Below are 57176 nucleotides of genomic sequence, written 5' to 3'. Positions count from 1 at the left end.
CAGTTCGCCTGCTTCGGGGCGGGCGGCACGGACGGTGTAGGTGCGCATGGCGGGCCGGACGGCGTCGGGCATGGCGAGGTAGCGGCGGTACCAGGACATCGAGTCCTCCGCGAGGGGCGGAGGGAGGTGCGGTGCGCTGGTTCCGGGAGCCGGGAAGAACACCTTGACGTACTGGTCGGGCCCCGCGTCGGCGAATCCGGTGAGATCGGCGCCCGCGAGTGTCACGCGGACGAGCCGGGGGGTGAGTGCGCGGACGCGGCGCACGCGCGCGGTCAGGTAGGCCAGTCGTGCCCGGGTCGCCTCGGTGCTCATTAGGCAAGGCTAACCTATTGGGTCCGCCAGCGAAACCGTCGAAGATCGACGCGTCCGCCATCCGCCGCGACGCCCTCCGCCCGCAGTCGTGCGAGCTGTTCGGAGGCCAGATGGGGGGCCGGTGTTCCATCGGCGCGGAGTATCCGATGCCAGGGCAGGTCGTGGCCGTCCTCGGCGAGCACGCGTCCGACGAGCCGAGGGGTGGACGCGCCTGCCCGCGCCGCCACGTCGCCGTAGGTGGACACGGTGCCCTCGGGAACGGAGGCAACCACCTCGCGGATGCGTTCGTGCAGTTCTTCGTTCATCGCTAATTCCGTACTCCCGTCCTTCGGATGCGGACGCCTGCGCGCAGGCTGCGGACACAGGTGCATCAGGTGCGGACACGCGCGCCGGTGCTTTCGCCGGTCCGTCGGGTCGGCATGATTCCATCAGGTCGTGAACGGACTCCGAGCGCGACTCGTGCGAACCCCGGCTCGGCCGCTTCCCCGGCACGAGTGGGACGACGGCGCCCGGTGGCTGCTGGCCGCTCCACGCGGTTTCGTCCGCGTCCTCGGTGCTCCCGGCACGGGCAAGACCACCCTGCTCACGTCCGCTGTGGCCGCGCGCATCGCCGATGGTGCCGAGCCCGAGAACGTGCTGGTGCTGACCGCGTCGCGGAGGGCCGCCGACGCGGTGCGTGCCGACATCACCCGCAGGCTCACCGCGCTGGACGAGGGGGGCGAGGGGGACGGTGCGGGGATCCGAACGGTGCGTGAGCCGCTCGTGCGCACCGTGCACTCCTACGCCTTCGCGGTCCTGCGCGCACAGGCGGCGAGTGACGGCAGCCCCGCACCCCGGTTGCTGTCCGGTCCCGAACAGGACGTCGTGGTGCGGGAGCTGCTCGCGGGCGACCTCGAACGCGGTGCGCCGGACTGGCCCGAGTCGCTGCGGCCCGCACTGGCCGTTCCCGGCTTTGCCGAGGAACTGCGCGATCTGCTGCTGCGCGCGGCCGAGCGCGGGCTCGGACCTGAGGATCTCGTCAGGCTGGGCCGGAGCCAGGCCAGGCCCGAGTGGGTGGCGGCAGGCCATTTCTGGAGCCAGTACGAGCAGGTGACCCTCTTGCAGGGGGTCGGTGGCAACGCGGTGGGGGAGGCAGGCGCTCCCGCTCTGGACGCGGCCGAGCTGGTGGCGAGCGCGCTCGTGGAGCTGGAGGGCGAGCCGGACCTGCTCGCCAGGGAGCGGCGAAGGGTGCGGCACCTCTTCGTGGACGACGCCCAGCATCTCGACCCTTTGCAGTACCGCCTCGTGCGGTTGCTCGCCGACTCCGCCGCCGACGCCGTGCTCGCGGGGGACCCGGACCAGGCCGTGTTCTCGTTCCGGGGCGCCGATCCACGCCTGCTCGCCGACGCCGACCCCGACGGCGAGCGCACCGTCGTGCTGAGGCGTTCACATCGGCTGGGTCCTGTTGTGCACGAGACGGTGACGCGCGTCGCGGCGACCCTTCCCGGCACGTCCGCTCACCGCTTCTCGACGTCGAGGCCGCCGGGTGGCTCCGATGGCACGGTGCGCACCCGCCTTCTGCCGACCGCGGCGGCGGAGGCTGCGTGGGTGGCCGACCAGCTGCGCAGGGCTCACCTGCTGGACGGTGTGCCGTGGTCGGAGATGGCGGTGCTCATGCGGTCGGCCTCGCGGTCGTTGCCGCTGCTGCAACGCGCGCTCGCGACGGCTGGGGTTCCCGTGGCCACGACGGCCGAGGAACTGCCGCTGGCCCGCCAGCCCGCTGTCGGACCTCTGCTGATGATGTTGCGGGTGGCGGCTGAGGTGGACGTGCTCGACGCCGAGGTCGCCGAGATGCTGCTGGCCTCGCCGCTGGGCGGCGCCGATCCGCTGGCCCTGCGCCGCCTGCGGCGTGGGCTGCGGCGGCTGGAGTTGGTGGCCGGTGGCGAGCGGTCGAGTGACGAGCTGCTGGTCGAGGCGCTGCGGGACGGCGACGTGCTGGCCGGTCTCGCCGACGCGGAGGCTCTGCCGGTGCGGCGGGTGGGGAGGCTGCTCGCCACGGCGTACGACGCCGTCCGCGAGGGAGCCGGGGTCACCGATGTGCTGTGGCGCGTCTGGGAGGCGAGTGGGCTCACCGACCGACTCGTGGCGCAGGCAGGACGGGGCGGCACACTGGGCGCGCGGGCCGACCGGGACCTCGACGCCGTGGTGGCGCTCTTCGACGCGGCGGCCCGTTACGTCGAACGGCTTCCGAGGGCCAGTGTCGCCGGTTTCGCCGAGTACCTCTCCTCGCAGCACATCGCGGGGGACAGTCTCGCGCCGACGGCGGCGCGAGGCCGGGGTGTCTCACTGCTCACCGCCCACGGGGCCGCGGGCAGGGAGTGGACCGTGGTGGCGGTGACGGGGCTCCAGGAGGGGGTGTGGCCCGACCTGCGTCTTCGCGGCTCGCTGCTCGGGGTCGAACGGCTCGTCGATCTGCTGTCCGGTGTGGACGGTACGGCGGTGTCCGCGACGGCCCCGATCCTCGCCGAGGAACGCCGGTTGTTCTACGTGGCCGCGAGCCGGGCGCGACGGACCTTGCTCGTCAGCGCCGTGCAGGGCGAGGACGAGCAGCCGTCCCGGTTCCTCTCGGAATTGACCGACAGCGGTGAGGACACGCGGCAGGCCGGTCCCGACGTGCGTGCCGAGCAGAGGGAGCGGGGGCTGACCCTCGCCGAGCTGGTGGGGGAACTGCGTGCGGCGGTCACCGACCCCGAGCTGCCTTCGGCACGCCGGAGTCTCGCGGCGCGGCAGCTCGCTCGCCTTGCCCGCGCGGGGGTGCCCGGCGCGCACCCAGCCCAGTGGTACGGCATCACCGAACCCTCGAGCGAGACGCCCTTGCGGAGGCCGGGCGAGGTCATCAGGGTTTCTCCGTCCGTTGTGGACACACTGGTGAAGTGCCCGCTGCGCTGGCTGCTGGAGCGGCACGGTGGCACCGATCCCGCTCCGTTGCCCGCCGTCACGGGAACCCTGGTGCACGCACTGGCACAGGCCGCGGCCGAGGGTGCCGACGAGAAGACCCTGTGGAAGGAACTCGACGCGGCGTGGGCGAAGGTGGACGCCGGTGCGCCGTGGTTCTCCCGCAAGGAACGCGCCAGGATCGAGGGCATGGTGCGCAACTTCCTCGCCTGGTTGCATCAAAGCCGGTCCGAACTCACCCAGCACGCCGTGGAGCAGGACATGCGGGTGGAGCTGCCCGAGGTGGAGGGGCAGCCCACGGTGGCGCTGACGGGCCGGGTCGATCGGCTGGAACTCGACGCCGAGGGCAGACCCGTGGTCGTGGACCTGAAGACGAGCAAGAGCGCCGTCACCGCAGCCGCTGCCGTCGAGCACCCGCAGCTCGCGGTCTACCAGCTGGCGACTCTGCTCGGGGCGTTCGACGATCACGAGGGCAGCACCGGCGGCGCGAGGCTGCTGTACGTCGGTAAGTCCCACAACAGGACAGGGGCCGTGGTGGTGGAGCAGCCGCCGCTGGACGACGAGGCCGCACAGCGGTGGGAGGGCGACGTGCGCGCAGCGGCGCTCGACACGACGGGCCCCGCGTACGCGGCGAGGGAGAACGTGGACTGCTCGCGGTGCCCAGCCAAGCCCGCGTGCCCGCTGCGCCCCGAGGGCAGGCAGGTGACGGGGTCGTGACGAGCGTGAGCGAGGCCGCGAGGCCGGGGCAGCCTGCCCGGTTTGTGTCCCCCGCCGACATCGCCGAGGCCCTCGGACTGCCCACGCCGACGCGGGAGCAGGCGGACGTCATCGCCTCGGCGCCGGAACCGGCTCTGGTGGTCGCGGGTGCCGGCGCGGGCAAGACGGAGACGATGGCGGCGCGCGTCGTCTGGCTGGTGGCCAACGGCCTGGTCACTCCCGATCGCGTGCTGGGGCTGACCTTCACGAGGAAGGCGGCGCGCCAGCTCGCCGAGCGGGTGCGGGCGCGCCTGCGGCGGCTGGCCGGATCGGGCCTGCTGGACGACCTCGACCCCAGCGGTGAGCGCAGGCTCGCGGTCGCGTCCGGCGAGCCGACCGTGCTGACCTACCACGCCTACGCGGGGCGGTTGCTGGCCGAGCACGGCCTGCGGCTGCCGGTGCAGCCCGGTGCGCGCATCCTGTCCGAGACCGCGGCGTGGCAGCTCGCCCACCGCGTGGTGTCGTCGTGGGACTCCGATCTGGACACCGACAAGGTCCCCACCACGATCACCGAGCACATCCTCGCCCTCGCGGGGGAACTGGGCGAACACCTCGTCACACCCGATCGGCTCCGCGAGTACACGGCGTGGTTCTGCGACCTCGTCGAATCCGCGCCGAAAACGAAACGGCAGGGGGCCAAGCTGCCGCAAGAACTGGCCAAGCTCGTGGCGGCACAGCGTTTCCGGCTGCAACTGCTGCCCCTTGTGGAGGCGTACGAGAAGCGCAAACGCGCCGAGGGCGCGCTGGACTTCGCCGATCAGATGTCGCTGGCCGCGCGGTTGGCGCAGTCCCAGCCCGACGTCGTCGCCGCGGAACGCTCGCGCTTCGGAGCCGTGCTGCTCGACGAGTACCAGGACACCGGCCACGCCCAGCGCGTTCTGCTCCGCGCGCTGTTCGGAGGCGGGGAGCCCATGCCGGTGACCGCCGTCGGCGATCCGGCGCAGGCGATCTACGGCTGGCGGGGTGCGAGCGCGGCGAACCTGCCGAGGTTCACCACCGACTTCCCCCGGCGCCGCGCCGCCGAAGGAAACGGTGATCGTCAGGAGAGTCCGCAGGGCAACCTCGTACCCGCCCGCGAGTACGGCATGCTCACGAGCTTCCGCAACCCACCCGAGGTTCTGACGCTCGCGAACAGGGTCGCCGAACCGCTGAGAGCGAGCGGGCTGGGAGTGCGTGAGCTGCGGGCGCGCCCCGACGCGGGGCCTGCCGACATCCGGGTGGCACTGCTTCCGGACGTGGTGAGCGAGCGTGAGTGGGTGGCGGAGCGGATCGCCGAGCGCTGGTTCGCGGAGCGGGATGCCACGGGTGCCGCTCCGACGGCGGCCGTGCTCGTGCGCAGGCGGGCCGACATGGCGCCCATCGCCGCCGCACTGCGGGAACGCGGCCTTCCGGTGGAGGTCGTCGGGCTCGGCGGGCTGCTCGACGAACCGGAGGTCGCCGACCTCGTGGCCACGCTGCGCGTGCTGGCCGAGCCGCTGTCCGGCACGGCTGCGGCCCGGTTGCTCACCGGGGCGCGCTGGCGGCTCGGTGCCGCCGACCTCGCAGCGCTGTGGAGCAGGGCGCGTGAACTGTCGGCCGCGGGCTCCTCCGACACGGCGGTGATGTCGGAGCGCGCCGAGCAGGCCGGCCTCGTGGACGCTCTCGACGATCCGGGCGAGCCCTCGCGTTACTCAGGGGAGGGATACACGCGCATCCGCAGGCTGAGCGGGGAGCTGGGAGCGCTGCGCCGCAGGCTTGACCAGCCGCTGCCCGAACTGGTCTCCGACATCGAGCGCACCATGTTGCTGGACATCGAGGCGCTCGCCAGACCGGGGGCGGTGGGCAGGGCCCACCTCGACGCCTTCGCCGAGGTCGTCCACGACTACGCCGAGAGTTCCCCGACGGCCACCCTGCTGTCCTTCGTGGACTACCTCTCCACGGCCGCCCGAGCCGAGGACGGCCTCACCCCGGGTGAGGTGGAGGTGGCGCCGGAGCGGGTGCAGGTGCTCACCGCGCACGCCGCGAAGGGGCTGGAGTGGCGCATCGTGGCGGTGCCGCATCTCGTGGCAGGGACGTTTCCCAACGACCGCAAGACCACGTCGTGGTTGAAGACGGTCACCGAACTGCCTGCCGCGCTGCGGGGTGACGCGCAGGACCTGCCCCCGCTCGACCTGCACGGCGGTGAGGACCGCAAGGAGGTCATGGAGGCCCTCGCCGACCACGAGGAGCGGTTCAAACAGCGGCACGCCGAGGAGGAGCGCAGGCTGTGTTACGTGGCGCTGACCCGTTCCGAGCACTGCCTTCTCGCCTCCGGCCACTGGTGGAACGACCCCATGGCCGCGAACCCGAAGAAGCCGTCGCCCTTCCTCGACGAGATCGCGGAGCTGCTCGGCCAGCGGCCCGGAACCGGGGTGATCGAGCGCTGGACCTCGGAGCCAGGAGACAACCCGCTGTCGGAGACATCGCGGGAGGAGGTGTGGCCGGTCGATCCACTCGGCCGCCGTCGCGCGGCCGTGGACGAGGGCGCGCGTCTCGTCCTCAGGGAGCTGCAAGCCCTCGAAGCCGAGGAGCACCGGCAGGGCACCGTGTTGCCGGAGGTCACCGACGTTCCGGCAGGCCAAGTCGGCCAGGACACCGCTCACTCTGGCGTCGCCGCCGAGGAGGACGATCCCGACGGCTGGGTGGCCGACACCGACGTGTTGCTGGCCGAACGGGCCCGCACCAGGCAGCCGCAGGCCGAGGTCGAGCTACCCGGCAAGCTGTCGGTGAGCCAGCTCGTTGACCTCGCGGGGCAGCCGGACGATCTCGCGCGCAGGCTGCGCAGGCCACTGCCGTTCGCCCCGAACACCTACGCCCGCAGAGGAACCGAGTTCCACGGGTGGCTCGAACGCCGCTTCTCCGGCGACAAACTCCTCGACTTCGACGACCTGCCCGGCGCGGCCGACCTCGACGACGACGGCGACTCCGCCGATCTCGACGAACTCAAAGCGGCCTTCGAACGGAGCCCGTGGGCCAAGCGCACCCCGCACGACGTGGAAGTGGCCTTCTCCACCAACCTCGACGGCGTCACCGTGCGGGGCAGGATGGACGCGGTGTTCGCCGATCCGGACGGCGGCTGGACCGTCGTGGACTGGAAGACCGGCGCGCTGCCGGACGCTGGCCGCATGCAGGCGCTCGCCGTGCAGCTCGCCGCGTACCGGTTGGCGTGGGCGGATCTGACGGGCACACCTCTGGAGAAGGTGCGGGCCGCGTTCCACTACGTGCGGCTCAACCGCACCGTGCGGCCCGTCGATCTCGCCGACGCCGAGGGGCTGCGATCCTTGCTGCGTACGGTGCCGGGGCAGGCACAGGACGGTGAGCCGACATGACGACGGGAACGGGCGCTGGGCGATCATGGTGAGACCGTGGAAGTTCAACCTCCGCGAGGAGAAGCTGTCCGACCGGCCAGGACACGCGCTGGTCGGGATCGTCAACATGCCTGCCACCGTGATCAGCCCGGCGAGGGCGATCGCCCGCAGGGTGCTGTTCGCGCTGCTGGCCCTGCTCGCCGTCGTGTTCGTGGTCTACCTCGACAACGACGGGTACCGCGACGCCAACGACGACGGCATCTCGTTGCTCGACAGCTTCTACTACGCCACCGTGACGCTGTCCACGACGGGCTACGGTGACATCACGCCTGCCAGCGACACGGCCAGGCTGGTGAACATCATCCTCATCACGCCGTTGCGGGTGCTGTTCCTGATCGTGCTGATCGGAACGACACTGGAGGTGCTGACCGAGCGCTCACGGCAGGCGTTCCGGATCCAGAATTGGAGGCGCACAGTGCGCGACCACGTGGTCGTCATCGGGTTCGGCACGAAGGGCCGTTCGGCGGTGAACGCGCTGCTCGGCGAGGAGGACAGCGACCCGAGCCAGATCGTGGTCGTGGACACCGACCGCACCGCACTCGACGCGGCCAGCGCTCGCGGCCTGATCACGGTGCACGGTTCCGCGACGCGCTCGGACGTGCTGCGGGTCGCGGGTGTGCAGAGGGCCAGCGCGGTGGTGGTCGCCCCGAACCGCGACGACACGGCCGTGCTCGTCACGCTCAGCGCGAGGGAACTCGCTCCGAAGGCCCGCATCCTCGCGTCGGTGCGGGAGGCGGAGAACGTGCACCTGCTGAAGCAGTCCGGCGCCGATCAGGTCGTGGTGTCGAGCGAGACGGCAGGCCGCCTGCTGGGTATCGCCACGAGGACACCCAGGGTCGTGGACATGGTGGAGGACCTGCTCACACCGGAGGCCGGGCTCGCGATCGCGGAACGTCCCGTCGAACCGTCCGAGGAGGGCGGCTCGCCCCGGCACCTTCCCGACATCGTGCTGGGCCTCGTGCGCGACGGCACGCTCTACCGCGTGGACGCTCCCGAAGCCGACTCGCTGGAGCGGGGCGACCGGCTGCTCTACGTGAAGAAGGTGTCGGTCGGGGAGGAGACTGTGCCGTGACAGGTCACCGCCCCCACCTGGTGGGCAGCGGCTTGACGATCTGGAAGCATTGAGGCGTGCCGCAGCCCTCGAACCCAGAAAGACGGCGAACGCCGCGTTTGACACCGCAGGTGCTCGGTGTCGCCGCGGTGATGGGGATTCTGATCATGCTCGGGGCCTGGTGGATGGGGCCGTCGCTGTTCGGTGCCGGGTCCGCGCAGGCGGAGCGCAGGGTCGTCGATGCGACGGTGACCAAGCCCGTCGAATGCTCGAACCCCGACGCGGAGGAGGTCGTGCGGTTCCAGCTCGCAGGGCAGACCCACGAGGGGCTGCTCAGCGGGTGCGGACACGACCAGGACGAGTCGGTGCGGATCGCCCTTGAGGACGACCCCGCCGAGGCGGAAGGGCCGGTGGAGGTCGCACTCGCGGCCACCGCTCCGGGGATCAACGACCTGCGCAGGCCGGTGGGTCTCGGCCTGCTCCTGCTGGGCTGTGCCGGTGGGGGAACCTACGCCTTCCTGCTGGCTCGCGGCCCGAAGACCGAGCGCGCGAGCTTCGCGACGGTCTGACCCCGCCCGTACAGGGAGTACCAAAGCCTGTACGGGAAGTGCGGACACGCGTACGGGAAGTGCGGACACGGACATCAAGTGCCGACACGCGTGCAGGAAGTGCGGACACGGGTGGCTTGGCTTGGTCAGGCCACGTCCTCGCTCGGGGCTGCGAAGGTGTTGCAATCGACGATGCGGTTGTCGTAGGCGCCCGCACGCCACCACTTCGCGTAGTTGGCGTTGGTGCCGTGGTCGTGGGTTCCCGAGGTGTCGTCGCCCCTGGTCTCCTGGTCGTACCAGGCCGCGTTGTACATCTCGCGGGTGATCGACCCGCCCTGATCGACGTGCGCGCCGAGGAACATCCCCGAGAAGCACTGCGCCTGCAATTCCTTGCGCCGCGACATCTCCCGCCCGGCGGGGCTGTCCTTGCCCTCGGCGTAGATACGATCCCACGCCGCGTCCATGATCCCCGCCATCTCCTGAACATGATGGCCGTACTCGTGCGCGAACAACGCGAGATAGACGCCGGGGGTGTCGCCGTACTGCTGGGTCTGGAGCCCGTCGTAGGGCAGGTAGAGGTCGCCCTCGCAGTAGTACGCCGCCGTGGCGATACCGACGTTGATCCGGCCGCACTGGGTGTCGAAACTCGCGGAGGAGGGGAAGTGCAACCTCGGCGGGGTGAACGGCAGGTTGTAGGCCCGCAGGAACGGCTCCCACGCCGCGTCGAGACACTCTCGTGCGGCGGTGAAGAACGCCTCGGCGCCTTCCGGTGTGCTCTGCCATCCGGGCAGGTGGCAGGCGCGGTTGGCGAGGCCGGCGTCGGGGTCCTGGAGTATGGGGTGGTCGGCGAGCTTGAAGATCTTCGCGGGCTGATTCGGGTCCGCGGGTTGCCCCTCCGCCGACGCGCCGCCGGCAGGCGGAGTGGAGCGCGGGCCCGTCAGCTCCGAGCTGGTGCTGGGAGTGGGAGCCGGGCTTTCGCTGCTGGGCACGGCCGTGAGCGGCGAAGGCGGTGGCGCGGCGGGGTGAGTCGGCGTGGGGGTGCCGGTCCCGGTGGTGAACACGTACACCAGCACGAGGACACCGACGAGCAGCAGGGAACCTGCCCCGTACGCGACGGCGTACGGCCAGGCCGGTTTTCTCGGCGGCCGCCCAGCCGGACCCGCTGGTCCCTGCTGTGGGGAAGGGTGATGGCCTGAGGGTCGCGGGCCCTGACCGTGGCTCCCTGGTCCCTGCCACGGTGGCGGTTGTGTCATCTCGTCGTCCCCGCGCGTCGATCCGAACTCGCTCGCCAGCATAGCCAGCCGCCACCCGGCCGGGGCGGCTCGGCGGTGACTCGGCGGGTGCCTCGGAGGGAAGGTGTGCCTGGTTTCCCGTCGAACTCGTGCGCCGCCACGGCGGACCCCGGCAGGACCAGGTGAAGGGGGGAGGCGTCAGGATGGAGGTATGTCCGACTCCGCAGGCTGGTCAACATCCCGCGATCGGCGGCCGGGCGTCGTGCCGCTGCGCCCGCTGCTGCTCGGGGAGATCCTCGAAGGCGCCGTCACGACGCTGCGCAGGTACGCGGGTGTGGTGTTCGGTTCGGCCGCTGTCGTTGCGATCGTCAGTGCCGCGATCTACTACGCCGCCGACCTGTGGCTGCTCGACGCCACGAGCCCCGTTCCCGTGATCGCCGCGGACGCGCCTCCCGAGGTGCGGCTCGATCAGGCGATGACACAACTGCAAGAGACCGTCCCTCAGTTCGCGGTCCTGGCTCTGATCACGCTGGTGACTCAGACGTTCCTCGCGGGACTGCTGACGGTCGTGGTCGGCAGAGCGGTGCTCGGCCACAAGATCGGGGTGCGGCAGGCGTGGGAGGAGCTGCGGCCGAGGGTCGTGGCGCTGCTGGGTCTCACGCTGGTGGTGACCGTGGCGGTCATGGTGGGCACCTTCCTGTTCGTGGTGCCCGGCGTGTGGCTGTACGCGTTGCTGAGCCTCGCCACGCCAGCGCTGGTGCTCGAACGCGGCCGGGTCGGCGAAGCGCTGCGCCGTTCCGTGGCCCTCGTGCAGGGCGCGTGGTGGCGGGTGTTCGGCGTTCTGGTTGTCGCTGTCGTGCTCACCTGGGTGATCTCCAACCTGATCCAGTGGCCGTTCGGCCTCGCGATCGACCCGCAGGCCCCGCAACGCGGCTACACGCCGGAGGAGTTGCTGATCCGCGAGCTCGGCGGTGCCGTGGCGCGCACGGTCACGGTGCCGTTCTCTGCCGCCGTGACGGCGTTGCTCTACATCGACCAGCGCATGCGCAGGGAAAACCTCGCCGACGAACTGTCGAGGGCGGCCCGCCGCGACTGACGGAAGGCGCGTTTCGCCCGCGAAAAGCGGTGAGCTGCCGGTGCCCCGCTGATCGCACGAGCTGTCACGGACGGTGCGGAACTGTCGTGATGTCACTCACAGGTGGTTATTTCCCGGGCGGATGAAACACGGGGGCCGGAATTGCCGAAGAGCACGATGACGCCGCCGGTGCACCGTGTCCGGCTCAAGCGTCGCGGCGAGGTGACACCGTGGGTCGTCGTGGGTGCCGGAGACAGGGCGAACGGCGAAGGCCCTTTCGGCCGCGCGCGGCCGGGCTGGTGCTGCTGATGACGGTGACGGCATCGGTGCTGTCCGCGTGCTTCACCCCGCGAGCCACCACCGCGTCCACCGATCCGGCGTGGTGCGGCGATCAGTCGTCGATCATGATCCTCGGCGACTCGCACAGCACGGGATACGGGCTGCCCGACCATCCGGGAGGCGGGAGCTACGCCCCGACGGCTGTCGGTTGGACCTCGGTGCTGACCCGCCGCGCGTCCGACGAGTGGGGCACCATCACCACCGTCCTCGCCCGCAACGGCGCCATGGCGGCCGACTTCGGGGAGGGCGGTCGCTGGGAGGAGACGGCGAGCGCCACCGACGCCGTGCACGACGTGCAGCCCGCGCTGGTGATCGTCGCTCTCGGCACGGCCGAATTCGTCGCCGACCTCCCTCCGGCCGACTTCGACGAGCACTACCGCCGCCTCGTGGTCGAACTCCACACGGCGTCGCCGAGGACCACCGTGTTGCTGGTGGTGCAGCCCCAGGCAGGCACACGGCTCGTGCCCGACCCGGTGTATCCGTGGAACGCCTACACCGCCGTCATCGAGACGGTCGCGGCCGACCAGGGTGCCGAGGTGCTCGACCTCGGCGAGTACCTGCCCGCCGGTGGAACGCCGGGGGCGGAGGAGCTCTACCTGCCTGACGCGGTGCACCTCACCGCGGCAGGGCACAGGGTCGTGCATGCCGCCGTGTGGACGCTGCTCACGACGTGGTGCGGGCCGTGACCCGAGCACACCCCGAGGATCCAGCGAGTATCGAGAGCCTTCGGTGCCTTCGGAGTTCTCAGCGACTCAGCGCTTCGGCGACCAGTTCGTCGCTGAGCCGCCGCAGTCTCTCGCGCGCCCGCCTTTCGTGTGCCTGCGGGTGCGGGTCCGCCTCGTGGGTTCCGTTGAAGAACCGCCCCGTGACCTCGGTGAGGTCCTCGTCGAGGATCAACCGCAGCGTCGCGGCCACGCCCTCGTCCAGAGTGCTCAGGGGTGTGCGCCCCGACTCGCGCACCATCGTGGTGTCCATGAAGGTCGCGGGATGCAGGGCGTTGACCGTGACGCCGCTGCCCCTCAACTCCTCCGCGAGGTCGAACGTGTGCATGACCAGCGCGAGCTTGCTGCGCATGTAGGCGGACGCGCCGCTGTAGTGGCGGTGTAGCTGCGGGTCGAGGAAGCCGAACTCCTGCTGTCCCGCCGCCGCGACGTTGACGATACGAGCGGGAGCCTTCAGCAGCGGAAGGAGCCTGCGGGTGAGGTGATACGGAGCGAGGTAGTTGACGGCGAACCGCAACTCGTAGCCGTCGGCGCTCTCCTCGCGCCGCGTCGGGTCACGCCCGACCCCGACACCGGCGTTGTTCACCAGCACGCCGAGGCGGTCGTAGCGCTGGAGCAGCTCGGCGGCGAGACGATCGACCTGGCGTAGCTCGCTGAAGTCGGCGCGGACGACCTCGGCGCCCGTTTCCCGGCGCAGCGCGCGCAGCTTGGCGGGGTCGCGGCCGTGGGCGATCACCCTCGCGCCGCGACGGGTCAGCTCGGCCGCGAGACGCCTTCCGAGGCCGTCGGTGGCCCCGGTGACGAGGACGGTTCGCTCGCGTGGCTGTCCCAGGGAACTCAGTGCTCCTCTGCTGCTGGTGTGGCCGACGCTACCCGTAGGGTGTGGTCATGGCCGTCTCCGAACTCCACAAGTTCACCCTCGACAACGGCCTGCGGGTTGTGCTCGCGCCCGATCCGACGGCGCCGGTCGTCGGGGTGAGCGTGCACTACGACGTGGGCTTCCGCTCTGAACCGGAAGGGCGCACGGGGTTCGCCCACCTCTTCGAGCACCTGATGTTCCAGGGTAGCGAGAGCCTGGAGAAGCTCGCTCACTTTCGCCACGTGCAGAGCAGTGGGGGCACCTTCAACGGCTCGACCCACCCCGACTACACGGACTACTTCGAGGTGTTGCCGTCGGCTGCTCTCGAACGCGCGTTGTTCCTCGAGGCAGACCGGATGCGCGCACCGAAGCTGACGCGCGAGAACCTGGCCAACCAGATCGACGTGGTGAAGGAGGAAATCCGTCTCAACGTGCTGAACCGGCCCTACGGCGGGTTCCCGTGGATCCTTCTTCCCCCGGTGCTGTACTCGACGTTCCCCAACGCCCACAACGGCTACGGCGACTTCACCGACCTCGAACAGGCATCGCTCGACGACTGCGCGGCCTTCTTCGACACCTACTACTCGCCCGCCAACGCGGTGCTCACCGTGGCAGGCGACCTCGACGTCGAGCGCACCCGCGACCTCGTGGAGAAGCACTTCGGCGACGTGCCCGCGCGGCCGAAGCCGCACCGGCCCTCGTTCGACGAACCCCGCCCCACCGAACAGCGGCGGGGTACGCACATCGACCCGCACGCGCCGCTGCCGGCGCTCGCGGTGGGCTACCGCATGCCTGACCCGATCAACGAACTCGATGCCTACCTCGCCAATCTCGTGCTGGCGGGAGTGCTCACCGACGGTGACTCGTCGCGGTTGCAGCAACGCCTCGTGCACACCGAACCGCTGGTGACCGACGTCAACGCGGGGGCGGGACTCTTCGGGCCGTTCGAGGCGCGCAATCCCGACACGTTCTCGGTGACCGCGATCCACGGCCCCGACACGTCGCCGGAGCGGGTGCTCGACGCGCTCGACGCCGAACTCGACGCACTCGCCACCACGCCGCCGGGGGAGCGTGAACTCGCCAAGGTGACCGCCAGGTGGAGCGCCAACCTGCACTCCGATCACGACCGGCTCGTGGCCCGCACACTCGGACTCGGCTCGCTGGAGCTGCTCTACGGTGACGCGGCGCTGGTGTACCGGCTTCCGGAGCGTATCGCGGCGGTGACGGCAGAGCAGGTGTCCGAGGCGGCGAAGGCGCTGCGACCCGATTCGCGTGCCGTTCTCGTGGTGGAACCGGGACAGGGAGGTGCCCAGTGAGCGCGACCAGTTATCGCTCCGCCGAGGAGATCGGCCACACGGAGGAAGGCCCGAGGCCACTACCCCCGCTGGGAGAGCAGAAGCGCGCCACGGAACTCGCCCACGTGGACACGGTGCTCGGCAACGGGCTTCGCGTGCTCGCCGTGCGCAAGCCCACGGTGCCGATGGTCGAGCTGCGCCTGACGATCCCGTTCGCGGGTGACGATCCGATGCACCCGGCCACCGCCGAGGTTCTCGCCGAGACGCTGCTCACCGGCACCCGCCGCCGCGACCGCGTCGGCATCGACACCGACCTCGCGCTCATCGGCGGAGATCTCGGCACCGTCGTCGATCCCGAACACCTCCGGGTCTCGGGCAGCGCGCTGGCCGGGAAACTGCCCGAGTTGCTCGACGTGCTCGCCGATGTGCTCACCGAGGCGTCGCATGTGGACGCGGAGGTGCGCAGGGAGGCCGACCGGATCTCCGAGCGGCTCGCGGTGGCACGCACCCAGCCCAGGGTGATCGCACGGGAGGCGTTGCAGCGCCGGCGTTACGGCGACCACCCCTACACGCGCGAGATGCCGATGGCCACCGACGTCGCCGCCGTGGAAGGGGAGGGGGTGCGGTCGCTGCACGCGGCGTCGGTGCTGCCGGGCGGCTCCACGCTGGTCGTGGTCGGGGACGTTGACCCGGACACCGCGGTGGCCGAGGTCGAGCGCGCGCTGACGGGCTGGGCCAGTGACGTGCGGGCGCGGGAGCTGCCCCCGCTGCCGGACCTCTCGCCCGGCGATGTCCTGCTCGTCGGCAGGCCCGGCGCGGTGCAGTCGCAGATCCGGCTCTCGGCGCAGGCGCTGCCGAGGACGGACCCCCGCTACCCCGCGCTCCAGCTCGCCAACCTGACCTTCGGCGGCTACTTCTCGTCGCGCCTCGTGGAGAACATCCGCGAGGACAAGGGATACACCTACGGCGCGCACTCCGGGTTCGAGTTCACCGGGGCCAAGGCGACCGTCCAGGTCGAGGCCGACACCGCCAGCGAGGTCACCGCCGCCGCTCTGCTGGAGACCCGCTACGAGCTGGGCAGGCTCGCGCTCGTGCCACCCACGGACACCGAGGTCGATTCCGTCCGGCAGTACGCGGTGGGGACGTTGCTGATCGCGTCGTCGTCCCAGGCGGGACTCGCCAGTCAGCTCGCCGCGCTGACCGCCGTGGGACTGGGAATCGAATGGCTCGCCGAGCATCCGCAGCGGCTGGCCTCGGTGACCACGGAGCAGGTGGCGCAGGCCGCACTGGAGTTCTTCGCGCCCCACCGTTTCACCGGGGTCGTGGTCGGTGACGCCGATGTGCTCGCGCCGAAGCTGACCGCGCTGGGCGGTGTGGTCCTCGGCGCCGAGCCAGGTTCCGCCCGGTGAACCCGGCGATCTCGATGACCCCTGCGCACTCCGGCGCCTCGGCGAACGACGCCGTTCCGTTCCGGCTGTCGTCGCCACCCGCGTTGTCACGATCGACAGCCGACCGGCAGGAGGCGCTGCGCACCGACCCGGAACGGATGCGGGCAGGCTGGTCGTCGGCGCGGGTCGTGAGGGTGGACAGCCACGGCCGCTCCCCGGTGCCCCACGAGCTGATCACGAGTGCCGACCCGCGCGATGTGCCGCTGTCCACGACACCGGCGCCCGACGTCGCACCGGAGTTGCCCGACGGGGCCGTCTTCCTCGGGCAGTGGCAGGAGACCGACTACTGGGCCGTGCTCGCGGACCCTGGTGCCGATGCCGGCAGCCTTCCGCTCGACCTGGGCTGGGGTCTGCCGACAGAGGTTCCCGTCGCACGTGGCGAGGTGTGGGTGGACCTGCGGACACACGGCATGGTGCTCGGCGACACGGCCGCGGGGCTGCTCACCACGGCGGTGGCGCTGCGTAACTGGCATCGCCGTGCCCGGCACTGCGCCCTCTGCGGTGGGCCGACCGGCCTTCGGCAGTACGGCTGGGCCAGCGTGTGCGAGGAATGCGGGCGCGAGGAGTACCCGAGGACGGACCCCGCCGTGATCTGCCTCGTGCATGACGACATCGGTGTCAACGGCGAGAACGTGCTGCTGGCCCGGAGTCCGGTGTGGCCCGCGAAGCGTTACTCGGTGCTCGCTGGTTTCGTCGAGGCAGGCGAGTCGCTGGAGCTGTGCGTCGAGCGGGAGATCAGGGAGGAGGTCGGGGTGGCGGTCCGTGACATCCGCTATCTCGGAAGCCAGCCGTGGCCGTTCCCTCGCTCGATCATGATCGGGTTCGCTGCTCGTGCCGATGTCGCGGCTCGGGTGACCCCGGCCGAGGGTGAGATCGAGGACGCCATGTGGGTGTCTCGCGAACGGGTGCGTGCCGCTCTCACCCGGAACGACCCCGATCTCAGGCTCGCTGGGGGGACTTCTATCGCACACGTCATGTTGCGCGCGTGGGCGGAGGCAGGGAACTGAGCGGGAAGCGAGGCGATAGTCTCGCGGCACTCGGACAGACACGGGGGTAGGGGTCTTAGTGAGCGCGGCGCGGGCTGTGGGACTGCTGCTGGGCGTCATGGCCGACGCGATGGTCGGCGAGTCGGTGCGAGGGCGGGCTGACGCCACGATCGAGAAGGTCGCACGGGGAGTGCGTGGACGGCTGCCGTCGGACGGTCAGCTCGCCGGTGCGGTGCACGTCGGCGTGGTGGCAGGCGCGGCTGTGCTGGCGGGAACCGCCCTCGAACGCGTTGCCCGAGGCCGCCCGTTGCTGAGCGCTGTCACCACCGCCGCGGGCACCTGGGCGGTGCTCGGGGGAGCCCGCCTCGCCACCGACGGCACGGCGCTGGCCCGGCAGTTGGAGACGGGCGACGGCAACGCCACCCGCCAGACCCTGGCGCTCTGGGATTCACGCCGCTCGCAGGATCTCGACACGGTGGGGCTGGCGCGGGCCTCGGTGGAGGCCGTCGCGCACAACACGTCCCACACGGTGGTCGCGCCCCTGCTGTGGGGCGCGCTCGCGGGGATGCCCGGTCTGCTCGCGTCGCGCGCTGCAGGCGTGGTCGGCAGGGTGGCCACCGAAGGCGGGGGAAGTCGGCGGTTCGGACTTCCCGCCGCATGCCTCGACACGGCGATGAATCTGCTGCCCACCCGCGTGACGGCCGCGTTGACCGTGGCAGGAGCCCCGGTCGTCGGCGGGTCGGCCGGTGGCGCGTGGCGGGCCTTGCGGAGGGACACGGTGCTGCACCCCGACCCGAACTCGGGCCGGGTCGTCGCCGCCTACGCAGGCGCGCTGGAGATCCGGCTCGGCGGGCGCACGGTGTACCCGGACGGGGTCCGGGAGCTGCCCGTGCTCGGCGAGGGGCGCAATCCCGACGCGGGCCACGTCACCAGGGCGGTCGAGCTGTCCCGCGTGGTGGGCTGGCTCGCCGGTGCCACCTCGGCCGCCGCCGCCCTGCTGCCGGCCGTGCGTCGCGGGCGCCGGGGCTGAAGCGGGCGGCACCCCGGTCGGTGCCGGTCTTCCGCTCGCGCGATCAAAGCCGCAGGGGGTCACCGCCCGGTGCTCGTGTTACGCCGATCAGATGCGCGGGCGCGGAGTGCAGGCACCATGGCCAGCACTGCCCCCACGGGCTCGTGCGCTTCCTCCGGGTTAGCGCCGCGAGACGTCGGTGCCGGAGTGTCCACCGGTGCCGACAGTGCTCTCCGGATCCCGCTCGTCGTCCTTGTCACTGGTTCCGTTCTCGTCCTCGGCCAGCAGTTCGGCCACCGACTTGCGACGAGCGCCACCCTGGCCGTCCCCGGACAGCGCCCCTCCTGGCTTCAGCTCCCTGACGGTGAAGTAGCCCCACCCGAGGATCACCATCGTGCCGAACGCGATCCACTGGAGCGCGTAGGAGAAGTAGGGGCCCGCTTCGAGCACGGGCAGCGGCAGTGCACCGAGAACTCCCGGCTGCCCCTCGGTGAGCTGCACGTAGCCCGCCGAGATGTCGAGGCCGGTCGCGTCGGCGACGGTGCGGGAATTGACGGCGTAGGCGTGCAGCCTGCCCTGGGTGGAGGCGTCGGCGAACGCGGCCCGGCCCTGCGGGTCGATCTCGTCGCCGCGAATCCTGGCCTCGACGACGACCGTGCCGCCGGGTGGCGCGGCAAACGGCGGCACATCACCGTCCACGGGCCGAACGTAGCCCCGATCGACCAGAACCACCCTTCCCGAGGACGTCAGCAGTGGCGTCAGCACCTCGAAAGCCGGTTCGCCCTGCACGGTCCTCAGCCTGGCGATGACCTCGTGCTCGGGCAGGTAGGTGCCCTCGACCAGCACCCTGCGCCACTCGGTTCCCCGCCCCGGCCGCTGCCCTTCCGGCAGTACCTCGTCCAGCGGGCGTGGCTGTTGCCCGAACGACGTCGAGACGGCGTCGTTCTGCGCCTGGCGCTCGGCGTGACGGTCGAACTGCCACGGCGCGAGCACCGTGTAGCAGGTCACGGCGAACCCGAACACGACGAGCGTGAGCGCCAGCCAACCCGGCTGGAGCAGCAATTTCCAGCGCACGTCCACCACGGTATGCGGACCGGCGGACCGCTGTTCCGACAGGGGTACGCGGGTAGGGCGAGGGCGACCCTCGCTAACCGGGTGCCCGCAACGCCGCGTGGGCGGCGCTGCGCGCCTTGCTCGCGTAACCGCCGCCGAACAGGACGGTGTGCACGAGGAGCGGGAAGAGCTGGTGCAGGGGCACCCTCTGTTCGTCGCAGGGGGCGAGGGGACGGCCGAGGTCCTCGGCGGCCTCCCGGTACGCGCCGAGCACGTGGTCGAGCAGCGGCGTCCCGAAGAGGCGGAGCATGGCGAGGTCGGTCTCCCGATGTCCACCGTGCGCGGCGGGATCGAGCAGCCACACGCGGTCGTCCGCACCCCAGTGGACATTGCCGCTCCAGGCGTCGCCGTGCAGCCGGGACGGCGGTTCGCCCGCTCCGGCCAGTGCGGGAAGCCTGCCGCACACCTCATCGAACACGGCGGCCTCACCGGCTGAGAACAGCCCACGATCCACTGCCTGGCGCACGTACGGCTCCACCCGGCAGCGGGCGTAGAAGGAGGGCCAGTCGTCGTGTGGTTCGTTGCGCATGCGGGCGTGCCCGATCCAGGCGTCGGTGCGGCCCCCGGGCGGGGCGGAGCCGAATGCGGGGGCCTGCCGCAGGTGCAGGGCCGCCAGCCCGCGCCCGAATGTCTCCGCAGCCTCCACGGTGGGCCGTCCCCGCGGAATGTAGTCGATCACCAGCCAGTCGTCGTCGGCGCCGTGGACCTCGGGGATCGGCACATCACCGTGCTCTGCCAGCCACCGCAGTCCCGAGGCCTCCGCCACAGCAGCGCCGGGGCCCGGCCCGTGCTTGACGACGACCTCGCGGCCGTCCCGCAGGGTGACCACGGTGGCCTCTCCTGAGAGCGGCCGCTCGTGAGCGGCCCGCACCCCGGTGTGCCGCTGCGCGGCCCGCAGGACCTCGTGGTCGCTCACCGGTCACGCACCCAGCCGAGCAGCCCGTCCACCGCCCTCTCGATCATGGCGAGGACCTCGGCGAAGCCGTCGTCGCCCCCGTAGTACGGGTCGGGTACCTCGGCGCCGTCGGGCGCGGTGGGATCGAAGCTGCGCAGCAGGCGCAGCCTGGCCGGGTCGCCGACGAGGGGCCGCAGGTGGTTCAGGTGTCCCTGGTCGGCGGCGAGCAGCAGGTCGGCGGTCAGGTGGCCGGGACCGATCTGGGCAGCGACATGCCGCACGGGGTAGCCGCCAGCCCTCAGGATGGCCCTGGCCCGGGGATCGGCCGGTTCACCGACGTGCCAGTCGCCGATGCCTGCGCTGCGGACGATCACAGTCTCGGAGAGCCCGTGCTCGGTGAGGCGGTGGCGGAACACGATCTCGGCCATCGGTGAGCGGCAGATGTTGCCGGTGCACACGAAGACGATGCTGGTCGGCGAGTTCGCTCCTTGGCGGGAGTGGCGGGTGCGGTCGGCCATACACCCAGTGTCCCCCGCGCCATGGGAGGCGGTGCCGGTGGGGAAAGGCGCTTCGGCAATCGGTTCGGGGGAAATCGGGTCCCTGCGCGAGTCGGTCCGGTGGCAGGTGCGGAACGGCTCGACTAAGCTGCCGGTCTCGTCGGCATTCGGGAAATCGGAACTTCCGCTGCCGGCTTCGTTCAGAGAATGTCAAGCACACCTAGCACACTGGGGGGCTCCCATTTCCCCGTCGCATGCACTCCGTGCGCTCACACCGGATTCGCCGAACGGCAGGGCCTTGCTCGCGCTGGCCGCATCGGTCGTCATCACGGGCTGTCTCTGGGTGTGGGCCTGCGCCGAAACGCCCTCGTCACAACGGCTTCCGATCCTCCTCGTGGGTGGTGTCGCGCTGGCGTTGCTGTGCGCGGCGACGTTCGTGGCGGCCGTGCACTGCGCGGAACTACAGGATGTGCAGCAGCGCGCCGAAAAGCGGGAAACCGAACTCACCCTACTGGCTGACGAAACCCTTCCACTCGCCGCACGCCGATTACGAGAAGGCGCGTCGATCGACACCGTAAAGGCTGAATTGTCGAATCATTCGAATGAATTCTACGAGCGTATCGTGCACGTCTTCACGAAAGAGCTGGACGTGAGCGAGCGGCAGCGGGAAGCTGCCATGGCCGCGTGCGCCAATGCGGCGGGCCGGGTGCAGGCCATCGCCATCGGCATGCTGGCCGATCTCCGCGAGATGGAGTACCGGCACGACGAGGACGTGCTGGGCGACCTGCTCAAACTCGATCACTGCACGTCCCAGGCAGGCAGGCTGGCCGACAGTATCGCGGTGCTCACCGGTGCCAGGACGGGACGGCGGTGGACGAGGCCGATCATCATGGAGAGCATCCTGCGCGGTGCTATGGGAAGGATCAGCGCCTACCAGCGAGTCCGGCTGCATTCCGCCTGCACGGCCGCCGTCGTCGGCTACGCGGCTGAGGATGTGATGCACGTGCTGGCCGAGCTGATGGACAACGCCACGAAGTTCTCCAAGCCGTCTGAGGACGTGCACGTGTACGTCGAACAGCTCTCGTCGGGCGTTGTCGTGATCGTGGAGGACGCCGGGATCGGCATGAAGCCGCACGCCCTCGAACGCGCCGAGTTGGCCGTGTCCACCACGGAGCCCCTCGATCTCGCCGCGCTCTCGGGAACCCGGCTCGGCCTCGCGGTCGTCGGGCGGCTCGCGCGCAAGCACCAGTTGCGGGTCCGGTTCCGCCGGTCTCCGCGCGGCGGGGTCAGCGTGGTGCTGCGCATCCCGGCGACCCTGATCACAAAGCCGTGCCCCGAGGACGAGCCGACGGTGCGTCGCCGTCCCGTCGCCGACGCCCAGTCGGCATCCCAGGCGGCCCGCCTGCCCAAGCGCCGCCGTGGGCAGACGCTCGTCACGTCGCCGCCTCCGAGGGCGAGGCAGCGGGTGGAGGTCAAGCCGCGTGCCGATGCGGGCGCCCGGTTCAGTGCCTTCCGCAGCGCCGTGCGACCGAACACCCCACCGACCACAGCCGACTGAGGGAACTCGACCATGAGCACCACAGATCAGAGTCTCGAATGGTTCCTGCAGAGCCTGCTGGAGCAGACCCCGGGAGCACGCCACGCACTGGTGCTCTCGCGCGATGGGTTGAAGCTCTGCCACACACGCAATCTCGGGATCGACAAGGCTGACCAGCTCGCCGCGATCGCGGCCGGGGTGCAGGCGCTGGCGCAGAGTGCTTCCGCCGAGTTCGGCGACGGCTCGGGAGGTGTGCGGCAGTCCATGACCGAGTTCCACGGCGGTCTGCTCTTCGTGGTGGAGGCAGGGGAGGGCGCCCACCTCGCTGTGGTGGCGAGGGAGAACGCGGACGTCGGGCTCGTGGGGCACAAGATGAACGAGCTGGTGGAGCAGATCGGGGCGTTCCTCACCGCTCCGCCCCGGCACCGCAGGCGCAGCGGTCAGCCGGCATGACCACCGGCATCGACACCGCCCACGACCGGCCCGACCGGCTCTACACGATCACCAGCGGGCGGAGCAGGGGAGAGGCGGCCGGCATGGACCTCGTCACGCTGGTCGTGAGCGAGCGCGAGCCGGAGCCCGGCATGCAGTCCGAGTACACCCGCATCCTGTCGCTGTGTGCCGATCCCACGGCCGTGGTCGAGGTGGCGGCCGAGCTGGGCCTGCCCGTCAGCGTCGTCAAGATCCTCGTCGCCGACCTCGTGGCAACGGGCGCGGTCACGGTCCGCCACCCCTCCGCGCCGCGTGCCGCCGATCAGCTTCCCGATCCCGCGTTCCTGGAGAAGGTCCTTGTCGGACTTCGCAACCTCTGAGCGAGCCGTGTTCGGCACGCGCTCCACCCGCACACCTCTGCGCAGCACGGTGAAGGACGGCACGAAGATCGTCATCGTCGGCGGTTTCGGTGCGGGGAAGACCACTCTGGTGCGCTCGGTCAGCGAGATAAGGCCGCTGTCCACAGAGGAGACTATGACCGAGGCAGGTAGGGGCGTTGACAGCACCGCGGGGGTGGCGGGGAAGCTGCGCACGACGGTGGCGTTCGACTTCGGCCGGGTCTCGCTGACCGACGAGCTGGTGCTGTACCTGTTCGGCGCGCCGGGGCAGCGGCGGTTCTGGTTCCTGTGGGATCGCCTCTTCGCGGGAACGCTGGGTGCCGTCGTGCTGGTGGACACGAGGCGGATCGAGGACTCCTGGTACGCCATCGACCGGCTTGAGCAGTTCGGCATGCCGTTCGTCGTGGCCCGCAACAACTTCCCCGGCACAGCACACGGTCTCGACGAGCTGCGCGAGGCACTGTCCGTCGGTGACACGGTGCCGGTGGTTGACTGCGACGCGCGTGAGCGCGATTCGGCCAAGCAGGTGCTGATCACGCTTGTTCACCACCTCTACACGATGTCGAGGGCACGCGGAGCACGGTGCTGAGCGCGTTTGGGAGGATCACGGCATGGCTTCGACAGTGTCCGATGTGATCGCCGCTCTCGACGCGGCCTACCCGCGTGACCTCGCCGAGTCGTGGGACGCCGTTGGCCTGGTGTGCGGAGACCCCGCCGACGGGGTCGAGCGGGTGCTGGTGTGCGTCGATCCGGTGACGGCCACGGTGGACGAGGCACTGGAGTGGGGTGCCCAGCTCGTGGTGGCACACCATCCGCTGTTGCTGCGCGGCGTCCACGGCGTGGGCACCGACACGGCCAAGGGCAGGCTCGTGCATCGCCTCGTGCGGGCACACGCTGCCCTGTTCTGCGCCCACACCAACGCCGATTCCGCGGTGCCGGGAGTCTCGGACGCGCTCGCCGAGCGCATCGGGGTGCGGGTGCTCCGGCCACTCGCGCCGCACGCCGAGGGACCGGGTTTGACGGGTATCGGGAGGATCGGGGAATTGCCCGAGGCGGTGCCGTTCGCGGAGTTCGTGCGTCGCGTCGGCGCGGCGCTGCCCGCGACGCGGCCGGGCGTGCTCGGCGCGGGAGATCCGGATCGGCTCGTGCGGACGGTGGCGGTGTCCGGCGGTGCGGGGGACAGCTATCTCGCCGAGGCCACGGCGGCGGGCGTGGACGTCTACGTCACGGCCGACCTGCGTCACCACCCCGCCGGTGAACATCTCGAACGGGGTGGTCCCGCCCTCGTCGGCCTCACCCACTGGGCCAGCGAGTGGCCGTGGTGCGAGCAGGCCGCTGAGGTGATCAGGCAGGTCGGCGACATCGAGGTGCGGGTGTCAACGCGGTGTACCGACCCGTGGACCCTCCGCGCCGGGCAGCCGTGAACACCCGTATCCGGCGTCGATCGTGGGTTCCGTTCGGACCGGGAATCTCTACAGTGTGGGCATGACCGACGACGACCGGGACCGCGAAGCCGGCGAGCAGCCGCAGTCCGCGCACGACCTCGATTTCTGGTCGTTCGTCGAACTCGCCAACCAGCGCCTCGCGGGCGAGTACGGCTTCCGCCATCAACTGGCCACCGAGGTGCTGCTGACGCTCAACCGCGCGTCCAACATCGTCACCTACGATCTCGAGGCCGCGGTGCACCGCCCGCACGGCCTGTCGTGGTCGGCGTTCCGGCTGTTGTTCGTGACGTGGCTGGCGGGGCCGCTCGAACCGAAGAGGGCGGCCGTGCTGACGGGCATGAGCAGGGCGGCCGTGTCGAACCTGGCGAAGACGCTGGTGGCCGACGGGCTGCTCGACCGGAGCCCCGACGCGCGGGACGGCCGCTCCGTGCGGCTGTCGCTGACGGAGCAGGGGCACAAGGAGATCGTGGAGGTCTTCCGCGCGCACAACGAGCGCGAGCACGAGTGGACGAGTGTGCTGACCGGAACCGAGCAGCGCATCCTGATCATGCTGCTCAACAAGCTGATCACGAACCGGCATCAGTTCGACGTCAGGGGCCGCAACTGACCGGGAGGGCCGTTTCCCTCCTCCCACCTCACACGTCGAGGGCCGCCTCCCCGCACGGGAAGGCGGCCCTCGACGTCTCTCGGGTCGCGGTCGTGACAGCTACTTCACCGCGTTCAGATCGACGCCCTTCGTCTCCTTGCTCGTGGCCACGGCCACGAACGTGATCGCCATCGTCACCGCGAGGTAGCCGATCACCATGCCGACACCGAAGTTCTCGATGAGCCACACGGCGATGAACGGCGCGGGAGCGCCCGCGATGATCGACGAGCCCTGGAACACCAGCGAGGCACCCGCGTAGCGGTAACGCGTCGGGAAGAGTTCGGTGATCCACGCGGCTTCCGGACCGGCGAGCATGCCGTGGAAGAACGCACCGACGCACACGCCGATCCACAGCAACGGGACGCTTTCGAAGTGCACGAGCCAGAAGAAGATCGGTGCCCACGCGATCAGCACGGCCGTCGGCACGAGCATCGCCGTCTTACGCCCGACGCGGTCGGACCACGCACCTCCGCCGATCATGCCGACGAACTGGAACACCGATGCGAAGGTGACGGCGAGTACGACGTCCCCTCGGGCGAACCCGAAGAAGGAGGTCGCGTAGGCGATGACGAACGTCGTGTAGATGTAGAACGCGATGTTCTCGCCCAATCGCATGCCCAGGCCATGCAGCACCTGCCGTGGGCGGGACAGCGCGAGCAGGATGCTCGACTTCTTCTTCTCCTGCGTCTGCGGCGCGATGTGCGACTGAGCCTCGCGGAACACCGGAGACTCCTCCACACCCTTGCGGATCCAGAAGCCGATGATCAGCAGCGGGAGCGCGAACAGGAACGCCACTCGCCAGCCCCACGACTCGAACGCCGCGTCGCTTGTGGTCAGAGCCAGCACGGTGATCATCGCGGTGGCCAGCACCGTGCCTGCCGGAGCTCCGGCCTGTGGCCATGCGGCCCAGAACCCGCGCCGCTTCGGTTCGCCGTACTCGCTCACGAGGAGCACCGCGCCGCCGAACTCGCCGCCGAGAGCGAAGCCCTGCACCAGTCGCAGTGCCACGAGCAGGACCGTCGCGGTGATGCCGACGTCGTGGTAGGTCGGGAGGACACCGATGGCGGCGGTGGCCGTTCCCAGCAGCAGGAAGGTCACGACCAGCATGGGCTTGCGGCCGAAGCGGTCGCCGAGGTGGCCGAACACGATGCCGCCCAACGGCCTCGCCACGAACCCGAGGCCCTGTGTGGCGAGTGCGAGCAGCAACTTGGTGATGCCGTCCTCACCGGGGAAGAACAGCGGGCCGAGCACGGTGGCGGCGAGCACGCCGTAGATCGCGAAGTCGTACCACTCCAGGATGGCGCCTGCCATGCTGCCGGTGAGCACCCGCCGGAAGCCGGAGGGCGCGGTGGGTCGGTCCTTTCCCGCGCCCTCGGACACCGCGTCAACGGGTGATGCCATGGGAGTTCCTTTCGATGCCGGGCCCGGGAAGCCACGTCGGGGCCCCGGGGTGGGTCGGGCAACGGCGTGCCATTACGGCGACGGGATCGGTCGCGTCACCGAAGGCTCGCGGTTGGCGGGTCGTGGTCGTGTGGTCGGGGTGAGCGGGGTCGCGGCGGGGGCCTCGTGACGGTGGCTGGCCCTCACCCTCGGGGGGCGGCGCCGTGCCGGCCCGAGCTGCGGACGAGGTGATCGTCGCGGGCGAGCCGGACGGGGAAGGGCGGGTTGGTCCGGAAAGCCAGGTGCCGGACCATGGCGCGGTCTGCGCAGGTGGCATGGTCCTGTGGCGGTTGAGGGGAGCGCGGCTGCCTGCGGGAAGGCGAGCACGGAGGTCGAGAGGTGCTGGTGTGCCCGGTCGGTGTGGGGGAGCGGGCAGCGCAGCGCGGTCCCGGCGCTCGATCTCGCGTTCAGCGGACCCATGTCACCCCTCTATACGCCTCTGTACCAGGGAATTAACTGATATCGAACACTGCTGTTCGGCTATCGAGAACGAGGAGAGAGTAGGCAGCGCCACGGCGACGGTCAAGAGGTTGTTTCCGTGGTGAGATGTGCGCAGGACGTGCTTGGTACCGGGCCGAGGGGCGCGCCGGCCCGCAGATCACGACGGCGACGGGAACGATGTGCTGCTGGGTGACCCGGGTCGGCGGAGCGTGGCATCTCGGCATGGGGCAGGACCGGTCGTGGCCAGGGGGATGCGGAGCGTTCAGGTGGTGACGAGCCGGGCGAGGCGCTGCGCCGCGTCGAGGACCGCGCCCGCGGCCTTGTCGGTGTCCAAGCCCTCGATGGCGACCACGCCGACACTGCGTTCCAGTGGGTGGCCCTCGGTCCGGATGCCTGCCGACACCCCGACGGCGCCGCGTTCGAGTTCCCCCGTGGTCACGCTGTAGCCGTCCCGGCGCGCCTGCCGCACCGACTCAGGCTCGCGCGAACCCGGCGGTCGCATCGCGAGGATGGCGACGCCGGATGCCCCCAGGTTGAGCGGGTGCCTGCTGCCCACCCGGTAACCGACTCGCAGAACCGTGTCGGTCGGCTCGGCCACCATCAGCACGACGCACTCGTCGCCCTCCGCGGCTGCGATGAACGCCGTCGCGCGGGTGCGGTCGGCGAGTTCGGCGAGCACAGGGCGGGCACCGTGCAGGAATTGCGGTTCGAAGCGCGACGAGAGCACAGCGGCGCCGACTCCGAGCCGCAACCGGCCCGCGTCGGTCCGGCTCACCAGCGAATGTGCTTCCAAGGTCGCCACGATGCGGTAGCAGATGGCCCTGTGGACGCCCAGTTCGGCGGCCAGTTCCGCCACCGAGATGCCTTCGGGGCGCTGCGAGACGATGTCCAGCGCGCGAAGGCCGCGGTCGAGGGTTTGCAGGGTGCTCATCCGGTTCCTCATCAGGGGGCGTCAGGACGATGATCGCACAACGGCGTTCGGCGGCGCCGCCCCCGGCGCGTCCCCTCGGCCCTCGGTCCCCCTGTGGGAGGATCGGAAGGCGTGGGGCGGTGCGAGTCCGCCATGGAAGTCACACCGGGACGAACGCGCCAGGACGAACGGAGTACAGCAGTGAAGGCAGAACCCGCCGTGCAGCGTCAGTTGCTCGATCTGGCGAAGGTCGATGCCGAGCTGAACCGGGTCGCTCACCGCCGCCGCACCCTGCCGGAGCTGGCCGAGATCGAGGACGTGGAGAAGCGCCTGCGGGAGCGCAGGGACGCGCTGATCGCCGTGCAGACGTCGGCCTCGGACCTCGATCGCGAGGTGAGCAAGCAGGAGCGCGAGGTCGAGTCGGTGAGGGCGAGGGCCGACCGCGACCGCAAGCTCATGGAGTCGGGTTCGGTGTCCGCGAAGCAGCTTTCCGACCTGGAACACGAGCTGGAGACTCTCGCGCGCAGGCAGGCGGCGCTGGAGGACGACCAGCTCGAACTGATGGAGCGCAAGGAAGCCGTTGACGCCGACGTGCAGCGCACGGCGGCCGAGGTGGACAAGACGGAGCGAGAACTCGACGAGGTGCGGAAGCGGCGGGACGAGGCGCTCGCCGACCTCGATACCACGCGGGCGCGACGCGAAGCGGATCGCGAGGGTCTGCTGCCGAAGCTGCCGGAGAACCTGGTCGCCCTCTACGAGCGGGTGCGCGCCCACAAGGGCATCGGCGCCGCGTTGCTCAAGGCCCGCCGGTGTGGCGCCTGCCAGCTGGAACTCGACCGCAGCACCATCGCCGAGATCAAGGCCACCGCCGACGACGAGGTCGTCCAGTGCGACAACTGCGGTGCGGTCCTCGTGCGCACGCTGGAGTCGGGCCTGTGATCTCGAAGGTCGTCGTCGAGGCCGACGGGGGGTCGCGGGGCAACCCCGGCCCCGCCGGCTACGGCGCGGTGGTGCGTGACCCGGACACCGGGGACGTGCTCGCCGAACGGCAGGACGGTCTCGGCGTCGCCACGAACAACGTCGCCGAGTACACCGGGTTGATCGCGGGACTCGAAGCGGCTGCGGAACTCGGGGCGTCCACAGTGGAGGCCCGGCTCGACTCCAAGCTCGTCGTCGAGCAGATGAGCGGGCGATGGAAGATCAAGAACGCCGCGCTGCAACCGCTGGCGTTGCGGGCGAGGGAGCTGGCAGGACGCTTCGACCGCGTCACCTACACCTGGGTGCCGAGGGCGAAGAACGCCCACGCCGACCGGCTGGCGAACGAGGCGATGGATGCCCAGGCCGAGGGGCGCAAGGTGGTGCGGGCCGGGACACCGGCCGGCACTTCGGCCGAGCCGCCGAAGGAGGACCGCAGGGAACCAGCGGCGCAACGGTCTCCGCAGCGTTGGACGGGCGCGTCCGGAACACCCACCAGGCTGCTGTTGCTGCGCCACGCACAGACACCGTTGTCCATCGACCGGCGTTACTCGGGTGCGGGCGACGTGAGCCTCACCGAACTCGGACTGAGGCAGGCCGAGTCCGCTGCCAAGCGCATCGCCACAATGGACGACCTCGGCGAGCAGCCACATGTGGTGTCCTCGCCGCTCACCCGCGCCGCCCAGACGGCACAGAAGGTGGCCGATGCCCTCGGCGTCAGTGTGGAGACTCACCGCGAGCTGAGGGAGACCGACTTCGGGGAGTGGGAGGGGCTCACCTTCGACGAGGCCGCCCTGCGAGACCCCGAACTGCACCGCAGGTGGCTGCGCAACGCCTCCGTGCGGCCCCCTGGCGGAGAGAGCTTCGACGAGGTGCACCGCAGGGTGCGCAGGGCGGAAAGTGATGTGCTGGCCCGGTACGGCGGCGGCACCGTGGTGATCGTCAGCCATGTCACGCCCATCAAGTCGCTGCTGCGCAGCGCGCTCGACACCGGTCCCTCGCTGCTGTACCGGCTGCATCTCGACCTGGCGTCGCTGTCGGTGGTCGATCTCTACCCCGACGGGAACGCCTCCGTGCGGCTGGTCAACGACACCTGCCACCTGAACTGAGCGCCGGGGTAGGCTTGCCGGGTGGACGAGTTGGCAGGGCGGCCGCGACCGAGGGTTTCGCCTCAGGTCGAGGAAAGTCCGGACTCCACAGGGCAGGGTGGTTGCTAACGGCAACCCGGGGTGACCCGCGGGACAGTGCCACAGAAAACAGACCGCCCGGCCACGGCCGGGTAAGGGTGAAACGGTGGTGTAAGAGACCACCAGCGCCTCGGGTGACCGGGGCGGCTCGGTAAACCCCACCCGGAGCAAGGCCAAGAGGGAGCCGTGAGGTTCCTGCGCAGGCGTTCGAGGGCTGCCCGCCCGATGCCTGCGGGTAGGCCGCTTGAGCCTGCCGGCGACGGCAGGCCCAGATGGATGGTCGCCCATCGTCCGCCGCGAGGCGGACGTGGACAGAATCCGGCTTACATGCCAGCTCGTCCACCGCCCGGCTCACGGTCTCCCCGCATCGGAAGCGGAAACCGCGCCGGGCCTTTCACATCACTGCGGTGTCATCCGGAAGGTCAGATATTCGACCGTCCAGCCGTCCTTGGTCAGGCTTCGCCCGGCCACGACGGTGCGGTCGAAACCGGCCTCGTCGGCGAGGAAGATCAAGTGGTCGAGGTCGCCCGACGTCCCGAAGAAGATCAGCATGCGGCCGTTCTCGGTCAGGTGTTCGCGCGCCCTGCCGAAGAATCGGTTCATGGCGCCGTAGTTCTCGTCGGTGATCGCGGTCTCGAACAGGGAGCGCGGGCGGAACCACCGGAACGGCGGGTCGAACACGATCAGGTCGAACCGGCCGTCCACCTCACTGAAGACGTCGCTGTGCTGTACCTCGACGCGGTCGGCGACCCCGTTGCGTCTCGCGTTGTCCTCGGCGGCCCGCAGTGCTTTCGGATTCGTGTCCACGGCGAGGACCGACTCGGCGCGGGACGCCGCGAGGATGGCGTTCACCCCGCTCCCTGTGCCCATGTCGAGAACGCGGTCCCCCTCGCGTACCTCGGCGAGGACGGCGCGGCCGAGGAGGTCCGAAACGGGGGTGATGGGCTGGACCTCGGACGGCACGACGATGGTGTGCCCGAAATAGGACACGCTGCTCACCGGCCGATCCGGTGCGGACGACGCGCGATAGGCCCTCTCGTGCCAGCGGCGAATGCGTTCGACGCGGTCGGCAGGCATGCGTGGCCGGTGCGCCGGAGTTCCCGAGCCTTCGGTCATGCCGTCGATCATGCCCCGTGGCCCCGGTTCCCCACGACCACTGTGTTCACGGTCGGTGATCGCCGGGGAGCGTGATCCGGCATAGTGTGCTCGGGAACTCAGGTGAGCCGCATCGGCTTTGCCGCGGACCGGGGGGGAGAGACGGCAACGGATGAACGAGCCTTACCGGGCAGCGGCCGACCGGCTCGATGACGACAACGCCGTCGAACGCCTGGCCGGTCTTGCCGCCCTCCAGCGCCTCGGACAGTCGGAACCCGCGCAGCGGCCTGCGATTGTCGAGGCGTGGTGTGACTACCTGCGCCGGCCTTTCCTCGACCCTGAGGCTGAGGGCCTCGGCGAGCGGGAAAGAGCCGACCGGCGCGACGAACTCGAAGTCCGGCACCGGATTCAGTGGCTTCTGCGTGAGCACGTCCATTCCGGACCGTACCGGGGTGAACCCGCCTCGCCGCAGTACTGGGGCGACGAGCTGGAGGTGGACCTCGCCCGCGCCACTCTCCACACCCTCGACCTGAGTTTCCGTAGCATTCATCCACGCGCCACCTTCCCCGGAGCCCGGTTTCTCGGCGACACCGTGTTCACCGGTGCAGGCTTCGGCGAGTACGCCTCCTTCTTCAAGGCTGTCTTCAGCGGGGACAGTACGTCCTTCCGGGACTCCACTTTCACCGGCGAAGGCATGTCGTTCGACGGCGCCACGTTCGCCGGGGAGACCTCGTTCGAGCAGAGCTCGTTCAGTGGCGCCGCCTGGTTCAGTGGGGCGGTGTTCGGCGGGCGCACGTCGTTCGAGCAGAGCTCGTTCAGCGGTGACGCCTGGTTCACCGGCGCGGTGTTCAGCGGGCGCACCTCGTTCGCAGGAGCTGTCTTCCACAGTGACACTCTTTTCGAACACGCCACCTTCGCCGGGGACACCTCGTTTCGGACGACGTCGCTGCGCGGCGACGACGCCTGGTTCGAGGGCGTCACGTTCGCGGGGCGAACGGACTTCGGCGAGGCCTTCTTCGGCGGGATGGCCTGGTTCGAGGGGGCGATGTTCCGAGGGGAAGCCCGGTTCGACGCGGCGACGTTCGGTGACGACGACAACCGGTTCGACGACGTGGTGGCGCCATACGGTGCCTCGCATGTCTGGCCCGAAGGGTGGACGTTGGTGCGGGAGAGCGACGTGGAGGGATCGGCCGGTGGTGGTCGGGGCGTGTTTTGGGGCCGATTGACGTTGTTGGAGGACATGGCCGAGAACGGTTTCGACGAGCTCGCCGAGGACGGACCGTGGTAGCCGCCTTCCCGGCTTGACCAAGACCGCACCGACGGTCCTTCCTGGGAGCGGCGGGAGAAACCTTCCTTCGGCGGCCCGCCGAACATTAGGGTGAGCGCATGGATCGCGCCGTTGCCGCCGAAGTCGCCCCGCGCTGTCACCGGGTGCTGGAACCTTTGCATGCCGTCGTCTACTTCGCTCCCGAGGTGGAGCAGAGCTTCGCCGACGCGGGCTTGGACGACGACCGCATGGCCTACTTCGCGGGCCGCGCCGCGCCACTCGGGCCTGTCGGGGCGGGTGTGGTGAGCGCGACGTTCTACAACTTCAACCCGAGGCTTGTGGCGCGCTGCATCCCGAAGGCGTGGAGCCTCGTCGAACCCGCGGAGGTGCTCAAGCTGCGGTTCGCGGGTGCCGAGGCCGCCCTGCGCAGGCTTCTTGGTGACGCGGCAGACGCTCCGGAACTCACCGAACTCGCCGGGCTGGTGCGCGAGGCGGCGGAGGCGTGCACTCCCGAAGGTCGTCCGTTGTTCGCGGCCCACGCCGATCTCCCGTGGCCCGACGGCCCTGTGGCGACGCTGTGGCACGGCGCGAGCCTGCTGCGTGAACACCGGGGAGACGGGCACATCGGTGTCCTCGTCTCCGAGGGACTGTCCGGCATCGAGGCCCTCGTCACCCACATCGCCACGGGGAAGGGCTTCCGGCTCGACGTCGCCAAGCGGCTGCGCGGGTGGAGCGACGAGGAGTGGGCCACCGCGGAGCAGGGCTTGCGCGAACGGGAAATCCTCGACGCCGACGGCGCGCTGACGGAGCAGGGACAGGCGCTGCGTGCCCGGCTGGAGGAGCGCACCGACGAGGTGTCCTCGGCGCCGTACCGGATGATCGGTGAGGATTCGGCTCGTCGCATCGCCGAACTCGCCAAGCCGTTCACGCGGACGGTGCTGAAGGCCGGGGGTATCCCGCAGGAGCTGTTCGCCAGGGGCTGAGTGCGCAGGCTTTGAGCCGCCTTTGGGGTTTGAGCCGCCTTTGGGGATAGTTTGTTACTCCCCTCAACGGAGGACTCAAAGTCGTCGTCGGGGTTTATCGGCGAACGGCGCGGAATCGACTGGTCAGCGCATTTCAGCGGACGCCCTTGCCGGAGACAACGATCCGTTCGCGATGAGGTATGTGGCCGATTGCTGTCGTCGGAGGCCGATCCCGCGCGGGTACGCCGAGTTCGGTGATCCGGGCGCGCCAGGGAATCACGGCTGTGACATCGCCGAACGGGCGGTCATCGCAGATCACCCCGGTTTCTGTCCTCGCTGCCGGATGCCGCGCGGAACGACATCGGCACCCTGCTGATCGTCCGGAGTCGTGCGACAGAAAACCGTGACCGCTGACTCGATCGCCCCGCTCGGGGGCGCGGTCCGGACGAAGCGCGATTTCCCAGCGAGGCGGAGGCGGGCCAAGCGCGCACCGTTTGCGAGCCGCCACGACTGATCGTCGGCGGCACCGCCTGGCGCGTATTCGAAAAACCCGTCCGCGGGCCTGCCGCGCCGCGCCCGGCTGGGAAATCTCGAACGGGCGAAGTATCACGGCACGTGACCGGACTGGGGGGCCACCCGGCCGGTCCACAGCGCGATGTCACCCACTTGCCCGATCTCCGGCGTCCCCCTGACATGGGTTGGGACCACTGTCCGATCTCCGTTCCGCGACCCCCTCGGGGCATGGTTCACTGTCTTAGCGGTCACTGACCGAGGGAGCTCTGGCACACACTGTGAAGGGACGTCAACGCGCATGAGTGAGTTCGGGCACGCGGTGGGACACCCGCGCGGAACTCGCGCGGATCGTCACGACGACACCCACGGACAGGGGGACGTGCTCGTCCCGGTGTGTGAGACCACGCGGGGAGGCCGAGTGGAGAGCCTGCGGCGCAGGGCCAGACCTTTGACCGCCACCGGTCATCACGCCATGATGTTGGATGAACACGGCACGTGCCGGACAGCCGGTGCTGCGCACATCCGTGCGTGGCTCCACACACCCCGGGCACTCGGGAGCATGCGATGACCACGATGACGCTTGTGACACTCGCACAGGCCGAGCTCGACACGGACAACGTCCAGGGCTGGATCCTGGACAACATCATCCCGCTTGTGCTGCTCGCCGTCGCGCTGCTCTTGCTGTGGCTCGGTGGCGGCAAGGGCGACAACGCGGGTGTGATGCGCAGGCTGGCCGGTGTGGTCATCGCGCTGGCGATCGTCGGCCTCGCCGTGAGCGGGCTCGGTGTCGATGTCGGCCAATGGCTGGCCAGTCTGTTCACGAGCTGACGTAGGGCACGCGCGGTGCGCATTCGAACTGACGACGAGATCTACCGCGTCGATGCCGTCTGGCTCGGTCCGCCGAAAGCGACGTTCCCGTGGCGGGCGCGCTACGTCGCGTGGGGCGTGGGGATCCCGGTGTTCCTCGTCGTGCTCGGTGTCGAGCGGCAGGTCGGCATCGGTTTCGACTTCTTCTCGACGGCGTGGGCGCTGGTCATCACCATCGCGCTCACGCGCATCATCACCTCGAAGATCAGCCACGAACGTCCGCTCGGTGCGGTGTTCACGATGTGGTGGCGCGAACTCCACGCCCCCCGTGAACGCCGGACTCCGACAGGGGGTGCCGCGAGTGCGAGCAAGATCAGGGTGAACCGTGAGCGGCCGAGACCGCGTGCTTCACGCCGGAGAACCCGGCGTGGGGCGGCACAACCACCGGCCCCGTATCCGCCAGACAGCCCAGCACGAGCGCGCCGTCGCCCGCCGGCGGCGGTCGGGAGGTAGTCGTTGTTCGGTCGCGGCAGTAGCCGGAAAGCACAGTACCCGGCATCAGCACAGAAGGCAGGCAGCGGCCGTAGCGGCAGGAGACTGCCCGGCGAGGCGGCCGTTCCCACTTACACGCCGTCGATCGCCGCTCGCTCCATCGACGGGCACCTGCTCCGCACGGGACACGAAGTCTATGCGTGGTACCGGCTCGCGCCGCAGCGGTGGTCGTTCCGGTCGGATTCGCAGCGGCGTGACCTGATCGCCGCGATCGCCGGTCAGTACGCGGAATTGCAGGGCCGCTGGCTGCACCTGAGGGTCACCACGCGGCCGTATCCCATCAGGATGTGGGCCGAGGCGCACGTGCACAACGCGCACAACCGCCCCTCCGATGTTCCCGGTGCGTTGTCGTTCGACGACTACCTCGTCGGCGAGCAGCAGCAGCTGATGGGCCGGTCGATGGCGGAGAAGGAGGTCTATCTCGGGGTTCAGGTCCAGACCCGCAGAGTCGTCGATCGCGCCGTGGAACGCGCGGCACCGTTGCTGCGGAAGATCCTGCCCGAGGCCGTCGATGCCGAACTGGCGGCGCTGGACTCCGAGGTCGAGCACCTCGACCAGGTGATCGGAGCGCCCGGTCTCGAAGGGCGTCCCGTGCAGGCCGAGGAGATGTCCTGGCTGATGCACCGTTCGTGCTCGCTGGGGCTGCCAGCGCCGAGGAACCTGCCTGCGGTGCCGGGCGCGGCGTGGGAGCCGGAGGACCTCGCGAGTTTCACCGACGCCGCCGACTTCCACTGCGACCCGTACGCGCCGACCGTGACGGTGCGCGGTCGCACCGGCTCCAACGCCGGTGTCGCTCGCCACGTCGCCGTGCTCACCGTCGGCCAGATGCACGGGCTCGCGATCCCCGAGGTCGATGATCCATGGGTGCAGCACGCCGACCGGTTGCCGTCGGCGGTGGAGTGGTCCGCGCGCATCTACGTGCGAAGGCCCGAGGAGGTCGCAGGCGAGCTGCAACGCCAGATGAACAAGGTGCGTTCGCAGGTCAAGCACTACACCGACGAACACGATCTGGAGCCACCGCAGTCGCTGGCAAGGCAGGCGTCGCGGGTGCTGGAGATCGACGACGAGATGACCTCGGGTTTCACGGCGCTGGCCACGCGGGTTCGCTCGTGGTGGCGGCTCGCCGTGTCGGGGCCGACGGAGCGCGACGCCCTCCGTCTCGCGCAGCAGCTGCTCGACCTCTACAAGCCCAAGGTCGCCATCGAGCACCCCGAGGCGCAGTACGCGCTCGCGCGGGAGTTCATCCCCGGTGAACCGTTGTCGTCCGGCGCCTACCTTCGCCGGGGTTCGGTGGTGTGGGCCGCGTCGGCCGTGCCCACCGCGACGGCGGAGGTGGGTGACCGGCGGGGCATCCTGCTCGGCGAGACGTGCACGGCCACGCGAAGGCCGGTGGCGTGGGACCCGTGGATGGCACAGGAGATCCGCGACGGCTCCGGTCTGACGGCGATGGTCGCCGGTCTCGGTGGTGGCAAGTCGTTCCTCGGTGGCGGCATCGTCTACAAGACACTGCGATCCGGCGCCCACTGGACGATCCTCGACCCGTCCGGTCCGCTGTCGGCGCTCTGCGAACTGCCGGAGATCCGGCCGTACGCGCGGCCCATCAACCTGCTCAACGCCCAGCCGGGCATCCTCAACCCGTATCGGGTGGTGGCGGAACCGCAGCTCGAACACTTCCTGGACGAGGAGGATCCCGAGCGGGCCTGGCGGCGTGAGCGCGCGCTCGCGGGCGCCACTCGCAGGCGGCTGGTGCTCGACGTGCTCAGCGGTGTTCTGCCGTACGAGGTGGCGCGGATGCCGCAGACGCGCATCGTGCTGCTCCGCGCCGTGCGCAGGGTGGGAGGACGCTACGACGCCGATCCTGGTCAGGTGATCGACGCGCTGCGGCGGGACTCCAGCGAGCACCACGAGCACGCCGTCGTGGTGGCCGACTTCCTCGACGAGCTACGCGAGCGCATGTCGCTGCTCATCCCGGAAGCCGACGCCGACCCGTACTCCAACACCCGCGACGACCGGCTCACCGTCCTGACGATGGCGGGGCTGACACTGCCGAAGGAGGGTGTGGGCCGCGAGCACTGGACCGACGCCGAGGCGCTGGGTGTGGAGATGCTCAACCTCGCGGCGTGGCTCACCCAGCGCTCGGTCTACGAGAAGCCGAAAGAAGAACGCAAGGGCGTCTGGATCGACGAGGCGTTCTTCCTGTCGGAGGTCCCCACGGGTCGGGTACTGATGAACCGGTTCGCGCGTGACTCCCGCAAGTGGAATGTGCGTGTGCTGCTGTCGTCGCAGATCCCCGCCGACTTCCTGAAGATCCAGGGTTTCGTGGCGCTGCTCGACTCGGTATTCGTCGGGCGGCTCGACGACGACGACACCCAGGCCGACGCGTTGCGCCTGCTCAAGGTTCCCGTCGGCGTCGGCTATGAGCACGTGGTGGCCGCGCTGGGACGAAGGCCGGGGTCACGCCGTGATGTCGAACGGGACACCGACCCGAGGCAGTTCATCTTCGCCGACGGCGCTGGCGGCGTCGAGCGCATCAGGGTGGACTTCTCCGGCCCGCACCTCGAACACCTGCGGGCGGCGCTCGACACCACACCCGGATCGGCTCGCGACAGCGGCAACAAGGGTTCCCGCCCCGTGGGTGGCGACAACCACGGCGATCGGCGTGAGGAGGCCGTGCGGGTGCCCGAACCACCGGAACCGGATCTGGAGGAGGAACTCGAACGCGCGGCCGAGCTGGAGGTCGGCCTCACCGAGGAGGACGTGCTGAACGGCACAGCTGGAACCGAAGGGGCGAAGCGCCCCGGTGCCGCGGGTGAGGACGGGGAAAAGCGTTCTGAGAGCAGGGAACGCGCTGCTGCCGGCAAGGGCGGCACCGGCAGGGACGCGGCATGAACACGATCATGACGTTGGTGGCCGTCGCATGCTGCGCGTGGGCGTGGCGGGCGGTGCGGGCTCGCCGTCGTGGCGGCCCGATCCGGCGCAGGGGGCCCGCGCTGGCGATGGTGGTCGCGGTGCTGGGGCTCCAGTTGACGCTCACCGCGCCCGCGTCGGCGCAGGACGGGTGCGAGGTGCCGAACCCGGAACGGCCGGGTGCGGGAATGGTGGGTGCCATCGACCCGCCAGCCGCGAACGGGGAGGCGGGCAGTGCCTACCTCGACTACGGCTACGCGGGCATGGTGTGGCACGTCTACGACTGCGACAACGGCGCGCTGAGCCTCGGCTCACCCGAGTCCACCATCGACACGTGGGCGGGCAACCAGCTCTTCAACATCGCCAAGAACATCGTGGGCGCCACGAACTCGCTGCATTACACGGTGTTGGAGGGCGGGCTGCTCAACCCCATCTACAACGCCGTCTCCGACGGAGCGAAGGCCGTCTACGACAACGTCTACACCCAGCTTTTCGGACTGTTCGCGCTGGTGCTGGCGATCCTGCTGTTCCGCAACATCTGGCGGGGCGATCTCTCGACCGTCAGCAAACGCGCGCTGTTCGCGCTCGGCGGGGTGTGGCTTGCCGCGTCGTCGATGGCTCTGCTGCGGTACTACGACGACATCGACCGCGCCATCGTGCAGACCACGACCAACATCCAGGCCGGGTTCGTTGACGAGACCGAGGATCGCGTCGTGCGGCACATCCTGCCGACGGACCTGCACAACGAGGTGGTCTACGACAACTGGCTGCGCGGGGAGTTCGGTGCTCCCGACTCGCCGCAGGCCGACGAGTTCGGCAGGAAGCTGCTCGACGCGCAGGCCTTCACGTGGGAGGAGATGCGGGCAGGCGACGACGCCGACGAGGCGTTGATCGAGGAGAAGAAGTCGGCCTTCAGGGAGATCGCGGGCCAGCTCGGCCCCGCGTCGGGCTACTTCACCGGCGAGGACGGCAGCCGCACCGGCGTCGGGTTCCTCGCCTTCCTGCAAAGCCTGTGCTACGCGCTGTTCCAGCTCTTCGCGAAGGCCGCTGTGCTGCTCGCGCAGATCCTGGTCCGCCTTTTCACCCTGACGGCGCCGTTGATCGGGCTCGTCGCCATCCTGCACCACGACATCCTGCGCAGGGTCGGCAAGGTCGTCGGCACGGTAGCGTTCAACCTGCTCGTGCTGTCGGTGCTCGCAGGCGTGCAGGCGCTGCTGCTGCGCGCGATCTTCACGGCCGGCAGTGCGTTGTCGATGTTGACGCAGATGGTGGTCGCAGGGCTGGTCACGGTGTTGCTGTTCATGGTGGGCAAGCCGGGACGGCGGTTGTGGCAGATGGTGGAGATGTCCGTCGGCATGGTCGGTGCCGCCGTGCCGAGCCCCAAGGGCGGGATCTTCTCGCGGTTCCGCAGGGGCGGTCAGGGGCCGAGCCCTCAGGACGAGTTCTGGAAGACCGTCGCGGAGGAGGACGCCGCGGAGGGCGGTTCGAACACGCGGGGAGCGACCGGTGTGCTGGCCGGTGGGCGCAACCGTCCCGAAGCCACGATCGTGGCCACAGCCGAACGTCTCGACACCCGCGCCGGAAGCGGCGCGCACCCGGCCACACTGTGGTCTCCGGGCGGGGCGCGGGCCGCGCTGCCGCCCGCTGGGGGCGACTCGGCCGGGGTGTTCGGGCAGCATCCGCCGAGCCGGTCGCCGGGCGACTATCTCGGCAGGCGAGAGCAGACGGCGGTCTCCGGCGGCAGCCGCAGGGTCGATACCGCGCCGGTGAGCGATCCCGGGTGGGACCGGTTGGACGACGTCGATCCGGTCGTGGTGCCGTCGCGGCTGTCCTCGGTCGCCGACCCCGTCATGGCCGCACCCTCGACCTCCCCCGGCGTGCCGAACAGCCCGGCTACTGCGGCCGTACCACAGCCGCGCAGGGTGGAGCACGAACTGGTGGCAGGCAAACCGGTCTTCGTGCTGTACCGGCCGTCGCGAGGGCTCGAAGTCCGTGACGACGGTCGTGACACCGACCGCGTGGTCAGGTAAGGGGCCGGGGGGAGCACGGCATGCCGATTCGCACGAACCGGGGCAGGGCCGCGGTGTATCGCCGCCTGTGGGGCTGGCCGATGCGCTCGCCGACACACCTTGTCGGCACCGTCGTCTTTCTCGTCGCGCTCATGGTGGCGGCCGGAATCCTCGTGCCGAGGCTGGTGGGTGACACCGGGACGGCATCGGTGCCGTCCGGTGCGGCGGGATCGGCACGGGAGGGCACCACCGGCACCACGGGTGTCGGCGCGGAGCCGACTCTCGACCGCGAGACGCTGCCCACCCGGTTGTCCGAACCACTCGCCACACCCACGCCGGTGGAACCCGCGCCGGAGGCGCTGCGCGTGGCGAAGCAGTGGGCGACGGCGTGGGTGTCCGCACCCGACAGCGGGGCGGACGGAGCCGGGGACGCGTGGTTGGAGAGCCTTCGCCCTCACACCACAGAGGAATTCCTGCCACAACTGAGCACAGTGGACCCCGGCAACGTCGAGGCCACCACGGTCGTCGGGGAGCCGAAGGCCCGCGAGTCGTACCCGAAGTCGGTGAAGGCCGAGATCACCACAGACGGGCCGGCTCTGCTCGTCACCGTGATCGAGACCGGCGACGGGTGGAAGGTGTCCGGCTACACCGAGGCAACCGGGTGAGGGGGGTGACTGTGCCGTGCGTGCCGGACTGCTGATCGGATTCGTCGCCGCCGCGGCCACCACGGTGTTCGTGGCTGCCGGTGCGGTGATGGTGCTGGACAGCCAGCGGCAACAGGCCGCAGCCACCCCGCTGAGCTGCAACGCCGCCCTCGGCCCAACCCAGCCGGGTCAGCAGGGCAGGGGTGGGACCGACGCTGCGAACCTGACCGACGAGCAACTGGGCACGGTGTCGCTCATCATCTCGATCGGCAAGGAACGCGAACTGTCACCGAGGGCATGGCAGATCGCCATCCAGGCAGGCATGACCGAGTCGGGTCTGCGTAACGTCAACTACGGCGACCGCGACTCGCTCGGCATCTTCCAGATGCGGCCCTCGATGGGCTGGGGTTCGCCCGCTCAGGTCACGGACCCGAGATACGCGGTGAACAAGTTCTACGACGTGCTGGAGGCTCTGCCCGACTGGGAGGGTATGCGACCGGGGGACGCGGCTCAGGCCGTGGAACGTTCGGCGTTTCCCGACCGCTACCACCAATGGGAGCCCATGGCGGCGTATCTCGTCGAGACGATGGGGGAGGTGCCGGACGCCACGGGCTGCGGCACCGGCCTCGGGGCCGCGCTGCCGCCCAACGAAGAGGCGGCCGAGGCCATCGAATTCGCGCTGGACGAGCGCGGAGACCCCTACGTGTGGGGAGCGACCGGCCCCGACTCGTACGACTGCTCCGGACTGATGTTGCGGGCCTACGAGTCGGCGGGGATCTCGTTGCCGCGCGTGTCGCGCGACCAGTACAAGGCGGGCGCGATGCTGCCGGTGGAGCAGGCTCAGCCGGGTGATCTGGTGTTCTGGGCCTACGACTCGGCGGACCCGTCCACCATTCACCACGTCGCCATGTACCTGGGTGACGGAAAGATCGTGGAGGCACAGCAGTCGGGGGTGCCCGTGCACACGCGGGACTTCTCGTTCGACGAGGCCGGTCTGGTGCCGCAGGCCGTGCGGCCGGGGGTGTGAGGAGACAGCGTGGGCAAGAAGTGGGGCAAGCGGCGTAAGTCGAAGAGCCCGGTGGTGGTGCCGCAGGCGTTCGACGCCGCGTTCGGGATCTCCGCACAAGGCAGGCAGGTGAACCAGCCGCCCGGCCGGGCTCCCGCGTCGAGTACGCCGCTGGCCGATCGGTTGTCCGTGGAGGCGCCGGGGATCACGGACGACTACGTGGTGCTGCCACGGTCTCTCGCCGAGAACATGCCGCTGCCCTGGCAGCAGCAGATGGCGGCGTTGCTGGCGCAGTTCCACGAGACCCATCGGTCCCTGTCGTGGCCCGCCTACCGCGTCGTGCCGTCGCGGCCGGAGCGGCTGGTGGATCTGGACGAGGAGCAGCTCGCCGAAGCGGGTTACCTCGTGGAACTCGACACGGACGGCGAGATGGTCTATCGCGACCGTTCAGGGCGGCGCGTGGACGAACCCGCGAACACCGTGGTCCTGGTGCCCTGCCTCGACCCGATCGTGCGCGAACCCGGGGGTGCCGACGACCGGGGGGAACGCGGGGCAGGCAAGCCGGGTGCGGCGCCCATGAACATCGGTCCGCAACCGGTGTGGCGCACCACCCCCGCACCGGCGACGACACCGGCGGTGCCGCCGCTTCCTCCACCGCCCACCGCACCGTCACTCGCGCCACCCCCCGTCGCGGTGCCCGAGCCGGTGCCGATGCCGGAGACGCCAGGACCGCCCCCGGCATCGCCGGAGCGCGGTCCGGACGATCGAGACTGGTTCGACGATCTGGAAGACGAGACCACCGCCTCGCGCGGCGGGCACGACGACCGGCAGAGCGAGCCACCGCCCGAGGTGAAGGCGAGTGCGAGCGAGGCACAGCCGGAGTTCGGCCCGACAGGCGATGAGCCCACGGAGATCCCTTACCGCTACCGCCGCTGAGTCGTCCGTGCCACGCTGACAGGTATGGCACCCAAACGTAAGGACTCGAATCCGCCTGAGGGCTGGTGGTACAACACGCGCACGGGCGAGGTCGAGCACGGCGAGCTGTCGCGTGCCATCGACCTCATGGGGCCGTATCCCGACGAGGCCACAGCGCGCCGCGCACTCGAGATCGCCAGGGAGCGCACGAAACGCGCCGACGAGGCAGAGGCTGAGTGGGAGGGCGAGGACCTCGGCGAGCGGTGAGTGGGCACGCGGCTGATCCGATGACCGGGCACGGCCTGGCGCCACCGGGTTAGGGTCGAGGAGTGGCTCTGGTGGCGCACGGCCAGGGCGCCGGCGACTTCGCCTCGCTGCGCGCCGAGTTCGCGCTGCCGGAGTCCTTCTCTCCCGGCGCCCTCGCCGAGGCCGAAGCCGTGGCGAGCGACCCCGCGCCCGGCTGTCACCCTCGCGAGGACGCCACCGGACTGCCGCTGGTGACCGTCGATCCGCCGGGGTCCAAGGACCTCGACCAGGCCATGCTGCTGGAGCGGCGGGGCAGGTCCGGCTTCCGCGTGCATTACGCGATCGCCGACGTCGCCGCGTTCGTCTCACCGGGCGGGGCGCTGGACGCCGAGGCCAGAGGTCGCGGTCAGACGCTGTATCTGCCGGACGGCAACGTGGAACTGCACCCGGCGATCCTGTCCGAGCACGCGGCGAGCCTGCTGCCCGGCGTGGTGCGGCCCTCGGTGTTGTGGACCCTCGACGTGGACGCCGACGGCGAGCCCTTCGCCGTGCGGGTACGCCGCGCCTGGGTCCGTTCGCAGGAGCGGCTCGACTACGACACGGTGGCCACGGCGCTGCGGGACGGCACACCTCATCCTTCCGTCGCGCTGCTTCCCGAACTGGGCAGGTTGCGGCGTGAGCTGGCGATGCTGCGGGGCGCGCTGGAGCCACAGGTGCCCGAGCAACGCATCAGCACGGGGCCGCAGGGCGGCTGGGCGCTGGTGCGAAGGCCGAGACACGACGTCGAGGAGTGGAACGCCGAGATCTCCCTGCTCACGGGGATGGCCGCGGCGGAACTGATGATCGAGGCAGGGATCGGTGTGCTGCGCACGGTGCCCGAGGCAGGAGACGACGCGGTGGACTGGCTGCGCCGGTCGGCCCGTGCGCTCGGCGTGCCGTGGCCCGACACGGCAGGCGTGGCGGAGGTGCTGTCGGGGCTCGATCCGGCCGAGCCGTCGTCGCTGGCGTTGCACGCGGGCACGGTGCGGTTGCTCAGGGGAGCGGGGTACACGGCCTTCGACGGCGAGGTTCCGGACTGTGTCGGTCATGCGGGCATCGGCGGCCCTTACGCGCATGTGACCGCGCCGATCCGGCGGCTGGTGGATCGCTTCGCCACCGAGGTGTGTCTCGCGGTCACAGCGGGGGACGAGGTGCCGGAGTGGGTGCGCCGTGCCCTTCCCGAGCTGCCGAGGCTGATGGGTCTTTCCGACGCGAGGGCGTCGCAGGTCGAGCGGGCCTGCCTCGACCAGGTCGGGGCGTGGGTGCTCGCCGACCACGTCGGCACGACGTTCGACGGGGTCGTGCTGCGGTCGGGCTCGTCGGGTACGGCGGAGGTGTTCGTCGAGAACCCGCCTGTGCTGGCGCGCTGCGCCGGCGTGACGGCGCAGGAGGGCACCGAGGTCACGGTGCGGCTCACCGAGGTCGATGTCGCCAACCGGAGGGTGTGTTTTGAGCAAGCGTGACGAGAACGGCGAGAAGCAGCGGGACCAGGGCTGGACCGACGACGAGAAGGCGCTGAGGGACCAGGTACTGGCCGGGTACAGCGTCGTCGTGAACGTCCGAAAGTCGGGGCCGCACAAGCGGCTCGTGCCGTGGCTGGCCGAGCGTGACCTCATCACCTACGTCGGACACGGAAGTAACCGGCATTCGTGGCCGGAGTCCGACTTCGCCAACCCCTTCGTGAAGGAGGCGGGCAAGGACCGCAGGGCGATGGTCCGGCACTACCGCGAATACCTTCGCGAGCAGCCCGAACTGCTGCGCCGCCTGCGTGGCGGCGAACTGAACGGGCGGGCGCTGGGCTGCTGGTGCACCCCGGAGCCCTGCCATGCCGACGTTCTGCTGGAGTACACGACGTGAAGGACGATCTGGGCGACGACGTCGCCTTGCCCCGGCCTCCGCGCAGGGTCGTGTCACTGGTGCCGTCGTTGACGGAGGCGGTGGCGGTGACCGTGCCGGGGATTCTGGTGGGGGCCACCGACTACTGCACGCATCCCGCCGACCTCGACGTCGTCAGGGTGGGCGGATCGAAGTACCCGAAGGTCGATGCGATGCTGGACTGCGCGCCGGATCTGGTGGTGGGCAACGCGGAGGAGAACCGGCCGGAGGACGTGCGCCGCCTGCGTGAGGCCGGTATCGCCGTGTGGGTCACCGAGGCGCCCGCGACCGTGCCCATGGCGCTGGAGTCGCTGCGCACGCTGTTCACGCACGCCTTCGACGTCGAGGTGCCCGCGTGGCTCACCAAGGCCGACCGCGCTTTCCGTGACCCGGCTCCCGTGCGCACCCGCGCCGTCGTGCCGGTCTGGCGCAAGCCCTGGGTGGTGCTCGGTAGGGACACCTTCGGCGGTGATGTGTTGCGTCGCCTCGGCGTCCACAACGTCTACGCCGATCACGCCGACCGCTATCCGCGGCCTGACGTCGCGGAGTTGAGGGCCCGCTTCGCCGACGGCGAGGCCGACCTGCTCGTGCTGCCCGACGAGCCGTACGTCTTCACCGACGACGACGGCCCGGACCACTTTCCCGGCATCCCCTACGTGCTGGTGTCGGGGCGGCGGCTCACGTGGTACGGCCCCTCACTGGCCGACGCCAGGGGAGAACTCGACGCCGCGCTCTCGCGGGTGCGGACGCGGTGACGGCCCCGTCAGCGGTGCCGGTTCAGCGGTTCACCGCGAAGGTGTCGGTCGCGCGCCGAAGAGCAGCGAGCACGCCGGGGTCGGTGACCGCGTGCCCCGCGCCCTCGACCACGGTCAACGTCGAGCCGGGCCACGCGCGATGCAGGTCGAAGGCCGTGACGGGCGGGCACACCACGTCGTAGCGGCCCTGCACGATGTGGCCGGGAATCCCCGCGAGCCGGTCGGCGTCGCGCAACAGCTGCCCTTCGTCGAGCCACGCGCCGTGAGTGAAGTAGTGCAGGGCGATCCGGGCGAAGGCGACGGCGAACGGCGGGGCGCTGTAGCCGGAGAGGAAGTGCGACTGCGGTGTGATCGACACGATCGCGCCTTCCCACGCGCTCCACGCGACGGCCGCACGCAGGGCTGTGTCGGGGTCCGCGCTCGCGACGAGGTCTGCGTAGGCGGCGAGGAGATCGTCCCGCGCCGACGGCGGCACGAGCTCGACGTAGCGTTGCCACGCCTCGGGGAAGAGGTGGCCCGCACCGCCGTTGTAGAGCCAGTCGAGTTCCGGCTTCCTCGCGGTGAACACCCCGCGCAGCACCAGTTCGCTGACGCGCCGGGGATGGGTCTCGGCGTAGGCGAGCGCGAGCGTGGCACCCCACGAGCCGCCGAACACGAGCCAGCTCCCGATGCCGAGATGCTCGCGTAGCACCTCCATGTCGGCCACGAGGTGCCAGGTCGTGTTCACTGAGAGATCGACGTCGTCGTCGCCGACGTGCGGGGTGCTCCGGCCGCAGCCACGCTGATCGAACTGCACGATCCGGTACACGGCGGGGTCGAAATGCCTGCGGGAGAGCGGGCTGCTCCCGCCGCCGGGACCACCATGCAGCACGACGGCGGGCTTGCCGTCCGGCCTGCCACTGGCCTCCCAGTACACCCGCTGCCCTTCGCCGACGTCCAGCATGCCGCTGGCGTGTGGCGTGATCGGCGGGTAGAGCTCCGGCTCCGGCACGACCTGCGACACCGCTGACCTCCCGTACGAGAACGACCCCGCGCCGACAGGCGTCACCCTGCGGCGCGGGGTCGTTCTTAGCAGGTCCGCCGCGACGCCGGTGACGGTGACGTCGGTGGTGGCGGTGGTGGTGGTCGGCGGTGCCGGTGAGGTCAGTGGAAGGTGTGCTCGGGCGTGGGGAACGACCGGCCGCGCACCTCGTCGGCGAACGTCCGCGCCGCCGTGGTCAGCGCACCGGCGAGATCGGCGTACTGCTTGACGAAACGCGGGACGCGTCCGGTGCGCAGCCCCGCCATGTCCTGCCACACGAGCACCTGCGCGTCGCAGTCCGGTCCCGCACCGATGCCCACCGTGGGAATGGTCAGCTCGTGGGTGATCTGCTTGGCGACCTCGGCGGGCACCATTTCCATGACCACCGCGAACGCACCCGCGTCCTGCAACGCCAGCGCGTCCGCGATCAGAGCGTCACCGGCGGCTCCGCGCCCCTGGACGCGATAGCCACCGAGGCTGTGCTCGCTCTGCGGGGTGAAACCGATGTGCCCCATCACGGGCACCCCGGCCGAGGTCACGGCCTCGACATGCGGTGCGAACCGGCGGCCGCCCTCCAGCTTGACGGCGTGGGCCCTGCCCTCCTTCATGAACCGCACCGACGTGGCCACCGCCTGTTCCGGCGAGACCTGGTACGAGCCGAACGGCAGATCGGCCACCACGAGCGGCTTCGTCACCGACCTGGTGACCGCCCTGACGAGGAACAGCATCTCCTCGACCGTGACGGGCAGGGAGGACTCGTATGCGTACACCGTGTTGGCCGCCGAGTCGCCGACCAGCAACACCGGAATGCCCGCGTCCTCGAAGAGGCGGGCCGTGTAGGTGTCGTAGGCGGTGAGCATCGGCCACGGCTCGCCGCGTTCCTTCAGCTCCTGAAGGTGGTGGATGCGAACCCGCTTGCGCAGCGGCGCCTGCTCGGGCGGCTGCCCGTAGGGCGCCGTCGTCTCGCTGTCCTGGGTGTGTGCACTGTCCGTGCTCGCCGATGAGGCTTCCGCACGAGAGCGTGGTGTGTCGGGTGACATCGCTGTCGCACCGTCCTTCCCTCGAGGCCACTCTGGGTCCCCGGGTCGTGGATCGTTGGTACTTTCCAGCGTCCCACCGGAGGAAAACCCCGCCCAACCCCGCTGCGACGGAGTTCACACGCGGGAAAGGGAGGCCAGGAGTGACCGTTCGGCTACCACGGTGGCCTGATGCGTGGTAAGTAACTCGCCATGCCGTCGGTTCCGCACCGTGCCGAGCCACCGTTGGGGGCGGTCCGCCGGTTCACAGCGGGGTTGCTGTTCCTCGGCGCCGTGGCGCACAGCGGTTTCCTCGCCGAGGCGTTCCTCGACACCGCGCTGTCGCCGTGGCACAACTTTCCCGCGCGGCTCGCCTCGGCGGGGCAGCCCTACAGCGACGTGTTCCGGTACGCGGACTGTGTCGCCGGTGCCGCCTTCGTGCTGGCCGGCCCCTCGCTGTTCCGGATCGCGCCCGTGCACTGGCAGGGAAGGCTCACCGTGACCGTGCTGTCCGCGTACGGCGTCGTTCTTCTGCTGAGGGCCGCGTTCCCCCCTGAGTGTCTCCCCGACGGCGCGGGGAGATGCGTTTCTCACGGCGGGGCGAGTGATCTGCTGGTGTTGCTGGCCGGTGTGCAGCATGTCGTGGGGCCGCTCATCGTGGGAGCCTGGTGGCGTGGAAGGTGGAAGCGCATCACCCTCGCACTGTTCGTGGTCCAGTTCGCCCTGTGGGCAGTGCTCGTGGGCGCGAGCTGGTTGCTCGACGGCCGTTTCGTAGGCGTGGCCGCGCGGCTGCAGGTGGTCGGGGCTTCGGTGTTGTTCGGGGCAGGTGCCGTCTACATCCTCCGCATGGGGCGCCGTGCGGAGGATGTGCGGAGGCCAGCCGAGGCATCGTCGAGGGAAGGGGCCACCTCGTGCCCGGGTTGATCGGGCCGGTCGCCGACGAACGCGAGGGACTGCTCGACTACCTCGCCCAGCAACGCTACGTGGTGTGTCTCGCCGCGTACGGGTTGACCGACCGGCAGATCCGGCAGACACCGACGGTCAGCTCGCTGTGCGTCGGCGGAATCCTGAAGCACGTCTGCCGCACGGAGCGGACCTGGATCGACCTGGTGTGCGGTCTCGGGCTGACCGATCCCGGCGACGATCTGCGGCTCGCTCCCGGCGAGACCCTCGCCGACCTCATCACCGAGTACGAGCGGGTGGCCACGCGCACCGAGGAGGTCGTCATGGGTATCGACGACCTCGGGCAGCCCGTTCCGGTTCCCCGTGGGGTTCCATGGTTTCCCGACGACGTGGAAGCGTGGTCGGTGCGCTGGGTCCTGCTGCATCTGATCGAGGAGACCGCCCGGCACGCCGGGCACGCCGACATCATCAGGGAGTCGCTCGACGGAGCCACGGCGTTCCCGCTCATGGCGGCGGCGGAGGGCTGGCCCGCGACGCCGTGGCTGACGCCGTGGCGTCCGCCGGGGCCGCGGTACTAGAGGTCGAACAGCGCGGGCTGATCGCCGTGAGCCCGTTCGATGGCGAGTAGCCGCTGTTTGGTGGACACCCCACCGGGGCCGGAGAACCCGCCGATGGCGCCGCCCGCCGCCAGCACGCGGTGGCACGGGACGATGGGCGCGAACGGGTTGGCACCGAGCGCGCGGCCCACAGCCCGCGCGGCACCCGGCTCCCCGATGTGCGTGGCGACGTCCCCGTAGGTCACCGTGTGCCCGACGGGAATCGTGCGGACGAACTCGTACACGCTCCGCTGGAAGGCCGGCACGGAGGCCAGGTCGAGCGGCACCTCGGAGAGGTCAACGGCGTCGCCGCGCAACAGCGAGACGACTCCGTCGATGACGTGCCGCAACGAGTCCGGCACCGTGTTTTTGGTGCCTTCCCTGCCGTCGGGCACGGCTGCGGCGAGGCGAGAACGCACCGCGTCCGCGTCGGCCTCGGGCAGCAGGCTGCGCACCACGGTGCCGGCCCGCCATGCGATGCCGCCGTGTCCGAGGGGCGTGCCGAACACTGCGAAGCCGGATATGCCCGCTGTCCCCGAGCTCATGATCGGTGGACCTCCCGCCACCTGTTGGTCATGGGAAGCCTTCGGTCGCGGCCGAACGCCTTGAACGTGATCTTCGTGCCGGGCGGGTACTGCCGCCGCTTGTACTCGGCGCTGTCCACCATCCGCACCACCCTATCGATGACCTCGGCCTCGAACCCCGCCGCGAGCAGGTCGGCGAACCCCCGGTCGCCCTCGACGTAGTCGTCGAGGATGTCGTCGAGCAGTGCGTAGTCGGGCAGCGAGTCGGTGTCGAGCTGGCCGGGCCGCAACTCGGCCGAAGGGGGTTTGGAGATCGAGTTGGGCGGAATCGGCGGGGTCTCGCCGCGCTTCTCCGCCTCCGCGTTGCGCCAGCGGGCCAGCTCCCATACGTAGGTCTTGAACACGTCCTTGATGGGCGCGAACCCGCCGACCGCGTCGCCGTAGATGGTGGAGTAGCCGACGGCGAGTTCGGTTTTGTTGCCCGTCGCGAGCACGAGGTGGCCCTCGAGGTTCGACAGCGCCATCAGCAGCATGCCGCGGACCCGCGCCTGGATGTTCTCCTCGGCGAGGCCCGTCAGGTTCAACTGATCGACGTAGGTGGCGACCATGTCCTGCACCGGTTCGACGCGGAAGTGGCAGCCGAGACGCTCGGCGAGGTCGGCGGCGTCGGCGCGCGAGTGCTCCGAGGAGTACTTCGACGGCATCGACACCCCGTGGACCGCGTCGGCGCCCAGCGCGTCGGCGGCCAGCGCCGCCGTGACCGCGGAGTCGATGCCCCCGGAGAAGCCGAGGATCACCGAGCGGAAGCCGTTCTTGCGCGCGTAGTCGCGAAGGCCGACGACCAGGGCCGACCACACCTCCGCCTCCTCGGGCAGCGGTTCGGCGACCACGGGCCGGTACGCGGGCGGATACTCGTCGAGCGGGGTGTCGGTGAGCACGCGCCGACGCACCCGGAAACCCTCGGCCACGTCACCGGCGTCCTCCCGCCTGCGCCGCGGCAGGTCGAGATCGACCACGAGCAGTTGCTCGACGAACTGGGGCGCGCGAGCCAGCAACGTCCCGTCCTCGGCCACCACGATCGAATCACCGTCGAACACCAGATCGTCCTGCCCTCCGACCTGATTGGTGTACACGATCGGGGCCTTGGCCTCGGCCGCCCGCCGCGCCACGAGAGGCAACCGCACGTCGTCCTTCGACCGCTCGTACGGCGAGGCGTTGGGCGACAGCACGAGATCGACACCGTACGCGCCGAGCGCGGTCACGGGGCCGCCGTCCTGCCACAGGTCCTCGCACACCACCATGCCGAGATCGACACCGTGCAGCCGCACAACGGCGAGTTCGTGACCCGGTTTGAAGTACCGGCGCTCGTCGAACACGCCGTAGTTGGGCAGGTGGTGCTTGTACTGCCTCGCCACGACCTCGCCCCGGTACAGGACGGCGGCGGCGTTACGAGGGCCCTCCTCATCGGCGTCGAGATACCCCACGACGACCAGGACGTCGCCACAGCCCGCGTCCGCCACCGCGTGGGCCAGTTCACCGACGGCCGCCTTCGAAGCCTCGGCGAACGCGCCCCGCAACGCGAGGTCCTCCACCGGGTAGCCGGTCAAGGTCATCTCGGGGAAGACCACGACGTGAGCGCCCTCCGCCGAAGCCAGCCGGGTGTTCTCGACGACGAGTGCGGCATTGCCGTCCAGGTCGCCGACACAGGTGTTCACCTGGGCGAGAGCGATGCGCAGTTGTGGCATGCCCCCATTCTTGCCCACGTGCTCAGGACCGTTTCTTGCGAAGCATGCTTCGTACCTTCTTGAGTGCCTGCTCGGCGTCGGAGCCGAACGGGTTGTCCTGCACCAGGTAGGTCCAGGTGGAGGTCGGTCTCTTGACACCGGCTCCTGCGAGGTCGGCATCCTCGCCGGTGATCTCGGCCTCCAGCAGTGTTTTGGCGGAGCGCTTCGCCAGCTCGTCCTTGATCCTGCGGAACGCCGGGACAGCGGTCCGGTGGAACTCGTCCAGCGGGGTCTCCTTCGCGAGCGCCCTCAGATGGATGGTCTCCCGCACCTCGGTGAGGAACGCCAGATGGTCGGCCCACAGCTGGTCGAGATGGAACAGCACGATCTCGCGGCACACCCGCCGCAGCGACTCCTCACCGAGCGAGTCCTCCAGTTCGTCGCAGCGCCCGGGTTCCGCTTCCCTCAGCAGGGTCGTCGCCGTCTCCGTCCGCAGCACCTCGTCGCGGTACCGCAGCAGTTCGGACCGCTGGTGCTCGATGAGGCGCGTGTAACGCCAGGTGTTGCGGTGGATCTCCAGATCGACACCTTCGGCGACGCGTTGCGCGTGGTTGATCTGCCGGTGAGCCGCCGCGTCGGTGATCTCGCCGGTGTCCTCGTCGCTCGGGATGCCCTCGGGGACGTCGGGCGCGTGGGCGAGGACCAGCTCGTCAGCGAGGCTCGCGAAGAACACCGAACTGCCGGGGTCTCCCTGCCTCCCCGCCCTTCCACGCAACTGGTCGTCGAGCCTGCTGCTCGGATACCGCGCGGTGCCGATGACGTGGAGGCCGCCGAGTTCGGCCACCCGCTCGGCGTCGGCGCCGTCGGCGCCACCGAGCTTGATGTCCGTGCCCCTTCCCGCCATCTGCGTGGACACCGTGATCGCCCCGTGGGCCCCGGCCTGCGCGATGACGGCGGCTTCCTCGGCATCGTTGCGCGCGTTGAGGACGACGCACGAAAGGCCGGCCTTGCGCAGTTTCTCAGCCAGTTCCTCCGACTCGGCGACGTCCTGAGTGCCGACGAGGATCGGCCTTCCCGTCTCGTGCACCGTCCGGATCTCCTCCACGATGGCGCGCAGCTTGCGCGTCGGCGTCGTGTAGACGCGGTGCGGGAGGTCCTCACGGATGGTGGGCGTGTTCGGCGGGATGACGGCGACTTCCAGCTCGTAGAACTCCCGGAGTTGCTCGGCGACCGCCACCGCGGTTCCGGTCATTCCCGCCACCTGCGGATAACGCGCGATCAACGCCTGCACCGTGATGGAGTCGAGGATCTCCCCGTGGTCGGACGGCGGGAGCTGCTCCTTCGCCTCCACCGCCGCCTGCAGGCCGTCGGGCCAGCGCTGCAATTCGGCGACCCTGCCCCGCGAGGCGTTGATGAGGTGCACCTTGCCGTCGCGCACCAGGTAATCGACGTCTCTGGTCAACAGCGCGTGCGCGTGCAGCGCCGCGTTCACGGCCGCGAGCCGATCGGCGCCCGTGTCGCCGTAGAGGTCGATGCCGCCGAGCGCCTTCTCCACGACGGACGCGCCCGTCGTGGTGAGCCAGGCGTTGCGGCCGTCGGCGTCGGTCTCGTAGTGCAACCCCAGCCTCAGCCGCCGGACGATCTTCGCGACCTCCTCGTCGGCGACACCGGCGTCAACGGAACCCGCCATCACCAGCGGAACCCTCGCCTCGTCCACGAGCACCGAATCGGCCTCGTCAACGACGGCCACCTCGGGTTCCGGCTGCGTGAGCTCGCCGACGGACGTCACCAGCCGGTCGCGAAGGACGTCGAACCCGATCTCGCTGACCGCTCCGTAGCACACCTCGCGGTGGTAGGCGTCCCGGCGGGCCTCTCTGGTCAGCGCGGGCTCGACCCAGCCGACGGACACCCCGAGCAGGTCGTACACCGGGCGCATCCACTCGGCGTCGCGGCGCGCGAGGTAGTCGTTGACGGAGATGACGTGTACGCGCTTGCCCGCGAGTGCGTAGCCCGCCGCGGCGAGCGCGCCCGACAGCGTCTTGCCCTCGCCGGTGGCCATCTGCACGACGTGGCCCGTGAGCAGGGCCATCGTGCCGACCAGCTGCACGTCGAACGCGCGTTCCCCGAGCGCCCGCCGCGCCGCCTCCCTGCCCAGCGCGCACACCTCGACCAGCAAGTCGTCGTCCAGCTCACCGGCTTCGCGGACCTTCGCCGCCCGCTCGGTGAGCTCGGCGTCGGACAGCTTCTCCAGTTCGGGCTCCACCTCATCGATGCGCGGCAGGAGCGCCTCGTACCGCGTCAGGTCCGCACTCGCGGGCCGGGACAGCATGCGTCTCAACGTCTTCCCGACCCGGCTCAACAACGCCACCTGCGCTTCTCCCATCTACTAGCCCGCGCCCCGACCAACGTAGCCGCCGGCGTGCCGTGTTCCCAGCGGTAATGGCACGATCGCAGGCGTGCGCACGACGAAACGCTACCTGCCGGTGGCCGCCGCCTTCCTCCTTCTCTCGTCGCTGACCGCCTGTTCGGACTCGGGCGACGACGGGCCGACGGTGCCTGCCGGGCCGGTTCCGGAGGGGCTTGAGAAGTTCTACGCGCAACAACTGGAGTGGGGGGAGTGCGCGCCGTTCGCCACGAACGCGATGGCGAAGCAGGCGTTCTCCGGTGACGGCCTCGAGTGCGCGAGGCTCACCGTCCCGCTGTCGTACGCCGAGCCGCAGGGCACCACGATCACCGTCGGGTTGCTGCGCAGGCAGGCGAGCGACCCCGGCAGCAGGATCGGCTCGCTCGTGCTGAACCCGGGAGGTCCAGGGGGCTCGGGCATGACCGCCGCGGCCCAGCTGTCGAGCGCCGTCGGCGGCACCGAGCTGGGCGAGCGTTTCGACTTCGTCGGCTTCGACCCGCGCGGAATCGGGGCCAGCGAGCCCGCCGTCGATTGCCTCACCGACGCGGAGATGGACGCCGATCGCGCCGATCTCACGGCGTACGACGGCATCGACGACGTCGCCGACGCGGAGAAGGAGGCCGAGGATTTCGCGGCCAAGTGTGTCGAGCGCACGCGACACGGCAAGAAGATGCTGGCCAACCTCGGTACCCGCGATGTGGTGCGTGACATGGACGTGCTGCGTTCCGCGCTCGGCGACGAGAAGCTGACCTACCTCGGCTACTCCTACGGCACGCGCATCGGCTACACGTACGCGGAGACGTTTCCCCGCAACGTCAGGGCGCTGCTGCTCGACGGGGCGGTGGACCCTGAGCAGGACATGGTGGAGGCGCTGGTTGCGCAGGCGGAGGGCTTCGGCGGCACCTTCGGCGAGTTCGTGAAGTGGTGTGCGGGCCGAGCTGACTGCGCTCTGGGCAGGGACCCCAGCGCCGCCGTGGCGACCTACCAGGACCTCGTGCGGCCGCTGCTCGACGAGCCGGTGGCGTTGCCCGACGGCCGGGTCCTTTCCTACGAGGACGCCACGACCGGCACCGTGGCCGCGCTGTACAGCAGGCAGGTGTGGCCGACCCTCAACCAGGGGCTCGCCGCTCTCGGCAAAGGTGACGGCGCGGTCATGATGGCGCTGGCCGACATGTACTACGAGCGCGGTCCGGACGGGAAGTACGCCTCGACGCACGAGGGCCTCGTGGCGATCCGCTGTGTGGACGACCCTCCGGTCACCGACAGGGAACGCATCGAGGCCGCGCAGGCCGAGTACGTCGAGAAGGCCGAGTTCCTCGACCCCGGTCTTCCCCCGTCGGCAGCACGGGATGCCTGCGCGTTCTGGCCGGTCGAGCACACGTCCGAACCGCACCTGCCCGAAGTCGAGGGCGTTCCTCCCACGCTGGTGGTGTCCACGACGAACGACCCGGCGACGCCGTACCAGGCAGGCGTCAACCTCGCCAAGGCGATGGACGGCAGGCTCCTGACCTTCGAGGGCGCGCAGCACACCGCGTTCCTCTCGGCAGGCAGCGACTGCGTTGACAAGGCGGGTGTGGCCTACCTCGTCGATGGCACCCTGCCACCTGAGGGCACCCGCTGCGCGTGAGCGCGAAGAGTCACCGGCGGCCTGCTGAGGGGTCGCTCGGCCTCACTTCGACGGCATTGTGCCTGGTCAGTGCGAGTTCCAGCTGTGTGGCGCCCTCGTTCTTCTTCCTCGGAGGCACCTGAACCCAGACCCGCATGAGCCGGTGGCTGCCGTCCGCGATCCAGAACTTGACGTCCACGTCGTCATGGACACCGGGCAGCAGGGCCGACACGACCTCGTGCCGGAGCTCGCCGCCGATCCGGTAGGTCTCGATGTCGTCGAGCTCTTCACGCGTCTCCGTGGTCAGGTTCGTCGCCTCGGCGAGCAGCTGCCGGATGCCGGTGGCGGGGTCGAGCAGCCTGGCTGGGGCGTAATCGGCGGGAACGGGGCGCCGCACCGTCGTTCCGTCCTGCTCGGTCAGCGACAGGGTGTTGCCTTCGACGACGAACGAATACCGGACGCGTTCGGTGAGAAGCTGGGCGTCGGCCTCGCCGGTCGCCGAGCCGTTGGGCCCCCTTCCCCGGTCGGCGACCCCCTCCACCTCCCGTACCTGGAGACCCGGAACCGCGCCGGTGAGCCGGAACTCGAAAGCCACGCTGGCCAGTTCCTCAAGAGCACCCTCGGCCGCGTTGACGAGCCCTTCCGCCCCGGGCAGCGGCCCGGAGTTGTCCGGATTGGCTGTGCACGCCGGCAACGAGGCAGACACGACGAGCGCGGCGACGAGGTTCAGCGCAAGGCGGCGAGGGAGCATGCGAGCTACCGTATCGGGAGTTTTCCGGCCGTCAGGCCACGGTGCGCATCACCCTCGCGGGCGGAAGTCCAGCGGGAACGTGGGAAGGGCGAGGCTTCAGAGCCTTCCCGAAACACCGCGTTAACACGGGCGGCATAGGGTCGCGGCATGGATCGCCAGCAGGAGTTCGTGCTGCGCACGCTGGAGGAACGCGACATCCGCTTCGTGCGCCTGTGGTTCACCGACGTCCTCGGTTTCCTGAAATCGGTGGCCGTCGCGCCCGCCGAACTCGAAGGCGCCTTCAGCGAGGGCATCGGCTTCGACGGCTCCGCCATCGAGGGCTTCGCCCGCGTGTACGAGTCCGACATGGTCGCCAAGCCCGACCCCGCGACATTCCAGGTGTTGCCGTGGGAGACCACGGACGGCGACAGGTACTCGGCGCGGATGTTCTGCGACATCGCGATGCCCGACGGCTCGCCGTCCTGGGCCGACCCACGCCACGTGCTGCGCCGCCAGCTCGCGAAGGCGAGCGAGGCGGGCTTCACCTGCTACGTGCACCCCGAGATCGAGTTCTTCCTCCTCGCGAACATGCCCGAGGACGGAACGGAGCCGGAACCCGCCGACAACGGCGGGTACTTCGACCAGGCCAGCCACGCCACGGCGACCCATTTCCGCAGGCACGCCATCGAGGCGCTGGAGGAGATGGGCATCTCCGTCGAGTTCTCCCACCACGAGGGCGCTCCTGGTCAGCAGGAGATCGACCTCAGGTACGCCGACGCGCTCACGATGGCCGACAACGTGATGACGTTCCGCTACGTCGTCAAGGAGGTGGCCCTGACCCAGGGCGTGCGGGCCACTTTCATGCCGAAACCGTTCAGCGACCAGCCGGGTTCGGGAATGCACACGCATATGTCGCTGTTCGAGGGCGACCGCAACGCCTTCTACAGCCCCGAAGACCCCTATGAGCTGTCGGAGACGGGCAAGGCGTTCGTCGCGGGCCTGCTGCACCACGCCAGGGAGATCTCTGCGGTCACGAACCAGTGGGTGAACTCCTACAAGCGCCTCATCCAGGGCGGCGAGGCGCCGACGACGGTGTCGTGGGGAAGGGCCAACCGCTCCGCCCTCGTGCGCGTGCCCATGTACTCGCCGGGCAAGGCGTCGTCCCGCAGGGTGGAGATCCGCACGCCCGACT

The 57176-nt window shown here is 70.2% G+C and carries 51 protein-coding genes and 1 other RNA gene (2 of these 52 cut by a window edge); 36 read left to right on the top strand and 16 right to left on the bottom strand.

The genetic code is table 11. From position 1 onward, the window contains the following. Both SACXIDRAFT_RS06330 and SACXIDRAFT_RS06325 read right to left on the bottom strand, forming a co-directional pair. On the bottom strand, positions 1-312 hold the start of the coding sequence (locus tag SACXIDRAFT_RS06330; protein ID WP_006237681.1) for a siderophore-interacting protein. The gene continues 555 nt to the left of window position 1, outside the view; the window shows 312 of its 867 coding nt (coding positions 1-312); it begins with the start codon at positions 310-312; its stop codon lies off the left edge, out of view. A gap of 14 nt (positions 313-326) precedes the next feature. Then, positions 327-617 carry an MGMT family protein gene (locus tag SACXIDRAFT_RS06325; protein ID WP_006237680.1) on the bottom strand — a complete coding sequence of 97 codons (291 nt, stop codon included), beginning with the start codon at positions 615-617 and terminating at the stop codon, positions 327-329. 130 nt (positions 618-747) lie between these two features. On the opposite strand from SACXIDRAFT_RS06325, the gene SACXIDRAFT_RS06320 reads away from it, so the two are divergent. The 4 genes from SACXIDRAFT_RS06320 to SACXIDRAFT_RS06305 all read left to right on the top strand — a co-directional run bounded on the left by SACXIDRAFT_RS06320 (position 748) and on the right by SACXIDRAFT_RS06305 (position 9008). After that, positions 748-3963, top strand: a complete 3216-nt coding sequence (locus SACXIDRAFT_RS06320; RefSeq protein ID WP_040922070.1) for an ATP-dependent helicase — start codon at positions 748-750, stop codon at positions 3961-3963. Beyond that, positions 3960-7349 (top strand): ATP-dependent helicase, encoded by a 3390-nt coding sequence (locus tag SACXIDRAFT_RS06315; protein ID WP_006237678.1) that lies wholly within the window; start codon positions 3960-3962, stop codon positions 7347-7349. Before SACXIDRAFT_RS06320 ends, SACXIDRAFT_RS06315 begins: the two co-directional genes overlap by 4 nt. A gap of 25 nt (positions 7350-7374) precedes the next feature. After that, positions 7375-8460, top strand: a complete 1086-nt coding sequence (locus tag SACXIDRAFT_RS06310; RefSeq protein ID WP_006237677.1) for a potassium channel family protein — start codon at positions 7375-7377, stop codon at positions 8458-8460. A 131-nt stretch (positions 8461-8591) separates the two neighbouring features. Beyond that, complete coding sequence (locus tag SACXIDRAFT_RS06305) at positions 8592-9008, top strand: hypothetical protein (RefSeq protein ID WP_050987000.1); 417 nt, start codon at positions 8592-8594, stop codon at positions 9006-9008. A 125-nt stretch (positions 9009-9133) separates the two neighbouring features. Here SACXIDRAFT_RS06305 and SACXIDRAFT_RS06300 read toward each other — a convergent pair whose 3' ends face one another. Further along, positions 9134-10240: a neutral zinc metallopeptidase gene (locus tag SACXIDRAFT_RS06300; RefSeq protein WP_083840190.1), complete on the bottom strand. Its 1107-nt coding sequence runs from the start codon at positions 10238-10240 to the stop codon at positions 9134-9136. Positions 10241-10430: 190 nt separating this feature from the next. On the opposite strand from SACXIDRAFT_RS06300, the gene SACXIDRAFT_RS06295 reads away from it, so the two are divergent. Both SACXIDRAFT_RS06295 and SACXIDRAFT_RS06290 read left to right on the top strand, forming a co-directional pair. Further along, positions 10431-11315 carry a YciC family protein gene (locus SACXIDRAFT_RS06295; RefSeq protein ID WP_006237674.1) on the top strand — a complete coding sequence of 295 codons (885 nt, stop codon included), beginning with the start codon at positions 10431-10433 and terminating at the stop codon, positions 11313-11315. A gap of 209 nt (positions 11316-11524) precedes the next feature. Then, on the top strand, positions 11525-12319 hold the full coding sequence (locus SACXIDRAFT_RS06290) for an SGNH/GDSL hydrolase family protein (RefSeq protein ID WP_006237673.1): 795 nt from the start codon (positions 11525-11527) through the stop codon (positions 12317-12319). Between the two features lie 58 nt (positions 12320-12377). Here the strand turns inward: SACXIDRAFT_RS06290 and SACXIDRAFT_RS06285 are convergent, their stop codons facing one another. Next, on the bottom strand, positions 12378-13196 hold the full coding sequence (locus SACXIDRAFT_RS06285; RefSeq protein ID WP_006237672.1) for an SDR family NAD(P)-dependent oxidoreductase: 819 nt from the start codon (positions 13194-13196) through the stop codon (positions 12378-12380). Positions 13197-13243: 47 nt separating this feature from the next. Here SACXIDRAFT_RS06285 and SACXIDRAFT_RS06280 point away from each other — a divergent pair, with 47 nt between their 5' ends. Genes SACXIDRAFT_RS06280 through SACXIDRAFT_RS06265 form a run of 4 tightly spaced genes read left to right on the top strand, consistent with a single transcriptional unit; the run spans position 13244 to position 17973 of the window. Continuing rightward, complete coding sequence (locus tag SACXIDRAFT_RS06280; protein ID WP_006237671.1) at positions 13244-14530, top strand: M16 family metallopeptidase; 1287 nt, start codon at positions 13244-13246, stop codon at positions 14528-14530. Then, a complete protein-coding gene (locus SACXIDRAFT_RS06275) occupies positions 14527-15918 on the top strand; it encodes a M16 family metallopeptidase (protein WP_006237670.1) in 1392 nt (463 codons plus the stop codon). The genes SACXIDRAFT_RS06280 and SACXIDRAFT_RS06275 overlap by 4 nt, the downstream gene beginning before the upstream one ends. A 14-nt stretch (positions 15919-15932) precedes the next feature. Continuing rightward, the gene (nudC, locus tag SACXIDRAFT_RS06270) at positions 15933-16964 is read left to right on the top strand and encodes an NAD(+) diphosphatase (RefSeq protein WP_050986999.1); all 1032 of its coding nucleotides are present in this window, start codon (positions 15933-15935) and stop codon (positions 16962-16964) included. Positions 16965-17022: 58 nt separating this feature from the next. Beyond that, the gene (locus SACXIDRAFT_RS06265; RefSeq protein WP_006237668.1) at positions 17023-17973 is read left to right on the top strand and encodes a cobalamin biosynthesis protein CobD/CbiB; all 951 of its coding nucleotides are present in this window, start codon (positions 17023-17025) and stop codon (positions 17971-17973) included. A 159-nt stretch (positions 17974-18132) separates the two neighbouring features. Here the strand turns inward: SACXIDRAFT_RS06265 and SACXIDRAFT_RS06260 are convergent, their stop codons facing one another. The 3 genes from SACXIDRAFT_RS06260 to SACXIDRAFT_RS06250 all read right to left on the bottom strand — a co-directional run bounded on the left by SACXIDRAFT_RS06260 (position 18133) and on the right by SACXIDRAFT_RS06250 (position 20478). Then, positions 18133-19026: an SURF1 family cytochrome oxidase biogenesis protein gene (locus SACXIDRAFT_RS06260; protein WP_442852557.1), complete on the bottom strand. Its 894-nt coding sequence runs from the start codon at positions 19024-19026 to the stop codon at positions 18133-18135. Between the two features lie 73 nt (positions 19027-19099). After that, positions 19100-19981 (bottom strand): fructosamine kinase family protein, encoded by an 882-nt coding sequence (locus SACXIDRAFT_RS06255; RefSeq protein ID WP_006237664.1) that lies wholly within the window; start codon positions 19979-19981, stop codon positions 19100-19102. Then, on the bottom strand, positions 19978-20478 hold the full coding sequence (locus tag SACXIDRAFT_RS06250; RefSeq protein WP_050986998.1) for a low molecular weight protein-tyrosine-phosphatase: 501 nt from the start codon (positions 20476-20478) through the stop codon (positions 19978-19980). Before SACXIDRAFT_RS06250 ends, SACXIDRAFT_RS06255 begins: the two co-directional genes overlap by 4 nt. A gap of 277 nt (positions 20479-20755) precedes the next feature. Here SACXIDRAFT_RS06250 and SACXIDRAFT_RS06245 point away from each other — a divergent pair, with 277 nt between their 5' ends. From SACXIDRAFT_RS06245 to SACXIDRAFT_RS06220, 6 genes are all read left to right on the top strand, one after another. Beyond that, entirely contained in the window at positions 20756-22015 is a 1260-nt protein-coding gene (locus tag SACXIDRAFT_RS06245) for an ATP-binding protein (RefSeq protein WP_040922068.1), read from the top strand. Between the two features lie 12 nt (positions 22016-22027). Continuing rightward, a complete protein-coding gene (locus tag SACXIDRAFT_RS06240) occupies positions 22028-22447 on the top strand; it encodes a roadblock/LC7 domain-containing protein (protein WP_006237661.1) in 420 nt (139 codons plus the stop codon). Then, positions 22444-22806: a DUF742 domain-containing protein gene (locus SACXIDRAFT_RS06235; RefSeq protein ID WP_006237660.1), complete on the top strand. Its 363-nt coding sequence runs from the start codon at positions 22444-22446 to the stop codon at positions 22804-22806. Before SACXIDRAFT_RS06240 ends, SACXIDRAFT_RS06235 begins: the two co-directional genes overlap by 4 nt. 7 nt (positions 22807-22813) lie before the next feature. After that, a complete protein-coding gene (locus SACXIDRAFT_RS06230) occupies positions 22814-23413 on the top strand; it encodes a GTP-binding protein (RefSeq protein WP_006237659.1) in 600 nt (199 codons plus the stop codon). Between the two features lie 22 nt (positions 23414-23435). Next, the gene (locus tag SACXIDRAFT_RS06225; protein ID WP_006237658.1) at positions 23436-24248 is read left to right on the top strand and encodes a Nif3-like dinuclear metal center hexameric protein; all 813 of its coding nucleotides are present in this window, start codon (positions 23436-23438) and stop codon (positions 24246-24248) included. A gap of 61 nt (positions 24249-24309) precedes the next feature. Next, positions 24310-24876 carry a MarR family winged helix-turn-helix transcriptional regulator gene (locus SACXIDRAFT_RS06220; RefSeq protein WP_006237657.1) on the top strand — a complete coding sequence of 189 codons (567 nt, stop codon included), beginning with the start codon at positions 24310-24312 and terminating at the stop codon, positions 24874-24876. Between the two features lie 99 nt (positions 24877-24975). Here the strand turns inward: SACXIDRAFT_RS06220 and SACXIDRAFT_RS06215 are convergent, their stop codons facing one another. Together SACXIDRAFT_RS06215 and SACXIDRAFT_RS06210 are read right to left on the bottom strand one after the other, a co-directional pair. Next, positions 24976-26316, bottom strand: coding sequence for an MFS transporter (locus SACXIDRAFT_RS06215; RefSeq protein ID WP_006237656.1), 1341 nt, complete (start codon positions 26314-26316; stop codon positions 24976-24978). Between the two features lie 742 nt (positions 26317-27058). Next, complete coding sequence (locus SACXIDRAFT_RS06210; RefSeq protein ID WP_006237655.1) at positions 27059-27727, bottom strand: IclR family transcriptional regulator; 669 nt, start codon at positions 27725-27727, stop codon at positions 27059-27061. Positions 27728-27907: 180 nt separating this feature from the next. Here SACXIDRAFT_RS06210 and SACXIDRAFT_RS06205 point away from each other — a divergent pair, with 180 nt between their 5' ends. The 3 genes from SACXIDRAFT_RS06205 (at position 27908) to rnpB (ending at position 30210) form a co-directional block, all read left to right on the top strand. After that, complete coding sequence (locus SACXIDRAFT_RS06205; RefSeq protein WP_006237654.1) at positions 27908-28645, top strand: zinc ribbon domain-containing protein; 738 nt, start codon at positions 27908-27910, stop codon at positions 28643-28645. Continuing rightward, entirely contained in the window at positions 28642-29790 is a 1149-nt protein-coding gene (locus SACXIDRAFT_RS06200) for a bifunctional RNase H/acid phosphatase (protein WP_006237653.1), read from the top strand. Before SACXIDRAFT_RS06205 ends, SACXIDRAFT_RS06200 begins: the two co-directional genes overlap by 4 nt. 26 nt (positions 29791-29816) lie before the next feature. Then, an RNA gene (gene rnpB / locus SACXIDRAFT_RS21910) (RNase P RNA component class A) lies at positions 29817-30210 on the top strand. Between the two features lie 57 nt (positions 30211-30267). Here the strand turns inward: rnpB and SACXIDRAFT_RS06195 are convergent. Beyond that, positions 30268-30984: a methyltransferase gene (locus tag SACXIDRAFT_RS06195; RefSeq protein ID WP_050986997.1), complete on the bottom strand. Its 717-nt coding sequence runs from the start codon at positions 30982-30984 to the stop codon at positions 30268-30270. A 151-nt stretch (positions 30985-31135) separates the two neighbouring features. On the opposite strand from SACXIDRAFT_RS06195, the gene SACXIDRAFT_RS21750 reads away from it, so the two are divergent. The 13 genes from SACXIDRAFT_RS21750 (at position 31136) to SACXIDRAFT_RS06130 (ending at position 45460) form a co-directional block, all read left to right on the top strand. Beyond that, a complete protein-coding gene (locus SACXIDRAFT_RS21750; protein WP_006237651.1) occupies positions 31136-32251 on the top strand; it encodes a pentapeptide repeat-containing protein in 1116 nt (371 codons plus the stop codon). A gap of 98 nt (positions 32252-32349) precedes the next feature. Next, positions 32350-33213, top strand: coding sequence for an SCO6745 family protein (locus SACXIDRAFT_RS06185; RefSeq protein ID WP_006237650.1), 864 nt, complete (start codon positions 32350-32352; stop codon positions 33211-33213). Between the two features lie 1056 nt (positions 33214-34269). Further along, complete coding sequence (locus SACXIDRAFT_RS06180) at positions 34270-34533, top strand: hypothetical protein (RefSeq protein WP_006237649.1); 264 nt, start codon at positions 34270-34272, stop codon at positions 34531-34533. A 15-nt stretch (positions 34534-34548) separates the two neighbouring features. Next, positions 34549-35025 (top strand): hypothetical protein, encoded by a 477-nt coding sequence (locus tag SACXIDRAFT_RS06175; protein WP_006237648.1) that lies wholly within the window; start codon positions 34549-34551, stop codon positions 35023-35025. A gap of 3 nt (positions 35026-35028) precedes the next feature. After that, entirely contained in the window at positions 35029-37953 is a 2925-nt protein-coding gene (locus SACXIDRAFT_RS06170; protein WP_006237647.1) for an ATP-binding protein, read from the top strand. Continuing rightward, a complete protein-coding gene (locus tag SACXIDRAFT_RS06165; protein WP_006237645.1) occupies positions 37950-40001 on the top strand; it encodes a hypothetical protein in 2052 nt (683 codons plus the stop codon). The genes SACXIDRAFT_RS06170 and SACXIDRAFT_RS06165 overlap by 4 nt, the downstream gene beginning before the upstream one ends. Before the next feature lie 20 nt (positions 40002-40021). Further along, on the top strand, positions 40022-40645 hold the full coding sequence (locus tag SACXIDRAFT_RS06160) for a hypothetical protein (RefSeq protein ID WP_006237644.1): 624 nt from the start codon (positions 40022-40024) through the stop codon (positions 40643-40645). A gap of 16 nt (positions 40646-40661) precedes the next feature. Continuing rightward, a complete protein-coding gene (locus tag SACXIDRAFT_RS06155; RefSeq protein WP_006237643.1) occupies positions 40662-41651 on the top strand; it encodes a C40 family peptidase in 990 nt (329 codons plus the stop codon). A gap of 9 nt (positions 41652-41660) precedes the next feature. Then, a complete protein-coding gene (locus tag SACXIDRAFT_RS06150; protein ID WP_006237642.1) occupies positions 41661-42566 on the top strand; it encodes a hypothetical protein in 906 nt (301 codons plus the stop codon). 24 nt (positions 42567-42590) lie between these two features. Beyond that, positions 42591-42812, top strand: a complete 222-nt coding sequence (locus SACXIDRAFT_RS06145) for a hypothetical protein (protein ID WP_006237640.1) — start codon at positions 42591-42593, stop codon at positions 42810-42812. 62 nt (positions 42813-42874) lie between these two features. Then, entirely contained in the window at positions 42875-44293 is a 1419-nt protein-coding gene (locus SACXIDRAFT_RS06140; RefSeq protein WP_083840064.1) for an RNB domain-containing ribonuclease, read from the top strand. Continuing rightward, the gene (locus tag SACXIDRAFT_RS06135; RefSeq protein ID WP_006237638.1) at positions 44280-44687 is read left to right on the top strand and encodes a DUF4326 domain-containing protein; all 408 of its coding nucleotides are present in this window, start codon (positions 44280-44282) and stop codon (positions 44685-44687) included. The genes SACXIDRAFT_RS06140 and SACXIDRAFT_RS06135 overlap by 14 nt, the downstream gene beginning before the upstream one ends. Beyond that, positions 44684-45460, top strand: coding sequence for a helical backbone metal receptor (locus tag SACXIDRAFT_RS06130; RefSeq protein WP_006237637.1), 777 nt, complete (start codon positions 44684-44686; stop codon positions 45458-45460). The genes SACXIDRAFT_RS06135 and SACXIDRAFT_RS06130 overlap by 4 nt, the downstream gene beginning before the upstream one ends. Before the next feature lie 22 nt (positions 45461-45482). On the opposite strand, the gene pip is transcribed toward SACXIDRAFT_RS06130, so the two are convergent. Next, positions 45483-46463, bottom strand: coding sequence for a prolyl aminopeptidase (gene pip, locus SACXIDRAFT_RS06125; protein WP_006237635.1), 981 nt, complete (start codon positions 46461-46463; stop codon positions 45483-45485). A gap of 140 nt (positions 46464-46603) precedes the next feature. Next, positions 46604-47521, bottom strand: coding sequence for a 3-methyl-2-oxobutanoate hydroxymethyltransferase (gene panB / locus SACXIDRAFT_RS06120; protein ID WP_006237634.1), 918 nt, complete (start codon positions 47519-47521; stop codon positions 46604-46606). Positions 47522-47710: 189 nt separating this feature from the next. Here panB and SACXIDRAFT_RS06115 point away from each other — a divergent pair, with 189 nt between their 5' ends. Both SACXIDRAFT_RS06115 and SACXIDRAFT_RS06110 read left to right on the top strand, forming a co-directional pair. Continuing rightward, complete coding sequence (locus SACXIDRAFT_RS06115; RefSeq protein WP_006237633.1) at positions 47711-48421, top strand: DUF998 domain-containing protein; 711 nt, start codon at positions 47711-47713, stop codon at positions 48419-48421. Then, positions 48409-48978: a DinB family protein gene (locus tag SACXIDRAFT_RS06110; protein ID WP_006237632.1), complete on the top strand. Its 570-nt coding sequence runs from the start codon at positions 48409-48411 to the stop codon at positions 48976-48978. The genes SACXIDRAFT_RS06115 and SACXIDRAFT_RS06110 overlap by 13 nt, the downstream gene beginning before the upstream one ends. On the opposite strand, the gene SACXIDRAFT_RS06105 is transcribed toward SACXIDRAFT_RS06110, so the two are convergent. From SACXIDRAFT_RS06105 to secA2, 3 genes are read right to left on the bottom strand one after another with little or no spacing between them, the layout of a single operon-like run. Continuing rightward, positions 48975-49541 carry a methylated-DNA--[protein]-cysteine S-methyltransferase gene (locus tag SACXIDRAFT_RS06105; protein WP_006237631.1) on the bottom strand — a complete coding sequence of 189 codons (567 nt, stop codon included), beginning with the start codon at positions 49539-49541 and terminating at the stop codon, positions 48975-48977. The two genes, SACXIDRAFT_RS06110 and SACXIDRAFT_RS06105, sit on opposite strands and share 4 nt — an antisense overlap. Continuing rightward, on the bottom strand, positions 49538-51265 hold the full coding sequence (locus SACXIDRAFT_RS06100; RefSeq protein ID WP_040922067.1) for an NAD+ synthase: 1728 nt from the start codon (positions 51263-51265) through the stop codon (positions 49538-49540). Before SACXIDRAFT_RS06100 ends, SACXIDRAFT_RS06105 begins: the two co-directional genes overlap by 4 nt. Before the next feature lie 22 nt (positions 51266-51287). Further along, positions 51288-53612 carry an accessory Sec system translocase SecA2 gene (gene secA2, locus SACXIDRAFT_RS06095; protein ID WP_006237629.1) on the bottom strand — a complete coding sequence of 775 codons (2325 nt, stop codon included), beginning with the start codon at positions 53610-53612 and terminating at the stop codon, positions 51288-51290. Positions 53613-53700: 88 nt separating this feature from the next. Between secA2 and SACXIDRAFT_RS06090 the strand changes: the two genes are divergently transcribed. Next, positions 53701-55275 carry an alpha/beta hydrolase gene (locus tag SACXIDRAFT_RS06090; protein WP_006237628.1) on the top strand — a complete coding sequence of 525 codons (1575 nt, stop codon included), beginning with the start codon at positions 53701-53703 and terminating at the stop codon, positions 55273-55275. Positions 55276-55285: 10 nt separating this feature from the next. Here the strand turns inward: SACXIDRAFT_RS06090 and SACXIDRAFT_RS06085 are convergent, their stop codons facing one another. Next, on the bottom strand, positions 55286-56005 hold the full coding sequence (locus SACXIDRAFT_RS06085; RefSeq protein WP_006237627.1) for an LppX_LprAFG lipoprotein: 720 nt from the start codon (positions 56003-56005) through the stop codon (positions 55286-55288). Positions 56006-56152: 147 nt separating this feature from the next. Here SACXIDRAFT_RS06085 and glnA point away from each other — a divergent pair, with 147 nt between their 5' ends. Further along, on the top strand, positions 56153-57176 hold the 5' portion of the coding sequence (gene glnA / locus SACXIDRAFT_RS06080) for a type I glutamate--ammonia ligase (RefSeq protein ID WP_006237626.1). 320 nt of this gene lie beyond the right edge of the window; the window shows 1024 of its 1344 coding nt (coding positions 1-1024); its start codon is at positions 56153-56155; the stop codon falls past the right edge of the window.

Source organism: Saccharomonospora xinjiangensis XJ-54 (genome assembly GCF_000258175.1).
GTDB lineage: Bacteria > Actinomycetota > Actinomycetes > Mycobacteriales > Pseudonocardiaceae > Saccharomonospora > Saccharomonospora xinjiangensis.
The sequence above is the reverse complement of the archived record's forward strand: the minus strand, read 5'-3'. Positions and strand labels throughout refer to the sequence as shown.

Excerpts from the sequence above, each read along its gene's own strand:
- SACXIDRAFT_RS06250 (WP_050986998.1), bottom strand. The coding sequence starts at position 20,478 with ATGGCCGACCGCACCCGCCACTCCCGCCAAGGAGCGAACTCGCCGACC.
- SACXIDRAFT_RS06300 (WP_083840190.1), bottom strand. The coding sequence starts at position 10,240 with ATGACACAACCGCCACCGTGGCAGGGACCAGGGAGCCACGGTCAGGGC.
- SACXIDRAFT_RS06185 (WP_006237650.1), top strand. The coding sequence starts at position 32,350 with ATGGATCGCGCCGTTGCCGCCGAAGTCGCCCCGCGCTGTCACCGGGTG.
- SACXIDRAFT_RS06295 (WP_006237674.1), top strand. The coding sequence starts at position 10,431 with ATGTCCGACTCCGCAGGCTGGTCAACATCCCGCGATCGGCGGCCGGGC.
- SACXIDRAFT_RS06235 (WP_006237660.1), top strand. The coding sequence starts at position 22,444 with ATGACCACCGGCATCGACACCGCCCACGACCGGCCCGACCGGCTCTAC.
- SACXIDRAFT_RS06220 (WP_006237657.1), top strand. The coding sequence starts at position 24,310 with ATGACCGACGACGACCGGGACCGCGAAGCCGGCGAGCAGCCGCAGTCC.
- SACXIDRAFT_RS06240 (WP_006237661.1), top strand. The coding sequence starts at position 22,028 with ATGAGCACCACAGATCAGAGTCTCGAATGGTTCCTGCAGAGCCTGCTG.
- SACXIDRAFT_RS06160 (WP_006237644.1), top strand. The coding sequence starts at position 40,022 with ATGCCGATTCGCACGAACCGGGGCAGGGCCGCGGTGTATCGCCGCCTG.
- SACXIDRAFT_RS06105 (WP_006237631.1), bottom strand. The coding sequence starts at position 49,541 with ATGAGCTCGGGGACAGCGGGCATATCCGGCTTCGCAGTGTTCGGCACG.
- SACXIDRAFT_RS06180 (WP_006237649.1), top strand. The coding sequence starts at position 34,270 with ATGACCACGATGACGCTTGTGACACTCGCACAGGCCGAGCTCGACACG.
- SACXIDRAFT_RS06085 (WP_006237627.1), bottom strand. The coding sequence starts at position 56,005 with ATGCTCCCTCGCCGCCTTGCGCTGAACCTCGTCGCCGCGCTCGTCGTG.
- SACXIDRAFT_RS06280 (WP_006237671.1), top strand. The coding sequence starts at position 13,244 with ATGGCCGTCTCCGAACTCCACAAGTTCACCCTCGACAACGGCCTGCGG.
- SACXIDRAFT_RS06210 (WP_006237655.1), bottom strand. The coding sequence starts at position 27,727 with ATGAGCACCCTGCAAACCCTCGACCGCGGCCTTCGCGCGCTGGACATC.
- panB (WP_006237634.1), bottom strand. The coding sequence starts at position 47,521 with ATGTCACCCGACACACCACGCTCTCGTGCGGAAGCCTCATCGGCGAGC.
- SACXIDRAFT_RS06225 (WP_006237658.1), top strand. The coding sequence starts at position 23,436 with ATGGCTTCGACAGTGTCCGATGTGATCGCCGCTCTCGACGCGGCCTAC.
- SACXIDRAFT_RS06215 (WP_006237656.1), bottom strand. The coding sequence starts at position 26,316 with ATGGCATCACCCGTTGACGCGGTGTCCGAGGGCGCGGGAAAGGACCGA.
- SACXIDRAFT_RS06195 (WP_050986997.1), bottom strand. The coding sequence starts at position 30,984 with ATGACCGAAGGCTCGGGAACTCCGGCGCACCGGCCACGCATGCCTGCC.
- SACXIDRAFT_RS06165 (WP_006237645.1), top strand. The coding sequence starts at position 37,950 with ATGAACACGATCATGACGTTGGTGGCCGTCGCATGCTGCGCGTGGGCG.
- nudC (WP_050986999.1), top strand. The coding sequence starts at position 15,933 with ATGACCCCTGCGCACTCCGGCGCCTCGGCGAACGACGCCGTTCCGTTC.
- SACXIDRAFT_RS21750 (WP_006237651.1), top strand. The coding sequence starts at position 31,136 with ATGAACGAGCCTTACCGGGCAGCGGCCGACCGGCTCGATGACGACAAC.
- SACXIDRAFT_RS06305 (WP_050987000.1), top strand. The coding sequence starts at position 8,592 with ATGGGGATTCTGATCATGCTCGGGGCCTGGTGGATGGGGCCGTCGCTG.
- SACXIDRAFT_RS06325 (WP_006237680.1), bottom strand. The coding sequence starts at position 617 with ATGAACGAAGAACTGCACGAACGCATCCGCGAGGTGGTTGCCTCCGTT.
- SACXIDRAFT_RS06310 (WP_006237677.1), top strand. The coding sequence starts at position 7,375 with ATGGTGAGACCGTGGAAGTTCAACCTCCGCGAGGAGAAGCTGTCCGAC.
- SACXIDRAFT_RS06100 (WP_040922067.1), bottom strand. The coding sequence starts at position 51,265 with ATGCCACAACTGCGCATCGCTCTCGCCCAGGTGAACACCTGTGTCGGC.
- SACXIDRAFT_RS06145 (WP_006237640.1), top strand. The coding sequence starts at position 42,591 with ATGGCACCCAAACGTAAGGACTCGAATCCGCCTGAGGGCTGGTGGTAC.
- SACXIDRAFT_RS06115 (WP_006237633.1), top strand. The coding sequence starts at position 47,711 with ATGCCGTCGGTTCCGCACCGTGCCGAGCCACCGTTGGGGGCGGTCCGC.